This is a genomic window from Rheinheimera oceanensis, from assembly GCF_018831085.1.
Classification (GTDB): Bacteria; Pseudomonadota; Gammaproteobacteria; order Enterobacterales; family Alteromonadaceae; genus Alishewanella; species Alishewanella oceanensis.
This window is the reverse complement of the sequence record NZ_JAGPNM010000007.1, coordinates 116,921-174,591: the sequence shown is the minus strand read 5'-3', so window position 1 is coordinate 174,591 and position 57,671 is coordinate 116,921. Positions and strand designations below refer to the sequence as shown.

Genomic DNA, 57,671 nt, shown 5'->3' with positions numbered 1-57,671 from the left:
ACGGTTTACCACTGGTTCGCCACGCTATCAAGCACAATGCTGCTGATACTGCAGGCTTTATTCTTAGCCAGTTACCAGGCAGCCTGGTTGCATCTTCAGGTGATGCAGAATGGGCAGCAAGCAATGGTTTTGGTGCTTCACCAATTATCGCTACTATCAAAGAACGTAGCGCCAGCTAATAAGCTAATTATTTTAATAAAGGCGCCAGATTGGCGCCTTTGTTTTTTCTGTAGTGCTTGGCTTAGCCCCCGGCTTTGCTATAATCCGCTTTCCACTTAGCCTGACGGGACGACCCGCCAGCGCATCTGTAACGGGGACGACCCCACCTGCTTTTGGTATTACCACTATGTCATGGTTTTTACTTTCTCTGGCTGGCCTGTTTGAAATTGGCTGGGCGCTTGGGCTTAAATACAGTATGGGCTTTACCAGACTGTGGCCATCGGTATTTACTCTGGTTGCTATGCTGATCAGTATCAGTTTATTAGGCCTGGCCATGCGCCAGTTGCCGGTAGGTACGGCCTATGCCGTATGGACCGGCATCGGCGCTGTAGGTACGGTTATTGCCGGTATTATCTTGTTTAATGATCCGGTTAACCTGCCACGGGTGCTAAGCATTATGCTGATCCTGACCGGGTTAATTGGCTTAAAACTCAGCAGTTAAACCTGCAATACCAGCCAGGGACGGCAGCTCAGTGCGGATCATCAATATCTGGCCGCTGCCCAGGCGGTGTATCGTCTTTACGCCGGCTAAATAAACTGCCATTAGTGCGGGTGAGCCATTCGTTGTAAGTGCGGTGTACACCGCGACGCATAGCTGAAGATGAATTTTCCAGAATATCTATCCCTACCAGCACAATTACCACCAGCACCGATAGCTTAATCGCCACCAAATCCTGGCCGATCCCAATACAAACACCAATGGCGGCTAACACCCAGATAGTGGCAGCAGATGTAACCCCCAGCACCATACCATCGCGGGCCAGCATAACACCGGCACCTAAAAACCCCACCCCGGTAATAACCTGGCCAATAATGCGCGAAGGGTCCGTCATGCTGCTGTTAACCGACATTGAAGCGGCAATAAACACATAAGTGCCCATTACAATTAAGATAGAGGTACGAATACCAGCCGGTTTACCACGCAGTTGCCGCTCCAGGCCGATAATAAAACCACACAGTAACGCCGTACCTAATTCGGTCCAGGCAAAGGGGCTGATATCAAAAATTATTTGCCAGTCCAGCATATACTGTCCTTCAACCTAAACGTGCTGCTATTTTAGCCGCTTGCCATTCCGCTTGTGTGATCGGGCTGGTTGGCCCTTTCTGCTCAGTTGCTGTTTGTTTTCTCAGCGCTACCTTCTGTAATATAGAGGCATTTTCGGCGTCATTACGCTTGTTCCAGTCAACTATTTCACTAATATGACGATAACAACCCACACAGACCTTGTTGGTATTTAAACGGCACGCGGCCACACAGGGCGATTCAACCATGCGATACTCTGCTGTTAATGTTAATCAGGCTTTGCATTTAAGCAACCGGCGCCTGATTTGCTGCTGCAACCACATCCTGATGCAGCAGCACCGTTGTTATCCGCTCACCTACCATTTCTGCTACCTCAAACCGGTACTGGCCAAGCACAAATTGCTGCCGCTCTGCTAAGCTATCTGCCAACTGATTCTTACATAATTGTTCAAGCGAAATATCACCGTGTAACGCCGTCAGGTTAAGGGCAAAGCACCAGTCAATGTCACTTAATGTGCTGGTGCCTTTTAACCGTAACTCCGCCGCAGCTTTGTCAGGAGCAAAACCTTTGTCTGCAAACACTTGTTCAACGATGGTTTTATAATCATTTTTCATCACCACAAACAAATGATCACGGGCTTGCAATACCGTGGAGCCGCGCGGCGGGATCACTTTCTCACCACGGGCAATCATCGCCACCACAGCGCCCTCCGGCAATGCCATCCTTGCTAAACGACGATTCACCGCACGCGAATCGTCCGATAAGGTATATTCAACAATTTCAGCGTCTACCTCGCCAAGCGAGGTGATTTCCAACGTTGCCGGTGCCTTAGGCGGCAGTTGCTCTATCAGATTAAGCTTACGCGCCACCCAGGGCAGAGTTGAACCTTGCAGCGTGGCGGAGATCAATACCACGAAGAACACCACGTTAAAAATCAGCTCAGCACTAGCCAGGCCAAACATCAGTGGGAATATCGCCAGAATAATAGGCACTGAACCGCGTAACCCCACCCAGGATACCAGCGCCATTTCGCGGCTGTTAAAGCCAAAACATTTTAGTACAGGCAACACTGCCACCGGCCGGGCAACAAACACCAGCACTGCTGCAATTAATAAGCCCTGCCACCATACTTCCAGTAATGAACTTGGCGTGATCAGCAACCCCAGCATCACAAACATGGTAATTTGGCTAAGCCAGGCCAGGCCGTCATGAAACAAAAAGGTAGTACGCTGAAACACAAAGCGGGCATTGCCCACCATCACGCCGCAAATAAACACCGCTAAAAAGCCGCTACCGCCAAGGTTAGCTGCCACGCCAAAAGCTAACAGGCCCGAAGCCGTTACCATAACCGGATAAAGGCCGTTGGCCTGCAAATGAATACGATTGATAATATTGACAATGCCATAGCCAACGGCCAGGCCAACAACAGCTCCCAGCCCCATCTGCAACACAAACAATTGCAACAGACCAATGCCGGGTTTTAAGTCGTTCAGCAAAATTTCTAACAATCCTACGGTAAGGAATATCGCCATAGGGTCGTTCGACGCACTCTCGATTTCCAGCGTCGATTTAAGCCGGTTGTTCAGGTTAATACCGGCATTTCGCAGCAATGAGAATACTGCCGCAGCATCGGTAGAACCAACAATAGCGCCCAGTAACAGGCCTTCGAGCATTGAGATTTGCAAAATATAACTGGCAGCAACGCCGGTAACCAAAGCGGTAGTAAACACGCCAAGCGTAGCCAGCAACGAAGCGGGTTTCCAAACCTGTTTAATAGACTGTACCGGGGTTTGCAAGCCGCCATCAAACAAGATCAGCGCCAGAGCCAGAGTACCCAGCGCATGTGCCGCCTGCGGGCTGTCAAAAGCGATACGGCCCAGACCATCCTCCCCGGCTAGCATACCCACCAGTAAAAACAGCACCAGCATAGGCAGGCCAAGCCGGGCCGACAGCTTACTGGATAAAATACCCAGTAAAATTAATATCGCCGCCAGCATAATTAATTGATCAACAATAAACATCGGGGTATTTGCTCAAATAAAATAGTAAAAGTGCCGTACAGCAACCGTACAGAACCGGCCACCAGTGTGTTATTTCAGTAACTCAGTGTGCAATAATATCAACAGCAACAAGCCACTTACCAGATTAAATTACATAAGGTTAATTTGTCGCAATATGTTGCGGCACATTTTATCTCTGTAATGCCGGTTCTTAGCGCAATATCAAAGCGAAAAACTTAACCCCGCAGCTACTTTATGTCACCCTGTTGGTAAAATGCCTCAACAACAAAAATAGCAATACAACCGACAGGAACCTGTATGAGAACTTTTACCCCTACCTTGCTAGCGCTGGCCATTGCCAGTTTTACCCTGCAGGCAGAAACTGACATTACAGCGGATAAAGCCCCGGCCTGGGACGTTAACGCACCGCAAGGCCAGTTCGAAACAATAGATATAGCCGTATCGCAAGGCAGTTGGATGAATGTAACAGTAAGCCCGGATGGCAAAACAATTGCTTTTGATCTGCTGGGCGATATTTACACTATGCCAATAACCGGCGGCAACGCCACACAGCTAACGAAAGACATTGGCTGGCAAATGCAGCCCGCTTTTAGCCCGGACGGCAAACATATTGCCTACACCAGCGATGAAGGCGGTGGCGATAATATCTGGATTATGAATGCCGATGGCAGCGAGCCGCGCGCGGTAACCAATGAAACATTCAGGCTGTTAAACAGCCCGGCCTGGAGCCCGGATGGCGAATTTATTGTGGCACGTAAACACTTTACTGCCAGCCGCTCGCTGGGCGCCGGTGAAATATGGCAATACCATAAAACCGGTGGCAAAGGCATTATGCTGACAGAAAGAGCTAACGATCAGAAAGACTTAGGCGAACCGGCATTTTCGCCAGATGGCAAATACATCTACTTCTCACAGGATGATACACCGGGCAAAACCTTTCATTACAGTAAAGACTCTGAAAGCGGTATATATAAAATAAAGCGTTTTGAACGCGAAACCGGCAAGTGGGAAGTGGTGCTGGACGGCGCCGGTGGGGCTATCCGCCCTACACCATCGCCGGATGGCAAATACCTGGCCTATATCCGCCGGGTAGATTTTCAAAGCACGCTGTTTTTATATGATTTACAAAGCGGCGAACATATTAAGCTGTATGACGACCTGGACAGAGATATGCAGGAAACCTGGGCCATTCATGGTGTTTACCCTACGCTAAGCTGGACACCCGATAATAAAGCTTTGGTATTTTGGGCCGGTGGCGAGATTAAAAAGCTGAATATTGCCGATAAACAAGCCACAACTATCGCATTTAACCTAACCACCAGTAAGCAAATTCAAACAGCGGTGCGGGTAAAACAAGATCTGGATAAAGATCAGTTCGACACCAAAATGCTGCGCTTTATTCAGGTATCACCAGATGGTAAACAGGCAGTATTCACCGCACTGGGCCATTTGTATATTACTGATATAGATAACCCTAAACCCCGGCGTCTGACAAAACAAAGCACTGACTTTGAGTATTACCCGCAATTTTCCCGCGACGGTAAAGAACTGGTATATGTTAGCTGGAACGACAACAGCCAGGGCGCGGTGAATATCGTTAACCTGCGTAATGGCCGCATCAGTAAACTTACCGGCGAACCGGGCAAATATATAGAGCCGGTATTCAGCCCGGATGGCAAAACGGTCATTTACCGTAAAACCGGCGCTGGCAGCCTGCTGCCCCGCCAATGGTCGCTAAACACCGGCTTATATAAGATCAGCAGCAAAGGCGGCACACCGGAGCTTATCAGCCGTAATGGCCGCGCACCCATGTTCGGTGCCGACAATAACACTGTTTATGCCGTCGACTACGATAACGCCCCCAGCCTTATCCGCATAGATTTGACCAAACATATCCAGCAAACGCTGTACACGGCCAAGTTTGGTACTGAATTTAAACTGTCACCGGATGGCAAATACCTGGCTTTTGCCGATCGCTTTAAAGTTTTTGTTACGCCTTTTACCGAACGCGGCAAAGCCATTGATATCAGCGGTACGGATAAGCAATTTCCGGTAAAGCAACTGTCGGTGCGCGCCGGTGAATATATCAGTTGGAGTGGTAACAGCCGGCATATTTACTGGAGCCTGGGGCCAGAGTTGTATCATGCCAGCATTGAAGGCTTGTTTGATTTTAGCGACAAAACTGACTTTGCAGCAAAAAATGGTATTAACCTTGGCTTTACTGCACCGACAGATATATCGCGTGGCAGCGTGGCTTTTGTTGGCGGCCAGGTGATCACCATGAACGGCGATGAAGTGATCCAGGATGGTGTAGTACTGGTAGAAAACAATAAGATAAAAGCCGTTGGCAAACGCAGTGACGTGGCCGTACCAACCAGCGCAAAAGTATTTGATATCAGTGGTAAAACCATTATGCCTGGCCTGTTTGACGCCCACGCCCACAGCTCGCAGGGAAGCAACCAGATTATCCCGCAGCAAAACTGGCAGAACTATGCCTCACTCGCTTTTGGCGTTACTGCCATTCATGACCCGTCTAACGATACCCGCGAAGTTTTTTCCGCCAGTGAAATGCAGCAGGCCGGTATTATTGCCGGGCCACGGATTTTCTCTACCGGTACGATTTTGTACGGCGCTGAAGGTGCCGGTTACACCTCGCATATCGACAGCCTGGATGATGCTAAATTTCATTTAGAGCGCCTGCAAAAAGCCGGGGCATTCAGCGTAAAAAGTTACAACCAGCCACGGCGTAATCAGCGACAGCAGGTTATTCAGGCCGCCCGCGAGCTAAATATGATGGTAGTGCCCGAAGGTGGCTCATTAATGCAGCACAACCTGACCATGATTGTCGATGGCCACACTACCGTTGAACATGCACTACCGGCAGCAAAAGTGTATGACGATATTAAGCAATTGTGGCAGGCCAGCAAAACCGCCTACACCCCTACGCTGGTAGTGGCCTATGGCGGTATTTGGGGTGAAAACTACTGGTACGACAAAACCGAAGTGTGGAAACACCCGAAAATGCGCAACTACGTACCAATGGACCAACTGGCGCCGCGCAGTATGCGCCGCCCCACGGCCCCGGATAACCACTACAACCATTTTAATGTGGTAAAAACCGCCAAAGAGCTAAGCGATATTGGTGTAGTAGCCAATATAGGTGCTCACGGTCAACGTGAAGGTTTAGGTGCACACTGGGAAATATGGATGTTTGCCCAGGGTGGTATGAGCCCGTTGGAGGCGCTGAAAACCGCTACTATCAACCCGGCGAAAACCTTTGGTATGGACCATCAGTTGGGCTCGATTGAAGCCGGTAAACTGGCCGACTTAATAGTAATAGACGGTAACCCGCTGGAAGATATCCGCGTGAGCGACCGGGTTAGCCATACCATGGTGAATGGCCGCTTATTTGATGCCAACAGCATGAACGAAATTGGCTTGCGCGAGCGCAAACGCCAGCTATTTGAGTTTGAACCACGTTAAAACATGCAGCCCCGGCATATGGCCGGGGCTACTCTAAACAACAAACGTAGAATAAGCCTTAGCGTTTCAGCAAAAAATGGAGCTGGTTACGTAAGCCCTCTTTATCCTGGGTATCAAAAGGTAATACCAGGTCATCTTTGCCATTACCAGTAAGATCCATAACACGCACTTTGCTGGCATCGCGTGGCAAATCTACTTTTAATCTTTCACTGCGCCGGCTGAACAACCGTTTATCATCATGCTGATATAGCCGCAGTTGTTCGCGGCCATCCCCCACCAACAATGACTTAAAACCATCGCCACTGAGGTTAGCTACCTGAAATAACGGCATGTCATAGCGGAAGTTACCAATGCTGACATCTATAGTTGCCTGCTGGCGAAAATCAGCTTTGGCACTGTACCGGCGTTGTTCATTTAATAAATAAAAATCAATATCCAAATTAGCGCTGCCACGCAGCAATACCCGAACCAGTGTGCCTACGCCAAAATGGGTGCTGGGAATATAAAAATCTTTGCGGCCATCACCGTTAAAATCGTCAATAACTACATCTATCGGTGAAGTATCGGTTGTAATAAAAGTATCAGGCTCGGCACTGAAGCTTAGCCCCTGCTCAGTTACACTGCCAAAGTGAATACGAAAACTGTTATTACGCTCCAGCGCATCGGCCAGTTGTTCACGGTTAATCACCAGATCCACTATGCCATCACCATCTATGTCAGTAATATCACGTAGCGTATCGATATTCTGGCCACTGTAGCTACGCCCGGCATCGTTGCGCTGGTCCGCTTCCTGCTCGGTAGACAGTGCCACCGGCCAGCTCATTGTCACAGGTTCAGTGGCAAAACTGCCATCAGATTGCTGCAAAAACGCCTGAAATTTGCCCTGCCAGACAAACAGCAGATCAGTTTTACCGTCCTGGTTTACATCAGCAAGATAGGGCTTACGCGGGTTGTAATCCGGGCTGGTACGCCAGCTTTGCACCAAGGCCGGAATGTGCAGCGGATAATGGTTAAAACTACCATCATCCTGTTGGCGGTATAAATGCGTGTGCTGAAAATCAGCAATAATAAAATCAGTTAAACCCGAGCCAAGATCGACAACAAAGTTAGCTTCGCGCAGCCGGTTTTGATCCAGCACCCGATACAAGGATGTACTGCTAACAAGCCGTTCAGCCGCGGTATTGTCCGCATTTAACCGACTAATGCCCCCCAACCCCAGAAACACCAGTTGTGGTTTGCTGTCACCGGCCAGTATGGCTTTATTAAAAAATTGCGCATCAGACGGTATAGGCAATAACTGCGCTTTATAATCGGTTAAATCAACTACCGACAACCAACGGGCAAACTGGCTAAACCCTGATACCAGTAGCTGCTGCCGCTCTGGTATATGGACAATGTTGCCATTGGCAGGATGCTGTAACGCCACCGTTACTTTATCTAACTGTGCCGCCAATGCTTCGCCACAGACAAAGCCTAAAGCAAACAGCAGCGTACTGACTTTCCTCATTATTATTATCCCGGTTAAAACGTTAGCTGAATAAATAGCATTACGTAACGTAGTCTTATCCGGATGATAACGCAAAAAGCCGGTAAATACCGGCTTCAATTATGTAACAAAACTTAGCGGGCGTTGGTGCTTTCGAAAATTTTATCTGCAGACGCGGCTACAAAACCGGTATAGAGTAAACCGTTTGTCATTGGATAACGGCGGGCAAACTCATAAAAGCAGCTTGGAATAGTAGCAATAGCATCGCTGAACTGTACCGGGTGCAAATCGGCCAGCGTAGATGACTGCTCTAAGTACACTTGTGGTGTACCTTTAATTTCGCCACCTGAGGTATTAAGCAAAAAGCCTTCGTCTTTTAATGTCTTGTTTACCTGCTCTAAGGTACTGAAGCTTTGCAAGTCATTCACACTTACTGTGAAGTGATTAGCCCGGTAACCCCAGGCTGCAACCCAGGCCGCATATTCACTTTCTGCCAGCAGCTTTTCATAGGTAGCCTGGCTTACCTGCCAGTGTGTACCACTGTACAAAAAGTTATCTGCTGTTACTGCATCGGCCGGGATTTGTTCAACCAGCGCGGTAATAGTATCGCGCAGGTAAGCCGAGCATTTATCTAACAGCAGTTCAGAGATAAACACTTTGGGTAAGCTGCGGTCCGCATGCTCATAGTGCTTGGCATACAGCTTTTTCGCTTCAAAATGATACTCGCCACACTCTTCATAGCCCAGTGCTTTAAAGTGTGCTGCCAGTTTTTCCAGCCCAACCTTTTCCAGATTAAAAGTACGCAGCGCAATATGATCGTTAATTACGTCATCCTGCTGCGAGCTACCCAGCAACTGGTGCACTTTTTTGGCAGAAGGAGTCACGGCTACATAGTCTTGCCACAAGTTGGCAAACAACGCTTTTACATCAGTATGCATATTTATTCCGCCTTAACATTTACCAGTTATTACTTGTCTGGCCCTCAGGCCTTATCTAACACTATAAATCTTGCCATATCGCCATCGTGCAGCTGCAGTGTATCGGCAAATTCTGCGCTTAGCAGTAGCTGCTGCTGATCTGCATCAAATTTTGCATTCTTACCAAAACTGGCCCTGAACTGTTGCAGCGCCGTGTTCGCTACTGCCAGCGTTTGCTCGCCCTGAACTTCAGCAATTTTCACCCTGACTTTTTTACTGGCTGCAACCGATTTAATCTGGCTTAACCGGGCTTCTACCGTTGGGCCGGCGTCGAATAAATCGATATAACCACGGTGAGCAAAACCCTCATTTTCCAGCATATTAAGCGCTGGCTTGGTGTTTTGATGCACCTGACCGATAACATCCTGGGCGGCCTGCGGCAGTAAACCGACATAAATCGGATGGCGCGGCATCAGCTCGGCAATAAAGGCTTTTTTACCAATACCAATTAAATGGTCCGCCGTTGGAAAATCAATGGTTAAAAACAGTTTTTGCAACCAGTGCCAAAATGGTGGCTGGCCATCACTGTCGGCAGCGCCGCGCATTTCAGCAATAACACGATCGCTAAAACGCTGCGGATACTCGGCCATAAACAAAAACCGCACTTTGGATAAAAAGCGCCCGGCATGGTTGCGCCGGTAGCTTTCGCGCAAAAACAGCGTGCAAATTTCAGATGCGCCGGTGTAATCGTTACACAGTGTCAGTGTTTTTAGCTGGTTAAACACATTTAACTCAGCACTATGGTGAATAACGGTGTTCTGCTGAAAATGATACAGCGGTGTGCTGGTGCCCACCGCAGCCTCTATGCCGGTGGTACCTACAATTTCACCGCTTTGGGTATCTTCCAGCACAAACAGATACCCCTGATCGCCCGGTGTAGTTACCTCGGCCGCAAAGCTGTGCTCGGCATGCGCAATTTTCTGCTTTAGCCGTTCATCGTTTACCGGCAACGAGGTAAAACCAGCACCGGATTCTATAGCGATGTTTTTCAGCGCTGCAAAATCAGCTGCCGTTATCGGCCGGATAACTAACATGATTTACCCCTTCACTACGTTAGCTACAGCCTGCTCAAAGCGGGCTAAGCCTTCGGTAATGTCAGCATCAGGAATGATCAGCGACGGCGCAAAACGTACCACGCCGGTACCGGCAACCAATGCCATCAGGCCCTGATCCGCTGCTGCCAGCATAAAATCACGCGCTTTGCCGGCATAATCGCTGTTTAACACGGCGCCAATTAATAAACCTGCGCTACGTACTTCACTAAATACATGGTATTTATCGTTAATTTTTTTCAGGCCATCCTGAAATAATTGTGCTTTGGCTTTAACATCCGCCAGCACTGCAGGTGTATTGACTGTGTTGACCGCGGCTAAAGCAACAGCACAAGCCAGCGGGTTACCACCATAAGTAGAGCCATGCGTGCCCACCACTAAATGCTTGGCAATGTCAGTAGTAGTTAACATAGCGCCAATCGGGAAGCCACCACCCAGCGCTTTGGCTGTTGTCAGAATATCCGGCGTTACTCCATACCCCATATAGGCATACAGCTCACCGGTGCGGCCAACGCCGGTTTGTACTTCATCGAAAATCAGCAGCGCATTATGCGCATCACACAACTCGCGTACGCCTTTAATAAATTCAGCCGTGGCGGGCATTACCCCCCCCTCGCCTTGCACCGGCTCTACCATTACTGCGCAGGTATCAGCGTTAATCAGTGCTTTTACGCTATCAAGGTTATTAAATTCACCATGCACTATGGCTTCTGGCTTAGGGCCAAAACCATCTGAGTAAGCACTTTGACCACCCACAGTAACGGTAAAGAAAGTACGGCCATGAAAGCCCTGCTTAAAAGAGATAATCTGGTTTTTCTGCTCGCCGTATTTATCTTTGGCATAGCGGCGGGCCAGTTTCAGTGCGGCTTCGTTGGCTTCAGCGCCGGAGTTGGCAAAATACACTTTTTCAGCGAAGGTAGCGTCAACCAGTGCCTGAGCCAGCAACAGCGCAGGCTCGTTGGTCATTACGTTAGATAAGTGCCACAGTTTATCAGCCTGTGTTTTTAACGCCGTTACCAACGCCGGGTGACAATGGCCAAGACAGTTAACGGCAATACCACCGGCAAAGTCGATAAATTCTGTACCATTTTGGTCCCAAACGCGTGACCCCTCGCCTTTTACCGGAATAATTTTAGACGGGGCATAGTTTGGTACCATCACATCATCGAATACGCTTCTTGAAACCTGCATAACTACCTCACTTGTGTCTGTTGCAATGGCCTGCCTTTATCGGGATAAACGTTGGCTGGCTCGGATAAATTTAACCCTATTATATTGCTCACCACTGCCACATTGCAGTACCATTATCGACAATTTAACAAGCTTGAATTGCAATTCAACGGAAAAGGTTAGCAAAATGATAAGCAAGGAAGATGAAAAGCTACTCGCTGTACTGAAGCACAATGCCCGCGCCAGTATTTCCGATCTGGCACGCATGCTGGACCTGTCCCGCTCTACCGTACAAACCCGCATTGCCAAACTGGAACAAAGCGGCGTGATTAAAGGCTACTCGGTAGATTACGGTGAGGACTATCTGGCGTCGCTGGTATCAGCGCATGTCAGCATTAAAGTGCGGCAAAAACTCACCGCCAAAACCAATATTGAGCTAAAGCAAATTGCCCAGGTTTCAGCACTGTACGCCATCAGCGGTGAGTACGATCTTATCGCCATAGTGCAGGCACAAAGCACCGAACAGCTCAGCCATATTCTGGACGATATTGGTAATTTAGACGGTGTAGAGCGCACTAATTCGTCGGTTATTTTAGAAACCAAATTTAAACGTTAACGTGATTAATTCTGCAATATATAGATAACTAAATGTAAATAGATATTGCCGAAGCTATAACAACGTTTTAAAATCGGCATAATTTACCGATAAGGACATTGTCATGGCTGAAATTCTTCTTAATACCCGACCACAACATACCAGCTCTTTATTCGCCAATTCTGCGTTTGCAAATAAAGACTGGCAGCAGCAGTTTTATCGCAATAACAAAAGTATTGTTGATGATATTCTTCTGCCTTATCAGCCATATATGTTAAACGCAGGCCAGGCTGATACTCACGACTTTTATAGCCAAATGTGCACTATTCCGCTACAACAGCGTGAAATTATCGGCCATACAGTAGAAAGTATTGGTTCAGATAATACTCTTGCGCTGGCTGCGATGTACGATGAACATATTTATCCATACCTGAAAGAAGATGGCATAACGTTAAGTGGAGCCTTAGCGGGTACTCTTGCGTCAAGCAGAAATGGCTTAATGGAAAGCATGTCAAAGTATGAAAAAATTTTACTGCAGATATATGACGCAAGAAAAAGTGGCGCTGGCAGAGCTGAAATATTGAGACTGGAACAGTTAGCCAGAATCCAACACGCAAAACTGCAGCAAACATTTGAATATCAACTCCAACGGCATCTAACCAATTTTAAGTCTCCCAGAGCACGAGGCGCAGTAGCAAATGTAAATAGAGGAACTAACATTGCCCGTTCTGGCCGGCTAAATCAATCTACAGTTGCCAAACTTGAAGTAACGAAATCAGCCGACGTGAAGACATTAAGGAATATGTCTACACGAGCAACATATTTGGGAAATAGTGTAATCCTGCTTGATGCAGGAATCCGAGCTTATAACGTAGCAGATGCTAAACACCAGGGACAGGATTATCATAGAGTTGCAGTGCAGGAAATTACTGGCTTTGGCGCTAGTACTGCCGCAGGCGCTTATACAGCACAAATTGCTTTTGCATCAACTGCAGCTGCAATGACAAAAGTTGGTATAGCATTGGGATGGACGCCAGCTGGGTGGGTAATTTTAGCTGGAGCTGGCTTAACAGCACTAGCTGCCGGTTATTACTCAGCTAAGTATGTTAATTCCGCAGCCAAAACCGGTGCTGGCGTAATTTACGATAAAAGTTCAAACTTTTCATCCAGAGGCAGGAGATGATTTCAACCGCTACACCTGACGATATTATGTTCATTGCGACCATTATAATGTTTGCGTTTATGATTAATTTTTTTCTCTCTTGGCTTATATTTGCGCAAGTTAGCATGAGACCATTGGAGAAAAAATTAAAAGTATTAAACAAAGACACTATTAGTGATTGGGATGGCCCTGGTTGGCGTGTTGTGACGTATGCAATGAAGCTGGTATTGCCAGCTTCGTTCTGGGGAAAAAATACCATGCTAATTGATCCTTATCTACTCAAAGAGCTTGCCACATCCAAAGACAAAACCCTGGCTCTGTGGCTAATGTTGTCCGGCATTCTCTTTATTGTTGTATGTGTTTGGTACGTAGAAACTTTTCCGTAAATCTAAATATGTACATCTTGAGATATATAAGGCATGCATCTACCAGTGTCGATCTGAAACAAATAGATGTGAAAATGTTGTACGCCGTGTTGAAAGCTGGATGCGTTGCGGTGCACACCATGGACCGATTTTGTAAAGGAATCGCTGGCGCAGCTTACGATATAAGCCAAAATCGTGGTGTAAGAGGCAGGAGATAATGTCTGATAATCTAGCCTATACAGATTTCGAACTACTCTAGGCTGGGGCAGAATATCTTCCCCATTTCCGTTATTTTAGCAACGTTACCGTTGGCTCACGCTTTTGCTGCCATAACTGCGGGTTGGCTTTCAGATAATCAATAAAGGCCTGTGCAGCGACTTTGCAATCTACCCCTTCCGCTTTACATGGCAATACGCCGCCATTGCGATAACGGGCACTAAACGACTGCGCCCCGCTGCTGTCTTGTACTGCTTCAACCCTTGCCACCGGATACAGCCGGGGCTGCTGGTGGCGTAATATTATATCCTGCCGGTCACTCTGTTTTGCCTGCAATTGCTGCAACACTTGCCAACCGTCGTTGCCATCGGCCAGATAGCTGGTAGTTACCATATTGTATTGCTGCCGGGCGCTAACCGCTTGCCAGACACCATCCTGTTTTATATCCAGTACAGTTAACTCTGCGGTATCAGGCCCGGTTTGTTTTGCCACATAACGTATACCCGCAACATAAGGAAACTTACCGGTATGGGCACCGGGCGCAACAGACTGGCTGATAATATCAGTTAGCAAGGCTGTTAAATCTGCACCACTAATGCTAAGCACGCTAAGCGGGCTGTCAAACGGCAGTACCTCTAAACGGATATTGCCCTCACGTATTTCACCTGCTGATAACGGCGCTCGAATATTACCCGCACCAATTAGTGCCAGTTGCACCGGTCGCTGGATCAGGTTTTGTATGGCGCTCTGATTAACATATGCCAGCATGCCATCAGCAATATGTCCGGCCAGCACAGAGCCATGGCTATCGCTGCCTGCTGAACCCGGCAGGCGCACATGCAGTATTTCAGCTTCAGTGGCATTTATTACGCCACCATAGGCTTGCTGCACAGCCGGTAAGTATTGGCTATCCAGCAAAGTGCGTAACGCTTTATCCTCCTGCACAATAGCTGTGCGCGGCAGGCTGGCAATATAACGCTCTGTCTTAGTTTGTTTAGCTGCACTAAAGCGGCTTGGTTTATCGCGCAGTGCAGAGCTGAAATAATCTGTGCTTGCCAGTAAAGTATTCTGCCCGGCGCAGCTTATCAGCTTGCCGGCGTTGTTAAACTCAAGCCTGGCCTGACCTACGGCCTGCGCAAACTGACCGGCCTGCACTACACAGGTTTGGCCTTTACCATCCGGGTTAGTCACTATTTCGGCATAAGGCCGCTGTGCCCCTAAATACCAGTGCCGGAAATCGCCCAACAGGCTGTGTGAATGGCCTCCCACTATGGCATCTATGCCATTAACGGCACCGGCCAGCGCTAAGTCACGCTGATGGCCCAAATGGGTCAGTGCAATAATATGCTGCACGCCTTGTGCCGTTAAAGCATCTACAGTGTGCTGGGCGCTTTGTATTTCATTGCTAAACACCACAGCGCCGGTATCAGGGGCTATAGCACGCATATCCTCCAGCGCCAGGCCAAATACTGCGACCACTGCCCGCCCCGCTGCATCAGCAACGCTGCTTACCGGCGTGAGTTGGTTGTGAGCAAGCACAAATAAACTGTATGGTTTCAGATTCTGGCTGTCAGCCAGCAGCGGTTCGGCAGTAGTATCAATATTAGCGGCCAGAACAGGGAAATTAACCTTATCAATAAAGTCGGCCAGCTTGGTTAAACCTATATCAAACTCATGGTTACCCAGTGCCATGGCGTCGATATTCATCCGGTTTAACACGTCAATGTTAATACGTTGCTCAAACAACTCAAAATATGCGCTGCCTTTAAACGCATCCCCACCATGCAAAAACAAAGCGGGTACGCCATCTTGCGCTGCCTGCATACGTAGCTGCTGCGCTTTGGTTAACAAGCGCGGGTGGCCACCAATATAGGTATAAACCGGCTTGCCGGAAGCATCTTTCACGCTGGCCGGGCTGGCATCAAACTGCGAATGGGTGTCGTTAATATGGAGCAGGCTTAAGGTTAAACCAGACTTTGGTGCTGATGCCGGTGCTAAAGCGCAGCCGGTCAGTAACATTGCAGAAAAAAGCAGTGAAAAGGCAAATCGCATAAACGGCAAACCTTGTTGCGGTACATAGGGCAAAGATATTGGCGGCTACCTTAAGCACAAAACAGCATGATCTCAAGTTAAAATCTGCCTTTGTGGCTTGTTTTGCTATGCACTGGCAGGCAGGATCGGCGTTTTGCACTAACAGAGATAATTATGGCAGCAATTTCAAACGTAGCTTTACTGGTAACCGACTATGACGAGGCTATAGCTTTTTACACCCGGAAATTGGGCTTTGATTTACTGGAAGATACCAACCTTGGCGCAGGTAAACGCTGGGTACAGGTGGCACCGAAAAACAGCGGTGGCACTGCCTTGCTGCTGGCCAAAGCCAGTAACGAAAAGCAGCTGTCAGCTGTGGGTGATCAGGCCGGTGGCCGGGTATGGCTGTTTTTGCAAACCGACGATTTCTGGCGAGATTACCATGCAATGCAGGCTGCAGGTGTGGTATTTCACGAAACGCCACGACAAGAGCCTTATGCTACCGTAGTGGTATTTGAAGACTTATATGGCAATAAGTGGGATTTACTGCAGCGAAGTGTTTAAGTAAGGCGGCAAAATGCCGCCCTTACTGTATATAGCTCTTGATAAAATCAGAGTGCCTGGCTGATTTTCTCTGCCAGTGCTTTTATTTTTTCCATATCGCCCATTGCCGCACCATGGCCGGATAATTTACTTAAATGCTCCGGAATTAAGTGAAAATGCAGGTGCGGTACGGTTTGCCCCGCAGCGGTGCCATTTAGCTGCAGCAACACTACACCTTCTACTCCCAGCGTAGATTTAAGCGCCGACATCACTTTTTGCACTGTGGTCATCGTATGCGCCAGCTCGTCAGCGGGAATATCCAGCAAAGTTTCGGCAGCAAATTTGGGGATCACCAGCGTATGGCCGTCGGCCTGCGGCATAATATCCATAAAAGCCAGGGTGTAATCATCTTCGTACACTTTAAAGCTGGGGATTTCACCGCGCAGAATTTTGGCAAAAATATTGTTGTTATCGTAGCTCATACAGCTCTCCTTAATGCGGGCCAATACAGCAAACTTAGCCGATTATGCCAGTACTTGACGATATTAAACCAGCTTTTGACGGAACAGATTAGTACGCAAACGCGGGCTTTATCGCCCGGCGCCATACATTTTTACCGGAACACGCCGTAAACCCATCCCTGGGAGCTCGATTCGCGCCGTCCGGGCGCTCAACGGTTCCGGCTAAAAAGTATTATGCCGGGCTCAATCAGGCATTGCAGCAGATTTTATCAACCAATCAGGTACTTCGCATGAAAATGCAGATGCTGTTCTATAAAGCTGGCGATAAAATAGTAGCTGTGGTCATAGCCGGCCTGCATACGAATATCTGCTTGTGCGCCGCTTTGCTTAGCCGCAGCAATTAAGCTTTCAGTGCGCAGTTGCTCAGGGTAAAAACTGTCTGCCGTACCTTGATCAACCAATAGCGGTAGCGGATTTTTCGCGCCACTTAGCAGCAAAGATGCATCATATTGCTGCCATTGGCTTTTATCTTCGCCCAGATAACCGCTAAAAGCTTTAATACCCCAGGGGCAGTTTACCGGGTTACAAATCGGTGAAAATGCCGACATACTGCTATAACGCTGCGGGTTACGCAGGCCTATCACTAAAGCACCATGGCCACCCATCGAATGGCCACTAATAGCACGTTTGGCCGATAACGGCAGTTCAGCTTCAAGCAACTGCGGTAATTCACTGACAATATAGTCGTACATACGGTAATGCTTAGCGAATGGCTCGCGCGTGGCGTTAACATAAAACCCGGCGCCCAGGCCAAAGTCGTAAGCGCCATCTGCATCGTCCGGTACGCCGTCACCGCGCGGGCTGGTGTCGGGTATTATCAGCGCTATACCCAGCTCAGCCGCAATACGCTGCGCGCCGGCTTTGGCCGAAAAGTTTTCGTCAGTACAAGTTAAACCCGATAGCCAATACAGCGCAGGTACAGCCTGTGTTTCTGTCTGCGGCGGTAAAAATACTGAGAACTGCATATCGCAGCTCAGTACCGTTGATGTATGAGTAAAACGAACTTGTTTGCCACCAAAACAAAGCTGCTCGCTGACTTTGGTTAATTTCATTGTCTCGGATGCCGTCATAATGGGTGTCCTTCAGATGTCCGATAGAGAGGATTAGAACCCCGTTCTGGTCGCCACAGAGTGTCTGAGCCCTGCCGTAGGCATTAGGGCGAGTTGCTGTGGCGAGCCAGGGCGGGTGTTGTAATCCGTCCTGACTCAACCGATCTTAATTAAAAATGAATTACTGTGCGGATAGACTTACCCTCATGCATCAAATCAAAGGCTTCGTTAATTTGTTCCAACGGCATGGTGTGGGTAATAAAGGTATCCAGCTCAAACTCACCGTTTAAATAGCGCTCGACATAATCCGGCAACTCAGTGCGGCCTTTTACGCCGCCAAAAGCGGTACCGCGCCACACCCGCCCGGTAACAAGCTGAAATGGCCGGGTCGAAATTTCCTGGCCGGCACCGGCAACGCCGATAATCACCGACTCGCCCCAGCCTTTATGGCAGCACTCCAGTGCCGAGCGCATCACATTAACGTTACCAATGCACTCAAACGAGAAATCTACCCCGCCATCGGTCATCTCAACAATTACATCCTGAATGGGTTTAGCAAATTTTTTCGGGTTTACTACATCAGTCGCGCCAAGCTTTTTCGCGATATCAAACTTACTCTCGTTAATATCAATAGCAATAATGCGGCTGGCTTTGGCCATTACTGCGCCAATAATGGCCGATAAACCAATACCACCTAAGCCAAATACCGCAACCGTATCGCCCTCTTTTACCTTGGCCGTATTCATTACCGCACCCATACCGGTGGTAACACCGCAGCCAAGCAGACAGACTTTTTCCAGCGGCGCTGCTTTGTTAATTTTGGCCAGCGAAATTTCCGGCAGTACGGTGTACTCCGAAAAGGTAGAAGTACCCATATAGTGATAAATTGGCTTACCGTCTTTAGAAAAACGCGTGGTGCCATCCGGCATTAAGCCTTTGCCCTGAGTAGCACGAATAGCCTGGCACAGGTTGGTTTTACCAGATAAACAGAATTTGCATTTACCGCACTCCGGGGTATACAGCGGAATAACATGGTCGCCCACCGCAACCGAGGTTACGCCCTCGCCTACAGCTTCTACTATGCCGCCGCCTTCATGGCCCAAAATAGCCGGAAATATGCCCTCAGGGTCTTCACCCGACAAAGTAAACGCATCGGTGTGACATACGCCTGTGGCAATAATTTTTACCAACACTTCGCCTTTTTGCGGCGGCATTAAATCCACTTCTTCAATCGATAATGGCTGGCCCGGGCCCCAGGCTACCGCGGCGCGTGTTTTGATCATTTGCATCAGGTTATCCTTTTTGTTGTTTGCACAGGCAAAAATCTGTTACCAGCAAGTGTAACCTGATTTTTATTTTTGCCATATCAGTATGAATAAAACTAAAATGCAAATCAGTTTTTCATATATGCAAAACTTAACAGGCAAAAGGCTGCGGTTAGAACCCCGTTTTGGTCGCCACAGAGTGTCTGAGCCCTGCCGCAGGCTGGCGACAAGTTCGTCTGGAACGAATTTGAACAGCTTCAGCTGGCCTCTGGTGTGTCGGGCAGGATAGCCCGACATAGTTGCTGTGGCGAGCCAAGGCGGGTGTTGTAACGTAAGCAGCCTTTCTTCGCCGAAGCCGATTTAACGACAGTTGGTTTAGAAGAGGCAGGTTTAATTGAAACAATGGATTGGCATTAGCGAATTTGTGGCAGTAGCAGAACTGCAAAGCTTTACCAAAGCGGCAAAGCAACTGGGTATTTCTGTAGCCCAGGTAAGCCGCAATATTGCTGAACTTGAAGCTACCCTGGCGATAAAACTGCTGTATCGCAGTACCCGCAGTGTTAGCTTAACCGAAGAAGGCTTACTCTATTTACAGCATTGCCGGCATTTAGTTGCCAGTTTAGAAGAGGCCAACCGCACTCTGGCTAACTTAAAAGCCACCCCGCGCGGCCAGATTAAACTTACCGCGCCGGTATTTTACGGCGAAACCCGTATAGCCCCGTTGCTGCATAACTTTATGCAGCAATACCCCGACACAGAGCTGGACTTACAGCTAACCAATAACAAGCTGGATTTAATTCAGGGCGGCTTTGATTTAGCCATCAGGCTAGGCACGCTGGAAAGCTCCAGCCTTATCGCCCGAAAACTGGCAAGCCGCACTCAGTATGTAGTCGCTTCACCGGCCTATTTAGCTAAGTACGGTACACCACAAAGCCTGGCTGATCTTGCACAACACCAGTGCTTAACCGGCACCGTGGCACAATGGCGTTTTATGCAACAGGGCAAATTGGTACAATTTAAACCACAGGGCCGTATAGTCTGTAACAGCGGCGTAGCATTGATGGATGCAGCACTAAAAGGCCTCGGGCTGGTGCAACTACCGGATTACTACGTGAGCAATAAATTACAGAGCGGTGAGCTGCGGGCTGTACTAAACCAGCTACGCCAGCCGGATGACGGTATCTGGGCGATATACCCGCAAAACCGGCATTTATCTGCTAAGGTACGGGTATTGGTAGATTATCTTGCCGCTAAGCTTAATTAAATGCACTTTTGTAGCAGCCTGGCTTGGTTGTCAGCCTGTGCTGTGATAGCGTTTTAGTATTATTTACTGCTTTGGATACATGATGAAACAACTATTTCTTGCTTTTACCCTGTTGCTCAGTGCCAGTTTTGCTAATGCCAGCAACACATTTAATGAAGGCGAGCACTATCAGGTGCTTAATACAACTCAAAGTACCAATAGCAAGGTAGTAGAGTTTTTCTCTTATTACTGCCCGTTTTGCTATAACTTTGAACCCATAGTTGCAGAACTGAAGCAGGCTTTGCCTGCCGGTATCAAGGTGGAAAAAATACCGGTATCTTTTCACGGTGGCAAAATGGCGCCAGCGGTACAACGCGCTCATGCCATGGCCGTATCACTTAACGTTGACGAACAGTTTACCCCTTTACTGTTTACTCAAATTCATCAGCAGCGCCAGCCGCCGGCAGACAGGGCAGCATTGCAAGCCCTGTTTAGCAAAGCCGGAGTAACCGCCAGGCAGTTTGACGCTAATTTCGATAGTATGCCGGTTACGGCTATGGTGGCCGATTTTGATCAGGCTATTGAGCAAGCTGCTGTGCGCTCAGTTCCCAGTTTTATTATTAATGATAAATATCTGGTTAATATCAGTGCAGTATCGTCACAGCAGCAATTTAATGATTTGGTAAATTACTTGTTAACATTAACACCCAGGGCGACAACCGAATGACAACACTGAAAATTGATCTGGTGTCAGATATTGCCTGCCCCTGGTGCGCAATAGGCTATGCCAGATTGCAACAAGCGCTGGCGACATTGCCGCAGCTACAAATTGAGTTAGAGTGGCATGCATTTGAGCTAAACCCGGATAAAAACGCAGCTCAGGAGCCAATCTTACCAGCGCTTAGCCGCAAGTATGGCCGCAGCGAAGATGAAATGCGTGCTGCCCAGGCCAATATGATGCAAATAGCTGCTGATTTGGAGCTTAACTTCAGCAAAATGCAGCAACGTTATACCTGTAATACTTTTGATGGCCACCGACTGGTGAAATGGGCCGCCACAGAGAATAAAGCCACTGCCATGAAGCTGGCATTATTCGAAGCCTATTTTGGTGAAGCCAAAGATGTATCTGACAGCGCCATTTTGGCCAACTGCGCCGAACAGGCCGGGTTAGATAAAGCTAAGGCTGAGCGTATTTTGGCCGGTAATGATTACAGCGATAGCGTAACTGAAGATATTGCTCAATATCAGCAGGCCGGTATTTCATCGGTACCGGCGTTTATTATTAATAACCGCTACCTGATCTCCGGCGCGCAGGAGCCTGCCCAACTGGCTGCCAGCTTACAACAAATTGCCGCAGAAATGGCTTAAAACACTATTGAAAATCTGTACCGGGCATAAAGCGGTAATGGCCTGTAATGCTGTAGTCAAACAGCATATCAGCCAGTACCGGCCCGGCACCGATATTATGCACAATCAACGGCCGTTGGCCGTCGGCAGAAGTTTTATTAACCACTATGCCTATGTGCGGCAAATTACCCGGTAACATCCAGGTAACCAGATCTCCGGGCTGGTAATTACTACCCTGCCGGCTTACCACTAAACTTTCACCGTGACGGCTGAAAAATGCTTGTAAATTCGGCACACGGCGATGATCAATATTGCTGTCTGGCCTGGTTAAACCCCAAATTCGTTTTGATGGATATAACGCAAAATTATCACGCATATCCTCGTGCACTAATTGCTGTAAATCGATACCCAGCGCACGGTAACTGCGGATCACTACATCGGTGCAAACACCCATATCAGCCGGTACATCGCCATTAGGATAAGCAATGCGCATATAGCGGCCATCATAACGCACCTTGTGCTCAGTGCGTTCAAGCGCAGCGGCCACCAATTTATCATTGAATGTGTCTGCCATACTGCGCAGCGGCAATAACAACAGCAGCAATAATAAGGTTAATTTTAAGTGATGGGGTAACACAAAGAAAACTGGCATTTAGCACTCCGCGCAAAACATTCAGACTCTGCGGTAAGGCTCAGCACTATGCCTAAAGTTCAGAAATTGCCTCACTAAATTCAGGTTGAGCTTAACACCGGCCTTTTTGCTTTCGGCAGGCTTTTAATCACTAACTGATACGAGTTCTCAATCTGCCGCTTTATTTCATTTTCCGGCACACTGCCATCAAGCAGTACGGTGTTCCAATGCTGTTTGTTCATATGGTAACCGGGCGTAATGGCAGGAAAAATATCGCGCAGCATCAAAGCTTCTGCCGGATCACATTTCAGATTTACCCGCCCGACACTGTGCTGCTCAGCTAAGATTGCAAAAATTTTACCGGCCACTTTATAAACATAAGTATCCGGGCCAAACGGGAAGTCTTCAACGCTTTGCAGTTGCATCAGGCAATGCTCACGGCATTGTGAAAAATTCATAGCTGTCCTTGATATCGGCTGTTAGTGGATCTATTACAGCAGCTTTATAGCACAGCATAATAAACACGGTGTGGCACAGGAAGGAAGTAAAATAGCGAAAGCGCCTGAGAAGCAAGCCTTCTCAGGCGTACCACAATGTTACTTCGCAACGATGCCAGCTTCCTGGACTTTTTTCCATTCTTCTTTGTCCAGTATCATGTCGCGGTTGGTGTCGAATTTCTCAAACAAGCCATTGTATAACTCGGCCTGGGTTAAACGGCTGTCGCCATCGCGATCAAAATCGGCTAGTTTGCTACCAAAACGGGTACCGCTAAACTCGCTTTCATCAATCATGCCATCACTGTTACGGTCCATCTTGCCGAAAAAACGATCACCGATATGTCTTTCGAACTCTGTTTTAGAAATTGAACCATTATTGTCCTGATCAATTTCATTAAACTTGCTGTTGGCCGCCAATGCCGAAGCAGACACCAGTGATAATGCTAATACCAGCGCAGAATTGATATGTTTTTTCATGTCAAATCTCCTTCAGTTGTTAAATAAACTGTGCTGCAAGAATGCAGCCGGTATTAACTACGCAACAGTTGTACCAATACATTTTCGCCGTGGTAAATAAACGCTTATACTGCTGATATTGAGCAACATATTACGTTTTATTACCACGGCTAAGGCCAGCAGGGTAAATACAGAACGCGGGTAATATTTGCATACCACCGGTAAATACTACTGCCGCAAAAGCTGAATAAATTACCCCTTAGTGTATTTATCCAGCCATTGAAACACTTCGTTATACCAACGCACGCGGTTATCTTTATTCAGGATCCAGTGATTTTCATCCGGAAAAATCACCAGGCGTGAGTCAATACCTTTACGTTGCAGGTTAGTAAAGGCACCTAATCCCTGTGCATAAGGTACGCGGTAATCTTTTAAGCCGTGAATAACCAGCATAGGTGTTTGCCACTTATCGGCCAATGCCGCCGGGTTAAACTTTTGATAGTCTGATTCTGCCTGCCAAACCGGGCCGCCTAAATCAAACTCCGGAAACCACAGTTCTTCCGTGCTGCCGTAAAAACTTGGCATATCATACAAACCAGCATGGTTTACCAGGCATTTAAAACCCGTTGGCCAGTTACCGGCTATCCAGTTCATCATATAGCCACCGTAAGATGCGCCCAGTGCACAAGCCCGGTTAGCGTCAATCCATGGTTGGGCCTGAACTATATAATCAAAACCTTTTTTCAGATCTTCCAGCGGCTTGCCGCCCCAGTCACGGCTAATCGAGTCGGTAAAAGCCTGGCCATAACCGGTAGAGCCATGAAAGTCTACCATCACCACCGCATAGCCTTTGGCTGCGTACATTTGCGCATTCCAGCGCTCGTTAAACATATTACCAAAACTGCCCTGCGGCCCACCGTGTACTAAAAACGCCATCGGGTATTTTTTCTTCGCATCAAAATCCCAGGGTTTTACCAGATAGCCGTATACCGTAGCGTCGTTAGCACCTTTAAAGCTAAATTGCTCATAGTCGCCAAACTGTACCTCTTTTCTCCAATTGGCGTTGATATCAGTCAGTTGCGTTAAGCTGCCACCATCCGGGCTTAGCTGAAACACCTCAGGAGGCATATCCAGTTTGTGGTTAGTAAACACAATTTTGTCACTGGCAACATTCAATGCACCGGCCGTACCGTCGCCATGCACTTTGCGTACATCACCGAAACTGGTGTTAATGGCATAGATGCTGTACTGGCCTACATCCTGAGTGGTGACATAAATAGTACGGTTATCCGGGCCGAATTTGTAATCACTGATTGAGCGATCGAACTCCGGCGCCAACTCATTGCGCTGCCCGGTTACCATATCCAGCAAGACTAAACTGAATTTATCTGCTTCAGCCTGTGGCTTGCTCATGGCTTTATAAGCCATAAAACGGCCGTCATTTGAAAAAGATGGCTGCGCATCCCAGGCCGGGTTTTCGGCTGTCATATTTTGCTTTTCACCGCCGCCTACCGCTACTTTAAAGATGTCGTAATTGGTATGCCAGGCCTGATCTTCAGCAGGAATTTTAGCGCTAAATACCAGGTTTTCGTTATCCGGGGTAAAAGCAACTTCGTTCATACCGGCAATATCGGTATTCCACTCACTCATCAGGTTAGTTGCATTTTTCACAATGCCCTTACCAAGCTCTGCAATATGCAAATGATTGCGGTACGGTGTTAGCCAGCTATCCCAGTGGCGTACCATTAACTGATCAAACGCCATGGCAGTATCTTTCTTCGCTGCATCCGCCGCTTTAGCATCCAGCGTACATTGTAGATTCTGGCAACCCGGCTTTACCGACAATGCCAGTGCCAGATGCTTATTATTTGCAGAAACTTTAAAACCTTCTACCGGCAGCGGTAAATCAGTAATTTGCAATGCCTCACCGCCGTATAGCGGCAGCTGCCATACCTGGTTTGTGCCGCTGCGGTTAGCAATAAAATAGATACCCTGGCCATCATTAGCCCACTGTAGCTGGCTTTCACGCCCGGCGCTCTGGGTTAAGCGGGTCAGTTTATTCAGATTGGATAAATCCATCAGGTATAAGTCACTGGACGTATCTGCCGGGCTAAAACCACCGTTGGTTTGGCCGTAAACCAAAAAACGGCCATCAGGTGACAACACCACATCATGCAGTTTATTAAACTGGTTTAAATGCTCCACCGTCAGTGGGGCTTTAGCCAGTGCACTGCCTGTTGCTAACAGTGCCAGCGTAAATAAGGTCTTTTTCATGCGTATTCCCTGGATTTTTTTGTTATAGGCTGAAAAAAATAAGGCCGCAGCAATGCTACAGCCCTGGTGCAATTATGCTTTGTCCATTTGCTGAATATTTACTTTCCAGATGGCCGGACCTTGTTGATGCACATTGTTGCCATTGGAGTCTACCGCTACCGTTACCGGCATATCCTGCACATCAAACTCGTAAATGGCTTCCATACCTAAATCGGCAAAGGCCACCACACGGGATTTCTTAATTGCTTTAGATACCAGATAAGCTGCGCCGCCGACGGCCATTAAATACACCGCTTTGTGCTGCTTTATACTGGCCACCGTTTTATCACCACGCTCTGACTTACCAATCATGCCAAGCAGTCCGGTTTGCGACAGCATCATGTCAGTAAATTTATCCATCCGCGTCGCGGTTGTCGGGCCGGCCGGGCCGACTACTTCATCACCCACCGCATCTACCGGGCCAACGTAATAAATAAAGCGGTTTTTAAAGTCAACGCCATCAGGTAAGGCTTCGCCTTTATTTAACATATCAGCAATGCGTTTATGCGCCGCATCGCGGCCTGTCAGCATTTTGCCGCTTAACAGCACGGTTTCACCGGCTTTCCACTCTAAAACATCTTGTGGTGTGACCGTATCTAAATTCACCCGGCGCACATTGGCGCCCAGCTCCCAGGTCACCTGCGGCCAGTCTTCCAGTTTTGGCGGCTGAATATCGGCAGGGCCTGTGCCATCTAAATGAAAATGCACATGGCGCGTGGCGGCACAATTGGGGATCATCACTACCGGCAAACTTGCTGCATGGGTTGGTACACTATTAATTTTTACATCAACTACCGTAGTTAAACCACCTAAACCCTGAGCGCCAATGCCCAGTTTATTTACTTTTTCGTACAGCTCCAGGCGCAGCTTTTCATCGGCGGTTTCTGCACCTTTAGCGATAAGCTCCTGAATATCTACCGGCTCCATTAAGGCTTCTTTGGCCAGTACAGCAGCTTTTTCTGCTGTGCCGCCAATACCGATACCCAGCATGCCTGGCGGGCACCAACCGGCACCCATTTTCGGTAAGGTTTCCAGCACCCAGTCGACGATAGAATCAGACGGGTTTAACATCGCCATCTTGGTTTTATTTTCCGAGCCACCACCTTTGGCTGCAATCATCACTTCAACATGATGGCCAGCCACCAAATCAATATGTACTACAGAAGGGGTATTGTCTTTAGTATTTTTGCGGCCACCGGCCGGGTCAGCAACAATAGAGGCACGCAGCGGGTTATCCGGATTTAAGTAAGCACGACGGGTACCTTCGTCCACCATCTGCTGCACTGTCATATCGGTTTTGTCCCATTTGACATCCATACCAATTTTAACAAAGCAGGTTACGATGCCGGTGTCCTGACAGATCGGCCGGTGGCCTTCAGCCGACATACGCGAGTTAATTAAAATTTGTGCTATGGCATCTTTCGCCGCCTGGTTTTGCTCTTTGTGGTAGGCCACTTCCAGCGCTTTGATAAAATCCAGCGGATGATAATAAGAGATGTACTGCAGCGCATCTTCGATGCTGTCGATAAAGTCTTGCTGGCGAATAACCGTCATGTTGTTTTACCTGTCCTGTGACGCCTCTGGCAGCGCCATGTTTAACTATTTTAGCGGGTGCTGGTATGATAGCGCGCATCAGAAACAGCGGCTAGCCCCATTCATGCAGCAGTACCTTATTCCGCCTCAAATTTACGGTGATACGCCGGACAACTTGCTAAGCTTCTTCTGCCACTTTGCACAGCAGCCCTGGGCAATGTTGCTGGACTCAGCCGCGCCAGAGCATGTTAACAGCCGCTATGACATTTTAGTGGCAGAACCACTGGCGACCCTGGAAGCCAAAGCCGGCCAAAGCATACTAACCGATGAGCACGGCGCCCGTACGTACAATGAAGACCCGTTTACCGTATTAAACTGCGCACTAAAACGTTATTTCCCACAACCGGTTAACAGCCCCCTGCCCTTTGTTGGCGGCGCTATGGGCTATTTTGGCTACGATTTAGGCCGCTATATTGAAAAGCTGCCTACCACAGCAAAGGCCGACATCAGCCTGCCGGATATGGCGATAGGCTTTTATCGCTGGGCGCTGGTGCTGGATAAACACCTTAAACAGTTATGGTATCTTGATTACCAAGGTGAAGCGCAGACCGGCTGGCAAAAATTACATAGCCGGTTACAACAAAAACTGCCGCAATCCGTGCCATTTAGCTTAAACGGCAGCTGGCAGGCCAATATGGATAAAACCGGTTACGTGGCCCGGTTTAACCAGGTACAACAGTATCTGCTAAGTGGCGATTGTTACCAGATTAACCTGACACAACGCTTTAGTACCGGTTATCAGGGCGATGAGTGGCAGGCCTACCTGCAGCTGCGCGACAAAAACGCCGCACCGTTTTCTGCCTTTATCCGTTTGCCACAGGGCGCTGTGCTGAGTATCTCGCCGGAGCGTTTTTTACAGCTACATAGTAATAAGGTAGAAACCAAACCGATTAAAGGCACACGGCCGCGTGGTATCTGCCCGCTGACAGATGAAGTAGAAGCCGATAACCTGCGTAACTCAGCCAAAGATCGCGCTGAAAACGTGATGATCGTCGATTTACTGCGTAACGATTTAGGCAAAGTCTGCCTGCCTGGCTCAGTAGCCGTGCCGCAATTATTTGCCATTGAGAGCTTTCCGGCGGTGCATCATTTGGTCAGCACGGTAACCGGCACTCTGGCGCCAGAATATACCGCCTGTGATTTACTGCGTGGCGCCTTTCCGGGGGGATCAATAACCGGTGCACCTAAGATACGGGCCATGGAAATTATTGAACAACTGGAGCCACAGCGGCGTTCAGTATACTGCGGCGCCATTGGCTATATTAACAGTAGCGGTGATATGGATACCAATATTGCCATCCGCACACTAATATGCAGCGATAACCAAATACACTGTCAGGCAGGTGGCGGTATAGTGGCCGACTCTGAAGCTAACAGCGAATATCAGGAAACCTTAGATAAACTGAACAAAATTCTGCCGGTGCTGGCAGCTAAGGAGCGATAAAGGTGCTTGCCGCAGAGTTTCGCCAGCGTTTTTTACTGCAAACGGCCGCCAAAGCCGGGGCGATACTGCATAGCGATAAACAGCAAGCCGCAGTGCTGATCCCCATTATTGACTACGGCAACAAACTGCATGTGCTGTTTACCCAGCGCGCGCTGCATTTGCGCCATCACCCAGGCCAAATCAGCTTTCCGGGCGGGCGTATAGAGCCAGGCGAGCAAAGCCAAACTGCCGCTTTGCGTGAAGCACAGGAAGAAATTGGCCTTGCCCCTACTGCAGTTGAGCTACTTGGCCGACTACCGCTGCAAAGCACCAGTACTGGTTTTACCATTGTGCCCTGGGTTGGTTTACTGCCGCCACAGCGCAGCTGGCTACTGCAGGCAGACGAAGTGGCCGGTATTTTTGAAGTGCCGTTAACGCATTTTCTGCAACAGGAAAACCGCCATCAGTTCAGCCTCAGGCTGCGTGGTAAAGTACAGCAACTGCATGCCATACCCTATCAGGATAAGTTTATCTGGGGTGCTACAGCAGCAATCTTGCATCGGTTGTGTTTACAGTTAGCTTGATCGTATTCATTAGTTTTTCTCATCTGTAATAAGCGCTGACCAGTTACTAACTGACTTACAGAACCTCTCCGCATGGGCTACAATGGTGCAACTTTGATAACGACCAAACAGAATAAATTATGATTATCAGCGCTTTTGACATGTTTAGTATCGGCATAGGGCCGTCCAGTTCTCATACTGTAGGCCCGATGCGGGCGGCGAAAAAATTTACCGACGATTTAACCAGCAATAACCTGCTTGACAGCGTTACCGGCATAAAAGTAGAACTGTTTGGCTCATTAGGCCAAACCGGCATTGGCCATGGCACCGGCAAAGCGGTCATTTTAGGCCTGGCCGGTTACCTGCCGGAAACTATTGACCCGGACGCCGTACCCGGCCTGTTAAAGCAAGTGAACGACGAGCAGCAAATCCGCCTGGCCAAGGTAAAACCGGTCAGCTTTCCGCGCGAAGGTGCCATAGTATTTCACCGGCGTAAAACCTTAAAAGAGCACTCCAACGGCATGGAGCTGATTGCCTATGATAAAGATAAAAACATCGTGCTAAGCGATGTGTATTTCTCTATCGGTGGCGGTTTTATTGTTAAAGCTGAAGATTTTGCCAAAGAAAAAGAAGCTGCCAGCCAGTTTGCTTCTGACAACCCGCCGCCGTTTCCGTTTGAGTCGGGTGCAGAGCTGTTGGCACTTTGTAAAGAACACGGCCTGTCAATTGCCGGTTTAATGCTGGAAAATGAAAAAGTATTACGCAGCCCGGCGCAAATTACCGATGAACTGAACAATATCTGGCTGACGATGCGTGCCTGCATTGAGCGCGGCATTAAAACCGAGGGCATACTGCCTGGCGGTTTAAAAGTAAAACGCCGCGCCCCGGCACTGTATAAAAAATTAATGGCAGAAAAAAGCAACGATCCGCTGCAGGTAATGGACTGGGTAAACCTGTTTGCCCTGGCGGTAAACGAAGAAAATGCCGCCGGTGGCCGTGTAGTTACCGCCCCCACTAACGGTGCTGCCGGTATTATTCCGGCGGTATTAATGTACTACGACAAGTTTATTCAGCCGGTAACGCCGGATATTGCCGTGCAATATCTGTTAACTGCAGCCGCTATCGGCATTTTATATAAGAAAAATGCCTCTATTTCCGGCGCTGAAGTCGGTTGTCAGGGTGAAGTGGGTGTGGCCTGTTCTATGGCGGCCGCAGCGTTGACAGAAATTCAGGGTGGTACTCCCTCGCATGTAGAAAACGCCGCCGAAATTGGTATGGAGCATAACCTGGGGCTAACCTGCGATCCGGTGGGTGGTTTGGTACAGGTACCCTGTATTGAACGCAATGCCATGGGCTCAATTAAAGCCATTAACGCCTCCAGGCTGGCACTGCGGGGCAGCGGCGATCAGAAAGTATCGCTGGATAAGGTTATTAAAACCATGTGGGATACCGGTAAAGATATGCAAACCAAGTACAAAGAAACCTCACGCGGTGGTTTGGCAGTAAATATTATCGAGTGTTAAGCCTTTTCAACAGCCAGGCTGCAATGGCCTGGCTGTTGCCATACAATGACAAAATCGCTGCGGCACAGCACTAGGTGAAGCAACACAGTTCTGCTATTATTACCGGCTGTTTGTTAACCCATCTTATCGCTGTTAACAGACAACCTATACTGATACCGCTTTGCTTGTGCAGGAACTCTTATGATTAACCACTTTCGCGTACTTGGTGTAAAAACCAATGCCAGCGATGACGATATTAAAAAAGCCTATAAGCGCTTCGCCAATAAATATCACCCGGACAAACTGCATGGCCTGACTGACGATGAAAAAGATCAGGCCGCTGCACAGTTGCAACGGGTAAAAGCCGCTTATGAGGTGTTATCGGATCCAAAACAAAAAGCTGCTTTTATCAAAGACTTTAACAATGTAATTGTTACCGACCCCGCCGCTGCAATGCAGGAGCTGTGGGATCAGTACTATTCATAAAACATCATGGTCGTGAACAGGTTATGGCAAACAAACTGAATATGGCGCGTATTCGCGCCCTGCAAACTGATGCGCTGGAAAACATTGAATCCTATATGGACCCGGATACCCCCAAAGCGCTGGAGCAATTTACCGCAAAGATGAAAGCCATTTTACTGGCTGATCCACAAATGCTTGAATCCGTGCCTGAGTATTTACCGGTAGCCTTGTACGGCCGGGTAAAGTTTCCACCAGCAGCCAAAACGCGCTGGCAACAATGGTTAAGTAGCAGTACAGCCCCGCTCTGGGACGAGTTTAAAACCTCAGTTGCCTTTAATAACGCCGACGTTGAACTGGTAAAAGCCATTCGTGCATATTCTGAAGCCCAGTTAATTGAAGCCTGTGCCGTGCTGTTTTTACTTGAAGGTGGCCAAATTACCGCCAAACGCCGTAACGGTAGCGAAACGTACAACGAAGATCCAAGCTACGACACTGATGACGACGGAGAAACAGACAACTATCACAGCGACTACGACAGTGACGATTACGGTAGTGATGACGATGACAGCGACGAAGAAGGTTACGACGATCAGTACGATGACATTCGCTTTAACGGAGAAAAACCTTAATGACGACCAACTTAATTGAGATTGCCGTAGCTGAAATTAAACAACTGGCTGTGGTAGAGCCAAAGCAAGCCAGCAAAAAATTTGAACTGATTGCCAACACCATGAGCGACGAGCAACTGGTAGAAGTGATTGAAAATATAGATATTGTTACGCTTACCCAGATTAACAGCGAACATGATATTTCGTTCCCTTCTATTATTTCTGAGCTGATGACACCCGAGCGTATTCGCGATATCGTTTGCCAGCAGCCGTTGTACTGGGAAGAAAAAATCAAAAACAATGCTGAAGAACTCAAGCAGCATACCTTTGATTTTTTAACGTATTTAATCCGCACTCAGGATAACGAAGACAAGCAAGCTGCTATTTTAGAATGCATAGCGGAAGACCCTGCCGGGCTGTTTTACTTATCTATTCCGTTTATTGAAATTTACCGCGGCGAACAATTTGCCGATGAAGACTTTTACGCCGACACCCTGCACGAAGAAGAGGAAGATTTAGAAGAAGCGCTCAGCTACACCGAACGGCAAATAAGTGAAGACGCTCACGGCCTGGGTTTTGACGATCCTCGCAGTTTACTTGCCTTAATACGCCAGTTAGCGCCGCAGGTAGAGCAAGCCATTAAGGCACTTATTCGTAACGAAAACTCCGGCTGGGAAGGTATTATCAGTAAATTTGCCACCGAGCTGGTGATGCAGGCAAAAGAGAAAAACCAGGCCACAGACGAATATGCCGAAGTGGACGATATGTTCAGTTTTCTCGACTAAGGAATAACGTCATGCAGTTAATGCTACGCGATAGCAGTTTTGGCCCGTTTTTAACTCAGGTACTGGATAAGGCGCAAGCCGACGATAAACTCAGCTCTGCAGAGCTGCAGCAAATAAAAAGCAAAGCCGTGCTGATGAGCTTAAAGTTTGCCGATAAGTTCTACAATAAGTACAAAATGCACCTGCTTGAACAAGCCGCACACGACATTATCGGCGTAGTAAGCTTAGGGTTGCAGGAACTTAGCGATAACGACCCTCAGCGTGCCCTAACACTGCTACTGGCGCCGGAGGGCGTGGTAAAGCCATTTCAAAAAGGCTGGAGCATGCTCAGCACCGTTAGCAAAAAAACCGGTAAGAACTCCCTGTACGGCGATGTGGAAGAACAACTGTTGCAAAGTATTTCCACACCGCCAGATGCCGAAGAGTGGAGCGGCTGGGCGCAGTACCAGCAGGCGCTGAGAGATCACCGGCGCAACCAGTCAATGCAGTTGCTGCAGCAGCAGTTTTATGCCCGCAGCCATTTTGACGAATTTGAGCATTTCAGCCTGGAAGAAGTACTGGCCGAAATAGTATTTTACCGTGCGCTTACCGGCGGTGAGAAAGTACGCCAGGATTTAAAAAAGCGCATCCGTAGTATTGAGCTGCAACCGCACTGGTTTAACGACACCTTTTTCCAACTACAAACTGAAGCCACTTTGGCAGAGCTGCCCGCAGCCAATGCCGACGCGATACGAGCTGACTTAGGCCAGCATTTTATTCCGGCTCTGCTGCGAACTTTAAAATTTGCCAAAGAGTATAAAACCATGGCGCAAACCGATGCTTCGCCGGAAAAGCTTGACGCTTTTGAAGGCAAACAAGGCTTAAGCAACCCGCTACTCGGCTGGCCGCAATACCTGGAACTTTAATGAGCTGGCCGTCATCACCGCCAGCTCTGGCACAGCGTCAGTTTTCTTCCAATTCAGCCTGATGTAGTTTAATCCATCCCTGCACAACAATGCTTAAAGCTGCGATGTTTTATGCTACTTTACCGGCTAAAAGGCGTACAGCCTCTATAATGGCTGTCGCCCCCTCTTTGGCTTTAGCCTGAAGAATAAAATGAGGGCCGTCAAGCTGCGCAAATGTAATGTCGCTGTAGGCCTGAACAAATTCCAGCCTTTTCTGCGGATTTACCAACATATCGTGTGCAGCGCCAATATATACAGCAGGAACAGACGACTTAAAGCCGTCGTATTTTGTCTGGGCGATGACTTTTAGCCTCAACTGAAGCGCCCTGGTGGGAACGGCATCTATCACAGTTTTGAACAATTCGATTTCTTTATTGCCGGCGCCTTTTCCCAGAAAGAGCAACCTATAGACAATGCCTGACAGCGGCAGATGGGCTAATTGGCGTATTGGTAACAACGACGCAAAGTGCGCCAGCAACTTTTTCGGTGCTGATAAGAATGAAGCAACGAAGATGATGCCTTTTAAATGCGGTACTGCCAGCTGAGATAGCAATGCGGCAATACCGCCGGAGAATGACTCGGCAACGAGAATAAAATCCTCATCCGGAAGACGTGTTAATATGCACTCTGCCAGAGATTTATAATCTTGCGCGCCCTCGTTTGGTAGCGGTAAAACTATTGCCTCTATGCCCTGAATATTCGCCAGCAGCGGGCCAAACAATATTCCGGTTCCATCCATCCCGGGTAATAGCACCAGCTTCAATTTTTACGGCCTTTTAACGCACTGCACCCGGGCTGGTAACTTGTTGTACCCTGCATCTGCATGGTGCGTTTGTACCCACGCGTGTTAAACACCATAGTCACGCTCAACTTTGTCTATCCTTGTTTTGAAGCTGGTATAACACAAGCCTGCTTTTATGGGATCACGTTATAATCAAACTCTTCTGTTTCCAACACATCAAACGCAACGGCACGGATACTGGCATTGTTATTGTCACACGACCGGGTTGAGGTTATTTTGCCGTGACGGCGTGTAACAATACCGGCATGAAACTCGGCATCGTGCGGCTCGCCCGGTGTGAAATTGGTTCTTCGCATAAGATCAAAAACCAGGTATTCATAACCGGAATTATTAAAACGAATAATATTTGCCCCACCGCCAGAGAATCCGGCGCTAGACAGAAAAAACCTGCCCTGCGGCGCTACTTTTGTTGCAGGGTAAGTAAGTTCAATCTTGTCCGGTTGCCCAAAACGGTATTGCATATAGCCGCTGGTGTGGCTGACATCCGCAGATGCGCATACAGACAACAGCTTGTGCTTTACTTCACAAGCGAAAATAACCTGTTCATCAGCACTGCACAAAGACGCAGGCTCATAAGCCAACAGGGCAGGACTTATCAGTGACAGAAATAGACAAAGAAGCCGCCGCATAGTGCCTCTTATTTCAGCTTCGGCAAAAACGATAAATCAACGTAGTACTTTGCCGGGTTGTCTTGGGCGATAAATACTCTGATCGTGTCCTGTTTAATATAAGCAGACGGGTCAAACCACAAATTATTGCTTTTAAAAATGTGTATGTCAGACGTGGCCGGGTTTTGCCATTGTGTTAGCACCCGAAATGGATGCCTGCCGTTAACAGACAACGCCGTATTCTGCTCAACCCCCTGGTACTGAGTTTTTATTGCCATACCACTGGATTTTAACATTTCGTCTTGCCGGCCTTTTAAGCTGAGAAATGCGATAATGCCGACGCCAATAATAAAGAACACGGCACCTATAGCCGCCAGAATTATCGCCACGCCCCACAGTGAAAAGAAACCATTAATTTTTGCATCTGACGGCCGGGTTGGCAGGTACAACACCTCTACCTGCTCACCTTGAGAATAACTGGCCGGGTTGCTACCGGTAGCTGACACAAATTCAATCAGCTGGCCTTGTTCAGACATAAACTGCACTACTGGCCGGTACGTAATTGAATTATCAGAGCGGGAAGCCAGCAGCTCAACAACCATACCGTCTGCCACTGCGGCTTCTTTTAAAAATGAGCTGGTGCTGTTGTAGGCAAAAAAAGCGCCCGCCAGCATAGCGAAGCCAACCAAGGTGAATAAATATTTAACGACTGCAATTGCTTTCATATCTGATCCCAATATAGTTACTTTGTTGTACTAGCCACTGTTAGTGGTTTACGCAGGCATTATCAATAACGGCAGCCGCAATATCGGCAGTAAGATAATTTTGTGCTTCTGCTGCAGATATTGCCATATGGCCAAACACCAGCCCATCACCGCTGACAGTTAACGTGCGTGACTCACAGGTTATGACTACCGGCATGGCTAAACTGCCGGATTTGCCCTCCCGTTGTAATCTGAGGTTTGTGCCATTAACCAGATCACCATCAAGATACCACTCATCAAAATAAGGGCCGCCGACCATATCACGATACACAAAGTTGGCATCCGGGTTAAAAATGCCGGCTACCGGGCTATGTTGCAACGCCTGGTTAAGCTGATGCGGCAAGCGCAACCAGCCCAATACACGGCCACTACCAAGCCGGTAGCGGTTATCTTGCAAGCTAAGGGGTATGGCCTCACGGGACGAATAAACCGGCCCGGCATTTTGCTGTGCTATAACAACAGCGTACGGATTTACCTGGGCTACAATGGCCACATGGCCATAGGGATTAAACAGCGACGGGGCATACACAATAATGTCATCCGGTGCTGGCATGGTATTGCTGCCGTTATGGTATTGCAGCAAAGCGCGCTGTTTATTTAAAGCTCCATCTGGCAGGGTTTGGTCAAAAAATGTTTTGGCGTGCCCGTATGAGTCCGGCATCTGATGGCCAAACCTTTCATAGTAATAACGTTTTACAAACTCAATACACTGGTATTTGATGCCAAGATTGTAACCGGAAGCGGTTAAATTTCTGCCATGCGATTGATTTACCCCGCCATTGTAGTAAATGCCCACGCCGTTTAATTCATCAATCTGCGTACCCGGCGCAACACTGCTACCCAGTGGCATGCGGGTAATAAACTGGTAGGCGCCAAACACTGCCGCAGTCACTAAAAATACAGCGGCCAGCCCCATGATTTTTTTATTCACAACTACATCTCATCTTTGATTAATACGGCACCCGGTTTTGCCAATAACGGCTTATCTATAAATAGCGTACTGAGTGACGGCTTAAATTCGCGGTGTTACCAACTTGCGGTTAGCCCCTTGCGTGGGAGCGAGAGTTTATTCTGCCAAAGGAATGTAAATCAAGCATTTTATGTTGGATAAATTTATGTAACTTGCATTAGCCGGTTACAATACCAGCGCCAGCCGTTTTTGTACGTCGGCCAGTTCCTGGTTATAGCAGCTGATATAGGGTAGCTCGGCAGCACTGGCGGCTAATTTTAATGCGTAACCACGCTCAATATTGCACACTATGGCCAATGCCTCTGCCATACGGCCGCTGTTACAACTGATGGCCTGTTGTATATCCGGGTTAATATTTAAATGCTGTAGAAAGCGATCCGACTCTACACCAAACAACATATCAGAACCGGAAATCAGCGCAGCGAGAAAATACTGATGGCATTGATCGTTACTAAGCTGCCACAGTTTGGCAATACGCTGTGCGGTATAAGCACGGGTTAATACCGTTATTGCCGCTGTTGGTGCGGTATTGTTAAGCACGGCATACATCAACACCCATTTACGGGTAAGTTCCAGCCCAAGCCGGGTTACCATTTCTTTAACCGAGCTCACTTCGCGGGTTTTACGGTACAACGGGCTATTCACAATTTTCAGCATGCCCATCACTATTGCCGGCTCGTCCTGCAACAATAAAACCAGCTGATTAATATCCGGTTCGTCGGCAAACAGACAACCAATAATTTCTGCCAGCCGCAGCACGCTGGGTTCAATTTTTTTACCGGCGATCAATAAAGGTTTTGCTAAAAAATAGCCCTGAAATAACTCGCAGCCCAACGCTTTAAAGGCAGCAAACTGTTGTTCGGTTTCAACTTTTTCTGCCAGCCAAATCAGCCCCGGCCTGCTGTACTGCGCTTTATAACGCTCTATTTCGGCCAGGCTGCTGTTTAGCACATCTATCTTGATAATATCAGCCAGCTCCAGCAAAGGCAGCCAGGGCTCGCTGAACTCAAAATCGTCCAGGGCGAAACGAAAGCCCTGTTGCTTAAAACTGGCCACAGCAGCAATAAATTCCGGGGTCGGCTCAATGCGTTCAATCAGCTCGATAACCACTTGTGACGGCTCAAGCGGCAGGAAACTGCGCGATAACAAAAACCGGGAACAGACATTGATAAATACCGGTGCACGGTACTGCTCAATTTGCTCGGTAATACCGCTGCACAGATTATACAGCAATTCAGTGGTGGCTTTTACATCACCCAGTTCAAGCGCAGTAACGCCGGTGTCACTGCGATACAGCAGTTCCACGGCATAGCGTTGTTTATTGCGATCAAAAATAGGCTGGGCTGCAAACAGGCTTTGTAAATCTTTGCCGTTAATTATAGTTTGAGGTTGTTGACTCACGTACTGTCCTTACAGCTAAACAGTTACAGTTGGTACCGGCCAATATAAAGCCAGTACTGCAAGCTGTCTAGTTCATCTGTCTTTTATCGCCGCGGCAATGCGTTGGTCTTTACGCAGCACCAGCAAGGTAAACAAGGTGGCACTGATAAACATTAGTAAGCTGTATACACTGGGCGCTACCGACATAGGCTGGTTTTGTAAAATGCCGGTGGTTACCAGCAGGGCTAAAGTACCATTTTGCAACCCTACTTCCAGACAAACCGTGCGCGCCTGAGCTTCACTGTGCAACAGGTAATTACCCAGCAGATACCCCAGCAGCATTGTCAGCAGGTTTAGCGTTAACGCGGCCGGGCCTGCTTTAGCCAGATAAACCCAAAGCGCATCGCCTAAATCCAGTGCAATAGATACAATCAGCAGCGCCAGTACCAGCACAGAAAACTTGCTGATTAGCGGCTCAGCCCTGCGGGCAAACATTGGCCATTTCGCCCGCAGCGCCATCCCCAGCAACACTGGCAATACGGTGATAATCATCAGCTTAAACCAGGTACTTAACACCGGCAGGCTAAGTATTGATTTGGCATCACTGTAATAACCTATCGCCCAGGCACCCAGCAACGGAATAGTAATAGGGGTAATAAAACTAATTACAGCTGTTAGCGACACCGACAAACCCACATCGGCTTTACATAAATAGCTGTACAGGTTCGATGTAGTACCACCCGGGCATAACGCCAGAATAAATAAACCTATTGCTAACTCGCCTTCCAGCTTAAACAGCGCAATAAGCGCCACCGCAACCAGCGGCAGCAACAGCATCTGGGCAAAGGCACCCAGTAAAAAACCGCGCGGCTGGCGAAACACCCGCTGAAAATCTGCCGGTGTTAAACTTAAGCCAACACCGGCCATAATCAGTATCAGCGCTACGGGTAAACCAATCTGAGTCAGGGTTTCAAACATACAATGGCCATATCGTTATTTTTCTGCCTGGCATACAAACTACAGCAAGCTGTTGGTTGCTGCAATTAAGCCCAGGGGTTACACCAACTGTTTTATTGCCGCACCCAAGCCATCCAGCGTTAGTGCATACATGCGTTTTTGCATAATTTGCTCAATAATGCCAATCGAATAGTAGTGCCCCCACCACTGCAGTGGCTGCGGGTTTAGCCACACGGCTTTGGGATATTGCGTTAACAGGCGCTGCAACCATACTTTACCGGGTAGTTCGTTAAAATGCTCGACACTACCGCCCGGATACTCTATTTCATAGGGGCCCATCGTGGCATCGCCAACAAAGATCAATTTGTAGTCGCTACCGTAGGTGTGAATAATATCATCCACTTTTATCTGCTCGGTATAACGGCGTTTGTTGTCGCGCCAAACGCCCTCATACACGCAATTATGGAAATAGAAAAACTCCAGGTGTTTAAACTCGGTTTTAACGGCGGCAAACAGTTTCTGGCATTGTTCGATATGGTCGTCCATTGAGCCGCCAACATCAAAAAACACCAGCAGTTTAATGGCATTATGCCGCTCGCGCATAAAGCGTAAATCCAGCCAACCGGCTTGCTCTGACGTAGCCTGAATAGTGCCGTGTAAATCCAGCTCGGTTTCTGCGCCGCTGCGGGCAAATTTGCGCAGCTGCTTTAATGCCAGTTTAATACTGCGGTTGTTTAGCTCAACGCCGGTGTCTAAATCTTTAAATTCGCGTTTATCCCACACCTTTACTGCACGGCGTGCTCCACTGCCCTGCTGGCCTATGCGCACGCCTTCAGGGTTATAGCCGTAAGCACCAAAAGGTGAGGTACCGCCGGTGCCAATCCATTTATTGCCGCCACTGTGCTTTTTTTGTTGCTCTTTTAGCCGTTCACGCAGGGTTTTAAGCAGTTTGTCCAGGCCACCCAGAGCCTGTAGTTTAGCTTTATCTTCATCGGTAAGCTTGCGCAGCACCTCGGGCACTAACCACTCTGGCGGTATGCTGGCGGCGATATCTACCTGTGCGACACCTTCAAAGTACTCAGCAAAAGCGCGGTCGAATTTGTCGTACTGGGTTTCATCTTTTACCAGACACAGCCGCGCTAACTGGTAAAAAGCCTCAGTGTCGGCGAAGATCACCTGCTGTTTTAGTGCATTAAGTAGGTCCAGCAGTTCGGTAATGCTGGTTTTTACGCCGTATTTACGTAGCGTAAAAAAGAAGTCAATTAGCATATGCTGGCTCCGCAGTATTGTTCCCGCTGCGGCTCACAACACTTGCCCCGGCTCGTCACAGCAACTCGTTCGGGCTGGCGCCCTCGCTCAGACACTCTGTGCCGACCGGAACAAGGTTCTGCTCCTTCGCTGGCATGATAGCCATAGTCGCCCCCGGAGCATACTACAAAAGACTCCAACATCGTCTAGCGCCCTTGCCTTTTCGCCAAAAACGCCAGTTTTTCAACCAGTGCCACATCCTGCTCGTTTTTAAGCAGCGCACCAAACATCGGCATTAAACCGCCCTTGTGCTGTTTATCGGTTAACACTTCTGCCGGAATATCTTCGGCCAGCAATAACTTTACCCAGTCGAGTAGTTCTGACGTTGACGGCTTTTTCTTTAAACCCGGTAATTCACGCAGCTCAAAAAACGCCTCCAGCGCCACATTTAACAGCTGCTGCTGAATATGCGGGTAATGCACCGCGACAATAGCGCGCAGGGTATCAGCGTCCGGAAAACGGATATAGTGGAAAAAGCAGCGGCGTAAAAAGGCATCCGGCAGCTCTTTTTCGTTATTTGAGGTAATGATCACTATCGGCCGTTGAACAGCGCTTATTTGCTCGCCGGTTTCGTGTACGTAAAACGCCATCCGATCCAGCTCGTGCAGTAAATCATTGGGAAACTCAATATCGGCTTTATCTATTTCATCAATCAGCAGCACCGGGCGCTTAGCGGCAGTAAAAGCCTGCCATAGTTTGCCGGGGCGGATATAGTTATTAATATCGTGCACCTTGTCGCTGCCCAACTGGCTGTCACGCAGGCGGGATACTGCATCGTATTCGTACAGGCCATGCTGCGCCTTGGTGGTTGACTTGATATGCCACTGAATAAGCTCAGTACCTAAGCTTGCTGAGAGCTCTTCGGCCAACCGGGTTTTACCTGTACCCGGCTCACCTTTTATCAGCAAAGGTTTTTCCAGCGTTACGGCGGCATTTACCGCCAATGCCAGTTCATCAGACACGATATAGTTGTCGGTGCTTACAAAGGCCATTCTACCCTCTATGCTTAGCGTTCAACCCCAAAGGGATTGTGGTGAAACGTAATATCTTATAGCCAAAAGCTACTGTAATTTTTGCCGCGCTGGCGTATTCTTATAACCAATTTATCGTAAACGGAGTTTTTTTATGGCAAACGTCTATGCAGACAACTCATTGTCTATCGGCCGCACCCCGCTGGTCAAACTAAACCGGACTATTGAAGGTGGCGCGAATGTGTACGCTAAAATTGAGGCTCGTAACCCCAGCTTCAGCGTAAAATGCCGCTTAGGTGCCGCATTAATTTGGGATGCCGAGAAAAAAGGCACCTTAACGGCTGAGAAAGAAATTGTCGAGCCTACCTCTGGTAACACTGGTATTGCCCTGGCGTTTGTTGCTGCCAGCCGTGGCTATAAGTTAACCCTGACCATGCCAGCCACCATGAGTCTGGAGCGGCGCAAGCTGTTAAAAGCTTTAGGTGCCAATTTAGTGCTGACCGAAGGCCCGAAGGGCATGAAAGGTGCTATTGAAAAAGCTAAAGAAATTCAGGCATCTAACCCTGATAAATATTTAATTCTGGGCCAGTTTGAAAACCCGGCCAACCCGCAAATTCACTTTGACACCACCGGGCCGGAAATTTTTAACGATCTGGACGGCAAGGTTGATATTTTTGTTGCCGGTGTGGGCACAGGCGGTACTATTACCGGTGTGAGCCGCTATCTTAAGCAAGAAAAAAAGCTGCCATTATTAACCGTAGCGGTAGAGCCGGCAGAGTCGCCGGTTATTACTCAGGCCAAAGCCGGTGAAGAGCTAAAACCCGGCCCGCATAAAATTCAGGGTATTGGTGCCGGTTTTATTCCGGGCAACCTCGATTTAACCCAGGTAGATGAAGTTGAACGCGTGACCAGCGATGAGGCCATTGCCGGCGCACTACGCCTAATGCGTGAAGAAGGTATTCTGGCCGGTATTTCATCTGGCGCAGCCCTGGTAGCCGCGCAGCGTCTGGCGGCAAAGCCGGAAAATGCCGGTAAGAATATTGTTGTGATCCTGGCCAGCGCTGCCGAGCGCTATTTAACCAGTCCGTTGTTTGCCAGTGTGTTTACCGAGCAGGAATTGCAAGCTTAATCAGCATGATGGATTGTATTAGGGGCTGCTTTTGCAGCCCTTTTCTTTACAGGCGGTAAAAAAAAAGCCACACTGGGTGCTTATTTTTTTACCGGAAGCCACAGATGAAGCTACGCTGGATACTGCCACTTTTGCTGTTATTGGTTGCCTGTAGCGAAAGCACCCCCAAGGTAAACGCCCAATGGGGCACACCGGAATATATTGCCACCCAGTTTTTTAATGCGCTGTATAACGAAAAAGATCTGGAAAAAGCCAAACAGCTAAGCACACCGGAATATGCCGCCTTGATGGAGTCATACGGCTCTGTACGTCAGGTTAACCGTACCCTGATGAATATGTCTTTTGACTCTGTTGAAGTTAGGGTTAACCGTAGTGGCGGCAACCTGCGTGAGCAGTATGAAAATGAAGCTAAAATTGCCATTTTGCTTACCGGCCCGCACGATGGTAAACAAGTTGATGAACTCAGGGTTGTCGAAATTGTTAAACACAATAGCCGCTGGGTAGTAAAATCTGTACAGGTAGATAAGTTTAGCAGCAGTGCCCGCTAAACTTATTCCGGCTAACGCTTAAAAAAAGCACTGATGCGCTGTTGGCTTTCGTTAGTGTTTAGTAGCCGCTGAAACTGTACCAGTTCTGTGGCTATAGTTTCCAGCGTTAGCGGCTGTGTGTTACGTTTTAACAGCGCTTTACTGCTTTGCACTGCATCGGCAGGTAAGGCCGCCAGCTTAACTGCTTTCTCCAGCGCCAGCGCCCCCACTTCAGCATTCGTTACCACCTGATTAACCAGCCCCATCTGTGCGGCTTCGACTGCGCCAAAGGCCTCCCCCAGCAATAAATATTGTGCAGAGCGCTGATACCCGGCAAGATTTGGCAACAGTACGCTGGAACCGGCTTCCGGGCATAAACCTAGCTGGGTAAACGGCAACTGAAAACGGGCGCTATCAGCGGCATACACTAAATCGCAATGCAGTAATACTGTAGTACCAATACCAATGGCTAACCCGGCAACAGCAGCCACTACCGGTTTAGAAAACTGGGCCAGAATATACAGAAACTGCACTGTCGGGTGCTGGCTGTTTAAGTCGCCGGCTCCAATAAAATCCTGCAGATCATTACCGGCACTAAAGCAGTCGGCACTGCCCTGCAGTAGTACAACCTTAACTGCGGGATCAGTTGCTGCCTGCATCAGAGCCTGGTTAAGATCACGGTACATTTGCTGGCTAAGGGCATTCTTTTTGTGTGGCCGGTTCAGGCTAAGCTGCAGCACGCCCTGCGTCATTTGTTGGGTAATATCACTCATAAATTTCTGCCTTATTTACCTGCCACACTGCCTTCACGACGCGGATCTGCTGCGCCTTGCAAACCATCAGCAGTAACCATTATTGCATGCAAGCCGCTGTTTAAATCCTGCAGCTGTACTTTATAGCCCATATCTTCAAGTACAGCCTGTTGTTTTTCCAACGTTGTGCCCTTCTCCAGCGCCAGATAATCATTACGGTGCGTAATACGTGGCAAATTCAGCGCTTGTTGTACGTCCAGCTCCCAGTCCAGCACCGCTACTATGCTTTGTGCAACATAGTTAATAATGCGGCTACCACCAGGCGAGCCTATCACCAGCTTTAGTTTATTATTCTGGTCAAACACCATCATCGGCGCCATAGAAGAGCGCGGCCTTTTGCCACCTTCTACCCGGTTTGCTACCAGATGGCCATCAACTTCAGGGCTCAAACTAAAATCGGTCAGCTGATTATTCAGCAAAAAGCCCCCCACCATTAAGCCGGAGCCAAACACGTTTTCAATGCTGGTGGTCATACTTACTGCGTTCCCCTCACCATCAACAACAGAAAAATGGCTGGTGTTAGGCAACTCTGGCGATTTAGCGGATAACAGCGCCGGTGCGCCTTGCGGAATACCGGCAGTGGCCTGGGTACCTGCTTTACTAAGATCAATTAAAGCCGCCCGGCGGGCCAGATAATCCGGCGCCAGCATGCCAGCTACCGGTACCGCAACAAAAGCCGGGTCTGCCAGGTAGCGATCACGATCAGCAAAAGCCAGTTTTGCCGCTTGCGCCAGTATATGCGTGGCCTGCACACTGTCTGGTGCTACCTTGCTTAAGTCGTACTGCTGCAAAATACCCAGTATCTGCAGTACCGCTATACCGCCGGAGCTTGGCGGAGCCATACCACACACTTTGTATATCCGGTATGGCAGGCATACTGCTTCTGGCTGCTGCACTTTATAATTGGCTAAATCGGCTACACTGAGCTTGCCCGGATTAACCGGAGCGGTTTGCACCCGTTCGCTAATCGCTTTGGCCAGTTCACCTTTATAAAACGCATCCGGTCCCTGTGCTGCTATAGCTTTTAACGTTGTGGCATAAGCCGGGTTCTTCAGTATGCTGCCCTCAGCAACAGGCTGATTATTGGAGAAAAAATACTGTTTTGATTCATAAAACTGCGATACGCCTTTATTCCAGCCCATCTGCAGTTGGCGCGCTGTGCGTGACGATACCGGAAAGCCCTGCTCAGCTGCAGAGATCACATCGGTAAACAACTCGGCCCAGGGCAATTTACCATGCTGCTGATGCGCTTGTGCCAGCATAGCAACAACACCCGGCACACCTACTGATTTGCCGCCAACATAGGCCTCGCGCCAGTCCATGGCGCTGCCATTTTCCTGAATAAATAAATCAGCTGTGGCAGCAGATGGTGCTACTTCGCGGCCATCAAAGGTAGTAAGTTGTTGCTGTTTGGCCTGCCAGTGCAGCATAAAAGCGCCACCACCAATACCTGAGCTTTGTGGTTCAACTAAGCCCAGCATCAGCTGGATAGCAATGGCGGCATCCACCGCGCTGCCACCTTTTGCCAGCACAGCCCGGCCGGCTTCTGTTGCCATAGGGTGTGCTGCCGACACCATGTACTGTTTGCTAATAACCAGTTGCTGCTGATAAATGCCGGTAGCAGCTTCCGGCTCACGGTTTTCCTGTTGTGCAGTAGCTGCAAACACCGTTAAACCACAAAAAATAAACGCAGTACGATACAAAGCTAAACGGACAAACATAGTAAAAGATATCTTGTAAAGAAGGTGCCTACACCCTAACCAGTTAACAGCCTAAGATCAATAACCAGCAACGCGGCTAAACCGGCTTTAGCATCAGTTTACCGCTAAGGCTGTAACAGAAAATTTTACTTGACGCTAAAGCGCAGATCGTTTTGCATAGGCGCCCTGATAACTTACTGATGACTCCCGTTTGCGCCTTTTTTTTCCAACCAATAGCCACTTAACGGCTTATCTATTACTGGCAACTGCTATGGTATTACTGGCGATGGCGCCAGACAGCTGGCAGCTGGCATTACAATACAACCGGGCAGATATCAGCAACGGCCAATACTGGCGCTTATTCAGTGGCCATTTGCTGCATAGTAACCACTGGCATTTACTGATGAATCTGGCTGGTTTGCTACTGGCTATGCTGCTGCATGGCAACTATTACAAAGGCAGAATGTTAGCACTGCAATGGCTGCTGTGTGGCCTGGCTATAAGCCTGGCGCTGTATTGTTACTCACCAGAGATCCATATTTACGTTGGTTTATCCGGCCTGCTGCATGCCATGCTAACGTTGGGCGCGCTAAGAGATATTCAGCTAAAACTGGGTACCGGCTGGCTGTTACTGGCCGGATTAGCTGGCAAAGTTGGCTGGGAGCAATGGCAAGGCCCGGATGCTGAGCTGGCCAGGCTGATTAACGCCAGTGTTGCCACAGATGCACATCTTTACGGCGTATGCAGTGGCTTTACTCTGGGGTTACTAATTTATATATGGCAGCGTTCAGGCAAAAAATAACCAGGCAACCAGGCTGGCAGCCAAACAGTAATACAACATAGGCAGCAAGGTATAACGGATAATTTCGCCTTCGCGGCCATTAAGCCCCACTACACTGGCGGCAGCTACTACATTAACTACACAAATCATATTGCCGGCATTAGCCCCCAGCATTTGCAGTGCCAATACCAGTTGATGGCTAAGCCCGGCATCTTCAGCCATTGCCTGCTGAAAACTGGCAAACATTAAGTTAGAAAATGTCGCAGAGCCGGCAATAAAAGAACCTAAAGCCCCCACTAGCGGCGCCATTAACAGCCAGATATCACTTAACCGGGTGGCTGCCAGCTCAGCCAGTGCCATAGGCATAGCCTTAAGCCCGGCGTTGTTAACACCGGATTGCAGAAAAATACGCACCATCGGCACCGCCGCACACAATGCCACTAAAGATGGCCACAACATGCTGCTACTCTGGTGTAATGCCACGCGAAAATGCTGCAGGCTGCCGCGCTGAATAAACAGCGCCAGCAGAGCTGTCAGCACAAATAAAGACCCCGGCAAATACAACGGCATGACACTAACAGCAATAGCCGAGCCAAAAATATCAACCCAAACAATACTGACACTTTGCAGTAAAGCTTTAACCGGTAATTCGGGGATCCGGCTTAGCACCAGCAATAATGCTACTATCAGGTAAGGTAACCAGGCACGTAGCAAACCAAATGGCTGCGGCTTGCCCGGCTGCAAACTGTGCAGCATCCCGGCTTGGGCGGCTGGTTCAAAAGCCGCAGGCAATAAAATACCTCGCCTTGCCAGGCCGCACACTATCAGCAAGCCAGTAAGTGCGCCCAGCACAGACGGAAACTCCGGACCCAGCAATAACGCAACCACATAAGCCGGCACAGTAAAAGCCAGGCCACTTAACAGCGCAAAAGGCGCGATAGCAAAACCAGCCCGCCAATTGGGCTGACTGGCAAAAAAACGGCAATACAGCACCGACATAATCACCGGCAGCACCGACGCTACCATAATATCAATACTGATCGCCTGCAGGGCTATTTGCTGCAAATCGCTGCTGCTAAGCTCTGGCACGCCCTGCGCCAGGCCAACCAGTACCGGTGTACCCACAGCACCAAAGGATACCGCACAGGAGTCTGCAATCAGCGCCAGCACCACTGCGGCCATCGGGCTAAAACCTAAAGCAACCAGCAAAGGCGCAGCAATGGCTGCCGGTGTGCCAAAACCAGCCGCCCCTTCCAAAAAACTGCCAAACAGCCAGGCGATAATAATCAGCTGTACTCTTTTATCTGTACTTACCTGACTAAAACCTTGTTTAATAACATCAATAGCACCAGTTTGCTGCAGCACTTTTAACAGCAAAATAGCGCCAAACACAATCCAGACAATGGTCAGCGCAATCACCAGCCCCTCAAACAGTGCGGCAGCCATTTGTTGTATTGGCATTTGCCAGACAAACCACGCCAGCAGCACTGAGCATAATAAACTCAGCGGCATAGCCTGGCGTGCCGGTAAACGTAATAGCACCAGCAGCACAAAAACACTGAGTAACGGCATTAAGGCTGTAAGAAGTTGTAAACTGGTCATGCCCGCTCCGCTGGGTTTATCGGCAGTTGCAGTTTACAGATAGCAGCTTAGCGGGGTTTGATCCAGCATAAAAACCGGCCAACAAAAACAGTAAAAGTATTAAAACGGCGCACTGGCAGTAAATTCCATGGCCTGAGCACTAAGCGGGTGTACAAAGCGGATATATTCAGCATGCAGCATTAAACGCGGGCTTTTTCCGGCAATATCTTGCGGCGCATACAAAGTATCGCCCAGCATGGCATGGCCCAGCGCCAACATATGCACCCGCAATTGATGCGAGCGCCCGGTAACCGGCTCCAGTTGTACCCGGCTTTGGTTGGTGGCTGCGTTATAACTTAACAGCTGGTAGCGGGTTTGTGACGGCTTACCCTGTTGCGGGCATACTTTATACAGTGGCCGGCGTTGCTCATCGGCGGCGATAGCTAAATCAATCACCCCTTTGGACTTGGCAAGTTTGCCGTCCACCACGGCAACATAATGCTTTTGCACAGTACGGGCCTGAAACTGCTTACTGATATCTGACAATACTCTTTTAGTCAGCGGCAGAACGACCAACCCGGAAGTATCGTAATCCAGCCGGTGCACCACCTCGGCAAAAGGAAACTCGCGCTGTACACGGCGGATAAGACAATCCTGATTTTGTGGATGCCGCCCTGGCACAGTAAGCAGCTGTGCAGGTTTATTCACCACCAGTAGCACATCGTCTTCGTACACTATCTGGTATGGCTCGCTGGTTGCCGGTAATATCGCCAGATCGTCAGTGCTGTTACTCATGGGGTTCTCCGTAGTTTTAACGGCGGCTATTATGCCGTAAAACCCCTTCGTCTGCTGGTTAAATTCGGCTAAGCTAAGCACTTTGCCGCTAAAGCTTTCACCTTATGACCGAACCTTTTGTATATAACCCGCCCGTTGAGCCCTGGCTTGAGGTGCTATATCAGGACAAAGATCTGATTGTGCTGAATAAACCCAGCGGTCTGCTGACTAACCCCGGCCGCGGTGAGCATTTAGCCGACTGCCTGCTAAGCCGGGTGCAGCAGCAATACCCGCTGGCGCAACTGGTGCACCGGCTGGATATGGCCACCTCCGGTGTGGTGGTTATTGCGCTGCGCCGCTCTAGCGAGCGGGCGCTAAAACAGCAATTTGCTGATCGCACTGTCAGCAAACGCTACCTTGCTGTAGTTTGGGGCACACTGCAACAGGCTGAAGGCACTGTTGATATGCCGCTGGTTGCTGACAGCAGTAATCCGCCAAAACAGAAAGTGTGTTATAGCCATGGCAAAAGTGCCATTACCTATTACCGGCTGTTGCAGCAATTATCTGATCGGGCACTGGTAGAGCTAAAACCGGTTACCGGGCGCTCGCATCAGCTACGTATGCATATGCTGGCACTGGGGCACCCGATACTGGGCGATGCGTTTTATGCCAGTGGTGCAGCCCTTAATGCCGCCCCGCGCTTATTACTGCATGCCGCTACACTGGAGTTAAACCAGCCGTACAATGGCAAACGGCTAAGGTTTGATGCCGATACTGACTTTGTCAGTGCTGCCGGCCAGTTAAACAGCATATAAAAAAACGCCTCACCAGGAGACGTTTTTTAACGTATTAAATATGAGAAGGCCGGATTAACAGAGCAAGCTGGCTACACTCGCCTTGGCTCGCCACAGCAACTCGCCCTACTGCCTACGGCAGGGCTCAGACACTCTGTGGCGCCCAATTCGAGATAGCCAGCTTATCTGCTGCTAAAGCAGCAGAATACCCACTATAAATTCTGCTCAAATAACTTATAAATACGGCGGTACTCATCCAGCCAGCTGCTTGGCTGGCGAAAGCCATGCGGCTCTACCGGGTAAATTGCCGTTTCAAAGTTAATGTTTTCCTGCTCAATTAACCGCTGTACTAAACGCACGACATCCTGAAAGAACACATTGTCATCAACCATAGGCGCATTAATCAGCAACGGCTTTTTCAGGCCCTGGGTAAAGTAAATCGGTGAGCTGCGCTCATAAGCGATAGGGTCAATGGCCGGCGTATTCAGAATATTCGACGTATACGCATGGTTGTAATAGGCCCAGTCACTCACCGGGCGCAATGCTGCACCGGCCTGGAATAAATCCGGTTCGGTAAACAGCGCCATAAAGGTCATAAAGCCACCGTATGAGCCACCGTAAGTACCAATACGGTTACGATCTACATTGGCATTCGCCACCATCCAGTTTACGCCATCAACTAAATCCTCAATCTCTGGTGTACCCATGCGGCGGTAAATGGCAGTACGCCAGTCGCGGCCATAACCTTTTGATGCCCGGTAATCCATATCCATTACCACGTAGCCCTGCTGTACCAACAGATTGTGGAAGAAAAACTCACGGAAATACCCCGACCAGCCCAAATCGCTGTTTTGCAGATAACCGGCGCCGTGGTTAAAAATAACGGCGCGGCGCTTTTCGCCCTGCTGGTAGTCGGCCGGGTAATATACTTTAGAGAACACCGGGTGATCACCGTGGCTTGAAGGCACCGCCACTATCTGTGGTGCTACCAGCGGTAACTGTTTAAACTCTGCTGATATGGTGTCGGTCAGGCGTTTAACTTCTGCGCCAGGCGTTGCATCAGCCACATACAGCTCTTCCGGCAACAGATTGGTAGAATGGCGCAGTAACAGTTTTTGTTCGTCCGGCGACAGCGTAAAGTCGGTGCTGCCACCCAGTTTGGTTAGTTGCTCAGTGTTACCACTAGCTAATACCGCACGGTACACCTCATAGTTGCCGGGGTGCGCCACATTGGCTTTAAAGTAAATAAACTGATCATCGCTGCTCAGCACCGGATCACTGACCTCAAAAGTACCGCTGGTCAGTTTTTTAGCTTTGCCTTTCAGCGGCTTAACATACAAATGCGAGTAACCGGATTCTTCCGACAGGTAATACAGGCTGTCGGTATTGTTTAGCCAGCCGTAGTCGTTAAATGAATAATTAACCCAGGCGGTGTCATGTAACCGGTGCTGTGGCACCAGTGTTTTTTTCTGCAAGTCGACAGTGGCAATCCAGCGGTCTTTGTTGTCCAGTGCTTTGAGCATCAGAGCAACCTGCTCACCGCTGCTGTGCCAGCGCATAGCGCTTTGCGTCCAGTACCAGTCGTTCATCAGGCCGATATCACGGATCACTTTCTCACTTTTGTATTTTTCACCACGGGCTTTGGCATTTTCAGCTTTAACCTCAGCCAGTACGTCTTCGTTGTAACCCGGCAAGCTGGTGTAGCTTAACTCGCTGCTACTACCATCTTTAAGGTTTAACAGCAAAATACGCTGTGCTGCCGGAATAACATCATTAACCCGGCCACGCACCGGCTGGGCGGCGATATCGCCGTTAGCAGTAATGTAGTTTGGCATAATATCTTTGTCATTACGCTTACCTGCTTTACGCACCGATACCAGCATATAGTCGGCTTTAGGAGACAAGCTGGCGCCCACTACCTGTAAATCTTTACCCAAATAAAAGGCTTTTGGTGCCATACTGCTGTTTTGCGCCTGTAATTGCTGCTTCGCGGCATAACGCTGTTCAGCATTTTTTTGCTCCAGCGCCACAAACTCAATTAGTTTATGCTGCTCTTGTGCCAGGTAACCTTTGGGCACTGCCGGTGCCTTGGGTGCTTCGGCCAGTTGCAAGTTAGCCAGTTCGGTGCGGTTGCCTGAGGCCAGATCAATAGCGTAATAAGTCCAGCCTTCGCGGTATGCGATACGGCCATCGAGCAAAAATAACGGATCAGTCTGCACTGCACTGTCGCGGGTTAACTGAATTAATTCAAAGCTTGCCATGCGGCGCACAAACAAGTTGCCTTCAAAAATATAGGCCTGCAGGCTGCGATCTTTATTGTAAACTGCGCTGGCACTGCCTATCTGATGCTGGCTGGCTAATGCCACCTTATCACCATTGCCTTGTGCAGCCAGCGGCCGCACGAACCAGTCGCGCAGTTCGTTACCTTGCTGCTTACGCTGATAAAATACCTGCTGGCTGTCGGCGCTCCACAGCGCTTGTTCAGGCTGGCGGCCAAGCCAGTCCGGATCAGCCATAATCTGCTCCATGCTCAGTTTAATACTGGCATCGCCATTAAATACCTGCGGTACGCTGATAGCTGATGTTTGATAAGTTTGAGGTTCGGCTTTTTTTGCCTGCAACGGGCTGGTTAGCACTAAGCTGCACAACGCGACAGCCAGCACTGAATGACGGATCTTGGTCATAGCGAGTTTCTTATAGTAGTAAAAGACGTTCTGTTATACAAAGACCGCAGATGTAACGCAACTGACACACCAACAGATGCGGCTGACAGCAAAGCAGACAAGATTAACAGACAGAAAAAAGCCGGCCTGAACCAGACCGGCAAATACAGCGTGAATAACAAGTATTCGAACAGCTGTGGAGAAGTTAAGCGGCTATTTTAGCGCTGATCTCAGTTAAACGGGCCGTTGCTGCGGTAAGTGCCGCCTGTTGTGCGTCCGTTCCCATATTAAGGCCTTCAGCATAAACAAAATGCAGATCCTTTAAACCAACGAAGTTAAAAAATGTTTGTAAAAATGGGGTTTGGCTGTCCAGCCCGGTACCCTGATAAATACCACCACGGGCGGCAAAAATTACCACAGGTTTATCATCCAGCAAGCCTACCGGCCCCTGCTCAGTGTATTTAAAAGTAATACCGGCACGTGCTACCCGGTCAAGTAAGGCTTTTAACTGTGACGGTATGCCAAAGTTGTACATTGGTACACCTAAAACAATCACATCAGCCGCTTTAATACGGGCAACAATATCGTCAGATATAGCAGCCAGACGCTGTTGTTCGTCGCTACGCTGCTCTGCCGGTGTCATCCAGGCGGCCATTTCGGCCATTTCCAGGTGCGGTACCGGTGTAGCGTTTAAATCCAGAGTGTCCAGATTAAAGCTGCCTTCTGGCAACCTGGCAATAAATTGTTGGGCTAACTGAGCCGAATGACCTTTGTCGCCACTAATAGAGCTGTTAATCAGTAAAATGTGTTTCATGATCGTCTCCCGTTTTTAAGTTAATACATAATAACGTATCTTTTTAGGAAGAAAATCAGAATAAAACGCACATACCTTTCTAATTTTTAATTTATTTAACAGGCAATCCAGAACCTCTTATAACGCGTAAATAGGGTAATACAGCAGCAATGCCGGAACACCGTAACCAGGAACATAAAACATGTTGAAGTTAGCCAAGGTAGCAAGGCATGATAGGGGCTCCTCGCCAATACCGGACACACAAGCCTCCATGACAAGGCCAGAAATTACCAATAACAACTGGGAAGAGGCACTTACTTTTGTTGCCCTGCAGCGCGATCGCAGTGCTTATGCTGAACTATTTAATTATTTTGCCCCCAGACTGAAAGCTTTTGGCATGAAAATGTTTGGTAACGAGCAGCAGGCTTTAGAAATGGTACAAGACACCATGCTCAACGTATGGAAAAAAGCGGCCCTGTTCGATGCGTCCCGCGGTTGTGCTTCTACCTGGATTTTTACCATTGCCAGAAATGTGCGCTTTGACATGCTGCGTAAAAAGCAAAGCCGTAAAGACGATATCAGTGCTGATGACTTATGGCTTAACGGTGAATACCCCGAACAGGAAGCCGACATCGACACATCACAATGGGATACCCAGTTGCTGATGGACAAGTTGGCACCGCATTTTACCAGCCTGCCGCCGGCGCAGCGCGAGATAATTGAGAAAGTATACTTGCAGGAAAAATCGCATCAGGAAGTATCGGATGAACTGGCTATTCCACTGGGCACAGTGAAATCGCGCATCCGCTTAGCGCTGGACAGATTAAGAGAGGCATTAGATGGCGCACGCAATTAAGTTTCACCCCGGTATGTCGCTGCTGGAACAGCATGCCGAAGGCACCTTAAGTGCCGATGTAGCCCTTGCCGTAGCAGCCCATATTGACCTGTGCCCGCATTGTCAGCAACTTAGCCGTGACATTACTGCGGATTTAGCCTGTCAGCTGGCACAGCAACCGGTAAAAACCAATACTACCGACTGGCAGCAGATGCTTAATGACATTATGGCGCAGCCGCAATTATCTAAGCAGGTAGCCGCTATTCAGCCACATTTACCCGCTGAGCCCATCATAGTTAACCAGCGCGAGTTTATATTGCCGCGTTCTTTGCAACGCCTGGCAGCAAACCGTGGTAAATGGTTACATCTGGGTGGTATAGCAACAGCGAAATTGCCGGCAGGCAACGATTATCATATCTCGTTACTTTATATTGATAAAAACACTGAAGTCCCCCAGCACACGCATTTGGGGCTGGAGATGACATTAGTGCTGGCCGGTAAAATTGTTGATGAAAACGGTGAATATGGTGCGGGAGATTTACTGATTAATTCACCGGACGATACCCATACACCGCGTACTATGGCAGACGAAGATTGCTTATGTCTGTCGGTGTTAAGCGCGCCGTTAAAGTTTAAAAAAGGCTTAACCCGGCTGCTTAATCCGCTACAGCAGTTTTTTTACTAGCTTTGTAACCACTCAACGCCAGCCACCGCTGGCGTTTTTATCCGGCTGTTTTAATACAACAGCGCAGTGCCACCTTTGAGGTTAAATACCTGCTTAAAGCCCAAACGCCCCAGTACCTTACAAGCCATCAGGCTACGGTTACCCGAGCGGCATACCAGTAATAACGGTTGTTCGCTGTGTAATTGCCGGTGAATAACCGCATCGGCCAGCTTAGATAGCGGAATTTCCTGCACCTTATGCTGTGCCAGATAAGCCGGTGGTAAATACTGTGCCAGCGCACCGGCACTTTGCTCGTGCGGCTCACGCACATCCACTACCTGCATTTGTAGCCTTTGCTGTAAAAATGTTGCCAGCTGTTCTGGAGCAATCACATCAGTGGCGTCAGACAAACTTACCTCAACCAAACCACAAAAATAACTGCTGGCCTGCTGCAACGTAACAGCCTGTTGCTGCAACTGCGGTTGCCATTCAGCTTGTGGCTGATTATTCAGCAACGCCTGCATCAGCGGTTGCTCAGTTGCCGCCAGCGCCAGACTGGTAAAAAAGCGTTGAGCGTAATCGTGGCTGGATAACAACAAAGTATGCTGCCCTACTTTGCCAGCCAGCAAACGGATGCTGTTTGCCAATGCTGAAATATCGCCGCCGGGTAAATCGGTGCGGCCAACCCCACCCGGCAGTATCACATCACCGGTAAATGCACATAGCAGTTGTTGCTGTTTGTACAGCAAAAAACTTACCGCTTCAGGCGTATGGCCCGGAGTTGCCAAACGGGTTAACTGATAGGGTCCAAGCTGAATTTCAGTGCTATGTTCAGGCCAGCCCAATACATCACAGCCATTGCCGGCGCAAGGATTGCCCAGCAAGGTTAACAACTCAGTGCGTGCCGACTGGTGATCCTGATGTAAATGAGTATCCAGCACCGCCTTTAACTGTAAGCCATGGCCCTGAATAATATTGGCAATACGCCCGGCCAGCGGCAATACCGGATCTATCACCAGTGCTTCGAGGCTGTCAGGGCAGATCAGCACATAGCTACACAAGGCTTCATGCTTTAGCTGCAATAAACCACGGGCATGAATTTCCAGTGTTGGTGTGGCATCGGTCAACACCAGACAATGCTTGGATACCACCGTTTTAAGTGCCGCAATAGCCTGACAGGCATGCTCACATTCAGCTTTGGTCATCGCCGGGCCAAAAGATAAACGGATAGCTCCCTGCGAGCGCCAGCTGTCCAGCCCCATAGCATCAAGCACAAAACTGCTTGGTACCTTAGAGCTGCAAGCCGAGCCTGAACTTACCCGGATCCCGGCAGCATCAAACAAATCCATAATGTCTTTGCTGTAAAAGCCCGGCACTGAAAAATTAATGGTGGTTGGCACTACATGCGGTACGTCGCTGTTAAGCTGCATGGCAGGAAACACCTGCAGCAATGCAGCAATAAGCTGCTGGCGGTAGTGCCATAATGTGGCTTCAGTTTGAAACGCAGAGCCACTTGTTTTCGCCAGTTCGGAGAAAATAGCGTGCAAAGCGGCGATACCAGGCAGATTTTCAGTACCCGAGCGTAAACCGCTTTCCTGGCCCCCACCGGCAATAAAAGGCTGATAAGGTGTGCCTTTGCGCACATACAAAAAGCCGATGCCTTTAGGCGCATACAGTTTATGGCCACTAAAGGGCGCGTAATCTATGCTGGTATCGGCAATATTCAAAGGCATTTTACCCAACGCCTGTACACAATCTACCATCCAGTACACTTGCGGGTTAACGCTGCGGATCAGTTGCTCCAGCGCCACCAAATCCTGCTTTACTCCGGTTTCATTATTCGCCGCCATAGTACAGATCATTACCGCACCGGGTAGGTGAGCGCGGATAAAATCGCTGTCGAGCACACCATTCCGGTTAACCGGAATGGCTTTTACCGTGGCATTGAGCTGTAATACCCGGTTCCAGTGTTTCAGGCTTTCCGGCACCGCTTTGTGCTCAGTAGCGCCATACAGTAATAAGGTTGCTGCACCGGTTTTACCCTGTGCTCTGGCTGCCATTAATGCCGAGACAATTGACGTTTGAATACCCTCTGTAGCGCCTGAGGTAAACACAATGTCACCACTGCTGGCACCAATTAACTGCCTGGCCAGAGCGCGGGTGGTTTCCAGTTCAGCTTTAGCTTTAATACCGGTAGTGTGGCTGCTGCTGGGGTTACCGTAGCCACGCTGCATTGCATGCATTGCTGCCTCAGCAGCAACCGGCAGTACCGGTGTAGTAGCGTTGTTATCCAGATACACTTCTGTATGCGCCGCGCCTTTCATAGCATTTGCCTCTGCCTTATATAACCAAAAAGAATATGTTATTCCACACAATAATAACTGGCAGGCTGGCACAGCTCAAGCGCCAATAGCGCATTAAATAACAAACCGCCCGAAGGCGGTTGGTATTTAGCAGTTTACTCGACCAGATCTTTGGGGATCTGCGGCCGTAACTCCGACCAGACCAAACCACTTTCTTTTCCGTATTTACGTACAGCAAACACCACTTCATCAAACTTACCGTTTTCAGCATAGAGTTTGATCTGATGATAATACTTACGTGCCAGCTCACGGGCTTTGGGATGCGAAAAGTAAAAACGGGCAATCTTGTTATACAAGCCACGAAAGCCGTTTAAAATCAGCACATAAATACGATTAGCCGAATGCAATGCCAGTTCATGGTTTAAATTATAGTCAAATTCAGCAAATGCCTCGGCGGTATCTTCCAGCGTTTCAGCACTGGCAAACAGCTCTACTACCTGCTGAGCGTGGTTTTTGATCGCACCACGAATATAAATTGCGCTGATATTGGTACGGGCAGACAAGAGATCATCTACCAGTTTTGGCATTTGGTCTTCGTCTAACCGGGCCAGCGTTTCGAGAATATTTAAACCGGAAGTTTCCCAGTAATTATTCACTTTTGTTGGCTTGCCATGCTGAATGGTTAACCAGCCGTCACGAGCTAAACGCTGTAATACTTCACGCAAAGTGGTACGGGTTACGCCTATCAGTTCAGATAATTCACGCTCTGCTGGTAATATAGAACCAGGGGCAAATTTTCCGTTCCAGATCGAGTCTACAATATACTCTTCAGCAAACCCGGCCGGGCTTTGTGCTTTAATCAGATTAGTCATGCGGATCTGTCCGTCTTTTTGTTCAGAAAAAAAGTTGACTGATTGTACCAGAGCGCCAACAGTTAACAAGCCACCCTTCTAAATTAGCCCAACACCGCAGCCGCATTGTGCATTACGCTTAAATACCGTAGAT

The 57,671-nt window shown here is 48.7% G+C and carries 55 protein-coding genes (1 of these 55 cut by a window edge); 23 read left to right on the top strand and 32 right to left on the bottom strand.

Annotated features, from left to right (window positions below):
- Both J3B89_RS15740 and sugE read left to right on the top strand, forming a co-directional pair.
- On the top strand, positions 1–179 hold the 3' portion of the coding sequence (locus tag J3B89_RS15740) for a DUF3718 domain-containing protein (RefSeq protein WP_215398558.1). 193 nt of this gene lie to the left of the window's left edge; the window shows 179 of its 372 coding nt (coding positions 194–372); its start codon lies beyond the left edge, outside the window; its stop codon occupies positions 177–179.
- 167 nt (positions 180–346) lie between these two features.
- Positions 347–661 (top strand): quaternary ammonium compound efflux SMR transporter SugE, encoded by a 315-nt coding sequence (gene sugE / locus J3B89_RS15735; protein ID WP_215398557.1) that lies wholly within the window; start codon positions 347–349, stop codon positions 659–661.
- Positions 662–689: 28 nt separating this feature from the next.
- Here sugE and J3B89_RS15730 read toward each other — a convergent pair whose 3' ends face one another.
- From J3B89_RS15730 to J3B89_RS15720, 3 genes are read right to left on the bottom strand one after another with little or no spacing between them, the layout of a single operon-like run.
- Positions 690–1,244 carry an MgtC/SapB family protein gene (locus J3B89_RS15730; RefSeq protein WP_215398556.1) on the bottom strand — a complete coding sequence of 185 codons (555 nt, stop codon included), beginning with the start codon at positions 1,242–1,244 and terminating at the stop codon, positions 690–692.
- A gap of 10 nt (positions 1,245–1,254) precedes the next feature.
- On the bottom strand, positions 1,255–1,491 hold the full coding sequence (locus J3B89_RS15725; RefSeq protein WP_215398555.1) for a DUF1289 domain-containing protein: 237 nt from the start codon (positions 1,489–1,491) through the stop codon (positions 1,255–1,257).
- Positions 1,492–1,528: 37 nt separating this feature from the next.
- The gene (locus J3B89_RS15720; protein WP_215398554.1) at positions 1,529–3,265 is read right to left on the bottom strand and encodes a potassium/proton antiporter; all 1,737 of its coding nucleotides are present in this window, start codon (positions 3,263–3,265) and stop codon (positions 1,529–1,531) included.
- Positions 3,266–3,562: 297 nt separating this feature from the next.
- On the opposite strand from J3B89_RS15720, the gene J3B89_RS15715 reads away from it, so the two are divergent.
- Complete coding sequence (locus J3B89_RS15715; protein WP_215398553.1) at positions 3,563–6,748, top strand: amidohydrolase family protein; 3,186 nt, start codon at positions 3,563–3,565, stop codon at positions 6,746–6,748.
- 58 nt (positions 6,749–6,806) lie between these two features.
- On the opposite strand, the gene J3B89_RS15710 is transcribed toward J3B89_RS15715, so the two are convergent.
- From J3B89_RS15710 to J3B89_RS15695, 4 genes are all read right to left on the bottom strand, one after another.
- Positions 6,807–8,255 (bottom strand): FG-GAP repeat domain-containing protein, encoded by a 1,449-nt coding sequence (locus tag J3B89_RS15710; RefSeq protein ID WP_215398552.1) that lies wholly within the window; start codon positions 8,253–8,255, stop codon positions 6,807–6,809.
- Between the two features lie 113 nt (positions 8,256–8,368).
- Complete coding sequence (locus tag J3B89_RS15705; protein WP_215398551.1) at positions 8,369–9,172, bottom strand: DUF1338 domain-containing protein; 804 nt, start codon at positions 9,170–9,172, stop codon at positions 8,369–8,371.
- Between the two features lie 44 nt (positions 9,173–9,216).
- Positions 9,217–10,245 carry an arginine N-succinyltransferase gene (gene astA / locus J3B89_RS15700; protein WP_215398550.1) on the bottom strand — a complete coding sequence of 343 codons (1,029 nt, stop codon included), beginning with the start codon at positions 10,243–10,245 and terminating at the stop codon, positions 9,217–9,219.
- A 3-nt stretch (positions 10,246–10,248) separates the two neighbouring features.
- The gene (locus tag J3B89_RS15695; RefSeq protein WP_215398549.1) at positions 10,249–11,454 is read right to left on the bottom strand and encodes an aspartate aminotransferase family protein; all 1,206 of its coding nucleotides are present in this window, start codon (positions 11,452–11,454) and stop codon (positions 10,249–10,251) included.
- Positions 11,455–11,620: 166 nt separating this feature from the next.
- Here J3B89_RS15695 and J3B89_RS15690 point away from each other — a divergent pair, with 166 nt between their 5' ends.
- The 3 genes from J3B89_RS15690 to J3B89_RS15680 all read left to right on the top strand — a co-directional run bounded on the left by J3B89_RS15690 (position 11,621) and on the right by J3B89_RS15680 (position 13,576).
- Complete coding sequence (locus J3B89_RS15690) at positions 11,621–12,049, top strand: Lrp/AsnC family transcriptional regulator (protein ID WP_215398548.1); 429 nt, start codon at positions 11,621–11,623, stop codon at positions 12,047–12,049.
- A 103-nt stretch (positions 12,050–12,152) separates the two neighbouring features.
- Positions 12,153–13,211, top strand: a complete 1,059-nt coding sequence (locus J3B89_RS15685; RefSeq protein ID WP_215398547.1) for a hypothetical protein — start codon at positions 12,153–12,155, stop codon at positions 13,209–13,211.
- On the top strand, positions 13,208–13,576 hold the full coding sequence (locus J3B89_RS15680; RefSeq protein ID WP_215398546.1) for a hypothetical protein: 369 nt from the start codon (positions 13,208–13,210) through the stop codon (positions 13,574–13,576). Before J3B89_RS15685 ends, J3B89_RS15680 begins: the two co-directional genes overlap by 4 nt.
- Positions 13,577–13,843: 267 nt before the next feature.
- Here J3B89_RS15680 and J3B89_RS15675 read toward each other — a convergent pair whose 3' ends face one another.
- Positions 13,844–15,823 carry a bifunctional metallophosphatase/5'-nucleotidase gene (locus J3B89_RS15675; protein ID WP_215398545.1) on the bottom strand — a complete coding sequence of 660 codons (1,980 nt, stop codon included), beginning with the start codon at positions 15,821–15,823 and terminating at the stop codon, positions 13,844–13,846.
- 153 nt (positions 15,824–15,976) lie between these two features.
- On the opposite strand from J3B89_RS15675, the gene J3B89_RS15670 reads away from it, so the two are divergent.
- Positions 15,977–16,366, top strand: a complete 390-nt coding sequence (locus tag J3B89_RS15670) for a VOC family protein (RefSeq protein WP_251372481.1) — start codon at positions 15,977–15,979, stop codon at positions 16,364–16,366.
- A gap of 47 nt (positions 16,367–16,413) precedes the next feature.
- Here the strand turns inward: J3B89_RS15670 and J3B89_RS15665 are convergent, their stop codons facing one another.
- From J3B89_RS15665 to J3B89_RS15655, 3 genes are all read right to left on the bottom strand, one after another.
- Entirely contained in the window at positions 16,414–16,827 is a 414-nt protein-coding gene (locus J3B89_RS15665; RefSeq protein WP_215398544.1) for an HIT family protein, read from the bottom strand.
- A 248-nt stretch (positions 16,828–17,075) separates the two neighbouring features.
- Entirely contained in the window at positions 17,076–17,936 is an 861-nt protein-coding gene (fghA, locus tag J3B89_RS15660; RefSeq protein WP_215398543.1) for an S-formylglutathione hydrolase, read from the bottom strand.
- Positions 17,937–18,085: 149 nt separating this feature from the next.
- The gene (locus tag J3B89_RS15655) at positions 18,086–19,195 is read right to left on the bottom strand and encodes an S-(hydroxymethyl)glutathione dehydrogenase/class III alcohol dehydrogenase (RefSeq protein ID WP_433915372.1); all 1,110 of its coding nucleotides are present in this window, start codon (positions 19,193–19,195) and stop codon (positions 18,086–18,088) included.
- 379 nt (positions 19,196–19,574) lie between these two features.
- On the opposite strand from J3B89_RS15655, the gene J3B89_RS15650 reads away from it, so the two are divergent.
- The 3 genes from J3B89_RS15650 to J3B89_RS15640 all read left to right on the top strand — a co-directional run bounded on the left by J3B89_RS15650 (position 19,575) and on the right by J3B89_RS15640 (position 21,791).
- Positions 19,575–20,444, top strand: a complete 870-nt coding sequence (locus tag J3B89_RS15650; protein WP_215398542.1) for a LysR family transcriptional regulator — start codon at positions 19,575–19,577, stop codon at positions 20,442–20,444.
- 79 nt (positions 20,445–20,523) lie between these two features.
- Positions 20,524–21,150 carry a thiol:disulfide interchange protein DsbA/DsbL gene (locus J3B89_RS15645; protein WP_215768302.1) on the top strand — a complete coding sequence of 209 codons (627 nt, stop codon included), beginning with the start codon at positions 20,524–20,526 and terminating at the stop codon, positions 21,148–21,150.
- The gene (locus J3B89_RS15640; RefSeq protein ID WP_215398540.1) at positions 21,147–21,791 is read left to right on the top strand and encodes a DsbA family oxidoreductase; all 645 of its coding nucleotides are present in this window, start codon (positions 21,147–21,149) and stop codon (positions 21,789–21,791) included. The genes J3B89_RS15645 and J3B89_RS15640 overlap by 4 nt, the downstream gene beginning before the upstream one ends.
- A gap of 4 nt (positions 21,792–21,795) precedes the next feature.
- Here the strand turns inward: J3B89_RS15640 and J3B89_RS15635 are convergent, their stop codons facing one another.
- From J3B89_RS15635 to J3B89_RS15615, 5 genes are all read right to left on the bottom strand, one after another.
- The gene (locus tag J3B89_RS15635; protein WP_215398539.1) at positions 21,796–22,422 is read right to left on the bottom strand and encodes a DUF1287 domain-containing protein; all 627 of its coding nucleotides are present in this window, start codon (positions 22,420–22,422) and stop codon (positions 21,796–21,798) included.
- 80 nt (positions 22,423–22,502) lie between these two features.
- The gene (locus J3B89_RS15630; protein WP_215398538.1) at positions 22,503–22,859 is read right to left on the bottom strand and encodes an MmcQ/YjbR family DNA-binding protein; all 357 of its coding nucleotides are present in this window, start codon (positions 22,857–22,859) and stop codon (positions 22,503–22,505) included.
- A gap of 138 nt (positions 22,860–22,997) precedes the next feature.
- Positions 22,998–23,375 (bottom strand): EF-hand domain-containing protein, encoded by a 378-nt coding sequence (locus J3B89_RS15625; protein WP_215398537.1) that lies wholly within the window; start codon positions 23,373–23,375, stop codon positions 22,998–23,000.
- 231 nt (positions 23,376–23,606) lie between these two features.
- Positions 23,607–25,628 (bottom strand): S9 family peptidase, encoded by a 2,022-nt coding sequence (locus J3B89_RS15620; RefSeq protein ID WP_215398536.1) that lies wholly within the window; start codon positions 25,626–25,628, stop codon positions 23,607–23,609.
- A 72-nt stretch (positions 25,629–25,700) separates the two neighbouring features.
- A complete protein-coding gene (locus tag J3B89_RS15615; RefSeq protein WP_215398535.1) occupies positions 25,701–27,221 on the bottom strand; it encodes a fumarate hydratase in 1,521 nt (506 codons plus the stop codon).
- A gap of 103 nt (positions 27,222–27,324) precedes the next feature.
- Here J3B89_RS15615 and pabB point away from each other — a divergent pair, with 103 nt between their 5' ends.
- The 7 genes from pabB (at position 27,325) to atcC (ending at position 33,511) form a co-directional block, all read left to right on the top strand.
- Complete coding sequence (gene pabB / locus J3B89_RS15610; protein ID WP_215398534.1) at positions 27,325–28,704, top strand: aminodeoxychorismate synthase component I; 1,380 nt, start codon at positions 27,325–27,327, stop codon at positions 28,702–28,704.
- A gap of 2 nt (positions 28,705–28,706) precedes the next feature.
- Positions 28,707–29,267 (top strand): CoA pyrophosphatase, encoded by a 561-nt coding sequence (locus tag J3B89_RS15605; protein ID WP_215398533.1) that lies wholly within the window; start codon positions 28,707–28,709, stop codon positions 29,265–29,267.
- 119 nt (positions 29,268–29,386) lie between these two features.
- Positions 29,387–30,769, top strand: a complete 1,383-nt coding sequence (locus J3B89_RS15600; RefSeq protein ID WP_251372479.1) for an L-serine ammonia-lyase — start codon at positions 29,387–29,389, stop codon at positions 30,767–30,769.
- Between the two features lie 180 nt (positions 30,770–30,949).
- On the top strand, positions 30,950–31,234 hold the full coding sequence (gene atcJ / locus J3B89_RS15595) for a cold adaptation protein ActJcold adaptation protein ActJ (RefSeq protein ID WP_215398532.1): 285 nt from the start codon (positions 30,950–30,952) through the stop codon (positions 31,232–31,234).
- Between the two features lie 23 nt (positions 31,235–31,257).
- Entirely contained in the window at positions 31,258–31,842 is a 585-nt protein-coding gene (gene atcA, locus J3B89_RS15590) for a cold adaptation protein AtcA (protein WP_215398531.1), read from the top strand.
- On the top strand, positions 31,842–32,606 hold the full coding sequence (gene atcB, locus J3B89_RS15585; RefSeq protein ID WP_215398530.1) for a cold adaptation protein AtcB: 765 nt from the start codon (positions 31,842–31,844) through the stop codon (positions 32,604–32,606). Before atcA ends, atcB begins: the two co-directional genes overlap by 1 nt.
- A gap of 11 nt (positions 32,607–32,617) precedes the next feature.
- The gene (atcC, locus tag J3B89_RS15580; RefSeq protein WP_215398529.1) at positions 32,618–33,511 is read left to right on the top strand and encodes a cold adaptation protein AtcC; all 894 of its coding nucleotides are present in this window, start codon (positions 32,618–32,620) and stop codon (positions 33,509–33,511) included.
- Between the two features lie 109 nt (positions 33,512–33,620).
- Here the strand turns inward: atcC and J3B89_RS15575 are convergent, their stop codons facing one another.
- From J3B89_RS15575 to J3B89_RS15540, 8 genes are all read right to left on the bottom strand, one after another.
- A complete protein-coding gene (locus J3B89_RS15575; protein ID WP_215398528.1) occupies positions 33,621–34,313 on the bottom strand; it encodes a lysophospholipase in 693 nt (230 codons plus the stop codon).
- A gap of 152 nt (positions 34,314–34,465) precedes the next feature.
- Complete coding sequence (locus J3B89_RS15570) at positions 34,466–34,813, bottom strand: hypothetical protein (protein ID WP_215398527.1); 348 nt, start codon at positions 34,811–34,813, stop codon at positions 34,466–34,468.
- A gap of 176 nt (positions 34,814–34,989) precedes the next feature.
- Positions 34,990–35,685: a DUF3592 domain-containing protein gene (locus tag J3B89_RS15565; protein WP_215398526.1), complete on the bottom strand. Its 696-nt coding sequence runs from the start codon at positions 35,683–35,685 to the stop codon at positions 34,990–34,992.
- 40 nt (positions 35,686–35,725) lie between these two features.
- Positions 35,726–36,655, bottom strand: a complete 930-nt coding sequence (locus tag J3B89_RS15560) for a CHAP domain-containing protein (RefSeq protein WP_215398525.1) — start codon at positions 36,653–36,655, stop codon at positions 35,726–35,728.
- A gap of 204 nt (positions 36,656–36,859) precedes the next feature.
- Positions 36,860–38,095 carry an EAL and HDOD domain-containing protein gene (locus J3B89_RS15555; RefSeq protein ID WP_215398524.1) on the bottom strand — a complete coding sequence of 412 codons (1,236 nt, stop codon included), beginning with the start codon at positions 38,093–38,095 and terminating at the stop codon, positions 36,860–36,862.
- 72 nt (positions 38,096–38,167) lie between these two features.
- Positions 38,168–39,052, bottom strand: coding sequence for a bile acid:sodium symporter family protein (locus J3B89_RS15550; protein WP_215398523.1), 885 nt, complete (start codon positions 39,050–39,052; stop codon positions 38,168–38,170).
- A gap of 78 nt (positions 39,053–39,130) precedes the next feature.
- Positions 39,131–40,300 carry a vWA domain-containing protein gene (locus J3B89_RS15545; RefSeq protein WP_215398522.1) on the bottom strand — a complete coding sequence of 390 codons (1,170 nt, stop codon included), beginning with the start codon at positions 40,298–40,300 and terminating at the stop codon, positions 39,131–39,133.
- A 185-nt stretch (positions 40,301–40,485) separates the two neighbouring features.
- Positions 40,486–41,331, bottom strand: coding sequence for an AAA family ATPase (locus J3B89_RS15540; protein ID WP_215398521.1), 846 nt, complete (start codon positions 41,329–41,331; stop codon positions 40,486–40,488).
- Positions 41,332–41,464: 133 nt separating this feature from the next.
- Here J3B89_RS15540 and cysK point away from each other — a divergent pair, with 133 nt between their 5' ends.
- Both cysK and J3B89_RS15530 read left to right on the top strand, forming a co-directional pair.
- The gene (gene cysK / locus J3B89_RS15535; protein WP_215398520.1) at positions 41,465–42,439 is read left to right on the top strand and encodes a cysteine synthase A; all 975 of its coding nucleotides are present in this window, start codon (positions 41,465–41,467) and stop codon (positions 42,437–42,439) included.
- 104 nt (positions 42,440–42,543) lie between these two features.
- On the top strand, positions 42,544–42,987 hold the full coding sequence (locus tag J3B89_RS15530) for a hypothetical protein (RefSeq protein ID WP_215398519.1): 444 nt from the start codon (positions 42,544–42,546) through the stop codon (positions 42,985–42,987).
- A gap of 11 nt (positions 42,988–42,998) precedes the next feature.
- Here J3B89_RS15530 and J3B89_RS15525 read toward each other — a convergent pair whose 3' ends face one another.
- Together J3B89_RS15525 and ggt are read right to left on the bottom strand one after the other, a co-directional pair.
- Positions 42,999–43,739 carry an enoyl-CoA hydratase gene (locus J3B89_RS15525; protein WP_215398518.1) on the bottom strand — a complete coding sequence of 247 codons (741 nt, stop codon included), beginning with the start codon at positions 43,737–43,739 and terminating at the stop codon, positions 42,999–43,001.
- Between the two features lie 11 nt (positions 43,740–43,750).
- Positions 43,751–45,499, bottom strand: a complete 1,749-nt coding sequence (ggt, locus tag J3B89_RS15520) for a gamma-glutamyltransferase (protein ID WP_215398517.1) — start codon at positions 45,497–45,499, stop codon at positions 43,751–43,753.
- A 190-nt stretch (positions 45,500–45,689) separates the two neighbouring features.
- Here ggt and rrtA point away from each other — a divergent pair, with 190 nt between their 5' ends.
- Positions 45,690–46,280 (top strand): rhombosortase, encoded by a 591-nt coding sequence (gene rrtA / locus J3B89_RS15515; RefSeq protein ID WP_251372478.1) that lies wholly within the window; start codon positions 45,690–45,692, stop codon positions 46,278–46,280.
- On the opposite strand, the gene J3B89_RS15510 is transcribed toward rrtA, so the two are convergent.
- Positions 46,266–47,861: an L-lactate permease gene (locus J3B89_RS15510; RefSeq protein ID WP_215398516.1), complete on the bottom strand. Its 1,596-nt coding sequence runs from the start codon at positions 47,859–47,861 to the stop codon at positions 46,266–46,268. The two genes, rrtA and J3B89_RS15510, sit on opposite strands and share 15 nt — an antisense overlap.
- 99 nt (positions 47,862–47,960) lie before the next feature.
- Positions 47,961–48,635 carry an RluA family pseudouridine synthase gene (locus tag J3B89_RS15505; RefSeq protein ID WP_215398515.1) on the bottom strand — a complete coding sequence of 225 codons (675 nt, stop codon included), beginning with the start codon at positions 48,633–48,635 and terminating at the stop codon, positions 47,961–47,963.
- A gap of 104 nt (positions 48,636–48,739) precedes the next feature.
- Between J3B89_RS15505 and J3B89_RS15500 the strand changes: the two genes are divergently transcribed.
- Positions 48,740–49,429 carry an RluA family pseudouridine synthase gene (locus J3B89_RS15500; RefSeq protein WP_215398514.1) on the top strand — a complete coding sequence of 230 codons (690 nt, stop codon included), beginning with the start codon at positions 48,740–48,742 and terminating at the stop codon, positions 49,427–49,429.
- 191 nt (positions 49,430–49,620) lie between these two features.
- On the opposite strand, the gene J3B89_RS15495 is transcribed toward J3B89_RS15500, so the two are convergent.
- Positions 49,621–52,092 (bottom strand): S9 family peptidase, encoded by a 2,472-nt coding sequence (locus J3B89_RS15495; protein ID WP_215398513.1) that lies wholly within the window; start codon positions 52,090–52,092, stop codon positions 49,621–49,623.
- Between the two features lie 184 nt (positions 52,093–52,276).
- Positions 52,277–52,885 carry an FMN-dependent NADH-azoreductase gene (locus J3B89_RS15490; RefSeq protein WP_215398512.1) on the bottom strand — a complete coding sequence of 203 codons (609 nt, stop codon included), beginning with the start codon at positions 52,883–52,885 and terminating at the stop codon, positions 52,277–52,279.
- A gap of 181 nt (positions 52,886–53,066) precedes the next feature.
- Here J3B89_RS15490 and J3B89_RS15485 point away from each other — a divergent pair, with 181 nt between their 5' ends.
- Positions 53,067–53,720, top strand: coding sequence for a sigma-70 family RNA polymerase sigma factor (locus J3B89_RS15485; RefSeq protein WP_252349451.1), 654 nt, complete (start codon positions 53,067–53,069; stop codon positions 53,718–53,720).
- Positions 53,704–54,384: a ChrR family anti-sigma-E factor gene (locus J3B89_RS15480; RefSeq protein ID WP_215398510.1), complete on the top strand. Its 681-nt coding sequence runs from the start codon at positions 53,704–53,706 to the stop codon at positions 54,382–54,384. The genes J3B89_RS15485 and J3B89_RS15480 overlap by 17 nt, the downstream gene beginning before the upstream one ends.
- A gap of 50 nt (positions 54,385–54,434) precedes the next feature.
- Here J3B89_RS15480 and J3B89_RS15475 read toward each other — a convergent pair whose 3' ends face one another.
- Entirely contained in the window at positions 54,435–56,687 is a 2,253-nt protein-coding gene (locus J3B89_RS15475) for an aminotransferase class V-fold PLP-dependent enzyme (RefSeq protein WP_215398509.1), read from the bottom strand.
- A gap of 134 nt (positions 56,688–56,821) precedes the next feature.
- The gene (fadR, locus tag J3B89_RS15470) at positions 56,822–57,538 is read right to left on the bottom strand and encodes a fatty acid metabolism transcriptional regulator FadR (protein WP_251372477.1); all 717 of its coding nucleotides are present in this window, start codon (positions 57,536–57,538) and stop codon (positions 56,822–56,824) included.
- Between the last annotated feature and the right edge of the window lie 133 nt (positions 57,539–57,671).

What these genes read in the sequence shown, in the direction of transcription:
- J3B89_RS15525 (WP_215398518.1), bottom strand. Translation starts at nt 43,739, where the DNA reads ATGAGTGATATTACCCAACAAATGACGCAGGGCGTGCTGCAGCTTAGC.
- J3B89_RS15645 (WP_215768302.1), top strand. Translation starts at nt 20,524, where the DNA reads ATGATGAAACAACTATTTCTTGCTTTTACCCTGTTGCTCAGTGCCAGT.
- J3B89_RS15685 (WP_215398547.1), top strand. Translation starts at nt 12,153, where the DNA reads ATGGCTGAAATTCTTCTTAATACCCGACCACAACATACCAGCTCTTTA.
- J3B89_RS15640 (WP_215398540.1), top strand. Translation starts at nt 21,147, where the DNA reads ATGACAACACTGAAAATTGATCTGGTGTCAGATATTGCCTGCCCCTGG.
- atcA (WP_215398531.1), top strand. Translation starts at nt 31,258, where the DNA reads ATGGCAAACAAACTGAATATGGCGCGTATTCGCGCCCTGCAAACTGAT.
- sugE (WP_215398557.1), top strand. Translation starts at nt 347, where the DNA reads ATGTCATGGTTTTTACTTTCTCTGGCTGGCCTGTTTGAAATTGGCTGG.
- J3B89_RS15485 (WP_252349451.1), top strand. Translation starts at nt 53,067, where the DNA reads ATGTTGAAGTTAGCCAAGGTAGCAAGGCATGATAGGGGCTCCTCGCCA.
- atcB (WP_215398530.1), top strand. Translation starts at nt 31,842, where the DNA reads ATGACGACCAACTTAATTGAGATTGCCGTAGCTGAAATTAAACAACTG.
- J3B89_RS15565 (WP_215398526.1), bottom strand. Translation starts at nt 35,685, where the DNA reads ATGAAAGCAATTGCAGTCGTTAAATATTTATTCACCTTGGTTGGCTTC.
- fadR (WP_251372477.1), bottom strand. Translation starts at nt 57,538, where the DNA reads ATGACTAATCTGATTAAAGCACAAAGCCCGGCCGGGTTTGCTGAAGAG.
- J3B89_RS15630 (WP_215398538.1), bottom strand. Translation starts at nt 22,859, where the DNA reads ATGAATTTTTCACAATGCCGTGAGCATTGCCTGATGCAACTGCAAAGC.
- J3B89_RS15710 (WP_215398552.1), bottom strand. Translation starts at nt 8,255, where the DNA reads ATGAGGAAAGTCAGTACGCTGCTGTTTGCTTTAGGCTTTGTCTGTGGC.
- J3B89_RS15570 (WP_215398527.1), bottom strand. Translation starts at nt 34,813, where the DNA reads ATGCAATACCGTTTTGGGCAACCGGACAAGATTGAACTTACTTACCCT.
- J3B89_RS15720 (WP_215398554.1), bottom strand. Translation starts at nt 3,265, where the DNA reads ATGTTTATTGTTGATCAATTAATTATGCTGGCGGCGATATTAATTTTA.
- J3B89_RS15550 (WP_215398523.1), bottom strand. Translation starts at nt 39,052, where the DNA reads ATGTTTGAAACCCTGACTCAGATTGGTTTACCCGTAGCGCTGATACTG.
- J3B89_RS15475 (WP_215398509.1), bottom strand. Translation starts at nt 56,687, where the DNA reads ATGAAAGGCGCGGCGCATACAGAAGTGTATCTGGATAACAACGCTACT.
- J3B89_RS15665 (WP_215398544.1), bottom strand. Translation starts at nt 16,827, where the DNA reads ATGAGCTACGATAACAACAATATTTTTGCCAAAATTCTGCGCGGTGAA.
- fghA (WP_215398543.1), bottom strand. Translation starts at nt 17,936, where the DNA reads ATGACGGCATCCGAGACAATGAAATTAACCAAAGTCAGCGAGCAGCTT.
- J3B89_RS15715 (WP_215398553.1), top strand. Translation starts at nt 3,563, where the DNA reads ATGAGAACTTTTACCCCTACCTTGCTAGCGCTGGCCATTGCCAGTTTT.
- J3B89_RS15510 (WP_215398516.1), bottom strand. Translation starts at nt 47,861, where the DNA reads ATGACCAGTTTACAACTTCTTACAGCCTTAATGCCGTTACTCAGTGTT.
- J3B89_RS15690 (WP_215398548.1), top strand. Translation starts at nt 11,621, where the DNA reads ATGATAAGCAAGGAAGATGAAAAGCTACTCGCTGTACTGAAGCACAAT.
- J3B89_RS15730 (WP_215398556.1), bottom strand. Translation starts at nt 1,244, where the DNA reads ATGCTGGACTGGCAAATAATTTTTGATATCAGCCCCTTTGCCTGGACC.
- J3B89_RS15725 (WP_215398555.1), bottom strand. Translation starts at nt 1,491, where the DNA reads ATGGTTGAATCGCCCTGTGTGGCCGCGTGCCGTTTAAATACCAACAAG.
- ggt (WP_215398517.1), bottom strand. Translation starts at nt 45,499, where the DNA reads ATGTTTGTCCGTTTAGCTTTGTATCGTACTGCGTTTATTTTTTGTGGT.
- J3B89_RS15530 (WP_215398519.1), top strand. Translation starts at nt 42,544, where the DNA reads ATGAAGCTACGCTGGATACTGCCACTTTTGCTGTTATTGGTTGCCTGT.
- J3B89_RS15500 (WP_215398514.1), top strand. Translation starts at nt 48,740, where the DNA reads ATGACCGAACCTTTTGTATATAACCCGCCCGTTGAGCCCTGGCTTGAG.
- J3B89_RS15625 (WP_215398537.1), bottom strand. Translation starts at nt 23,375, where the DNA reads ATGAAAAAACATATCAATTCTGCGCTGGTATTAGCATTATCACTGGTG.
- J3B89_RS15635 (WP_215398539.1), bottom strand. Translation starts at nt 22,422, where the DNA reads ATGCCAGTTTTCTTTGTGTTACCCCATCACTTAAAATTAACCTTATTA.
- J3B89_RS15620 (WP_215398536.1), bottom strand. Translation starts at nt 25,628, where the DNA reads ATGAAAAAGACCTTATTTACGCTGGCACTGTTAGCAACAGGCAGTGCA.
- J3B89_RS15540 (WP_215398521.1), bottom strand. Translation starts at nt 41,331, where the DNA reads ATGGCCTTTGTAAGCACCGACAACTATATCGTGTCTGATGAACTGGCA.
- J3B89_RS15600 (WP_251372479.1), top strand. Translation starts at nt 29,387, where the DNA reads ATGATTATCAGCGCTTTTGACATGTTTAGTATCGGCATAGGGCCGTCC.
- J3B89_RS15545 (WP_215398522.1), bottom strand. Translation starts at nt 40,300, where the DNA reads ATGCTAATTGACTTCTTTTTTACGCTACGTAAATACGGCGTAAAAACC.
- astA (WP_215398550.1), bottom strand. Translation starts at nt 10,245, where the DNA reads ATGTTAGTTATCCGGCCGATAACGGCAGCTGATTTTGCAGCGCTGAAA.
- J3B89_RS15675 (WP_215398545.1), bottom strand. Translation starts at nt 15,823, where the DNA reads ATGCGATTTGCCTTTTCACTGCTTTTTTCTGCAATGTTACTGACCGGC.
- cysK (WP_215398520.1), top strand. Translation starts at nt 41,465, where the DNA reads ATGGCAAACGTCTATGCAGACAACTCATTGTCTATCGGCCGCACCCCG.
- pabB (WP_215398534.1), top strand. Translation starts at nt 27,325, where the DNA reads ATGCAGCAGTACCTTATTCCGCCTCAAATTTACGGTGATACGCCGGAC.
- J3B89_RS15495 (WP_215398513.1), bottom strand. Translation starts at nt 52,092, where the DNA reads ATGACCAAGATCCGTCATTCAGTGCTGGCTGTCGCGTTGTGCAGCTTA.
- J3B89_RS15490 (WP_215398512.1), bottom strand. Translation starts at nt 52,885, where the DNA reads ATGAAACACATTTTACTGATTAACAGCTCTATTAGTGGCGACAAAGGT.
- J3B89_RS15480 (WP_215398510.1), top strand. Translation starts at nt 53,704, where the DNA reads ATGGCGCACGCAATTAAGTTTCACCCCGGTATGTCGCTGCTGGAACAG.
- J3B89_RS15670 (WP_251372481.1), top strand. Translation starts at nt 15,977, where the DNA reads ATGGCAGCAATTTCAAACGTAGCTTTACTGGTAACCGACTATGACGAG.
- J3B89_RS15695 (WP_215398549.1), bottom strand. Translation starts at nt 11,454, where the DNA reads ATGCAGGTTTCAAGAAGCGTATTCGATGATGTGATGGTACCAAACTAT.
- J3B89_RS15680 (WP_215398546.1), top strand. Translation starts at nt 13,208, where the DNA reads ATGATTTCAACCGCTACACCTGACGATATTATGTTCATTGCGACCATT.
- J3B89_RS15615 (WP_215398535.1), bottom strand. Translation starts at nt 27,221, where the DNA reads ATGACGGTTATTCGCCAGCAAGACTTTATCGACAGCATCGAAGATGCG.
- J3B89_RS15705 (WP_215398551.1), bottom strand. Translation starts at nt 9,172, where the DNA reads ATGCATACTGATGTAAAAGCGTTGTTTGCCAACTTGTGGCAAGACTAT.
- atcJ (WP_215398532.1), top strand. Translation starts at nt 30,950, where the DNA reads ATGATTAACCACTTTCGCGTACTTGGTGTAAAAACCAATGCCAGCGAT.
- J3B89_RS15505 (WP_215398515.1), bottom strand. Translation starts at nt 48,635, where the DNA reads ATGAGTAACAGCACTGACGATCTGGCGATATTACCGGCAACCAGCGAG.
- atcC (WP_215398529.1), top strand. Translation starts at nt 32,618, where the DNA reads ATGCAGTTAATGCTACGCGATAGCAGTTTTGGCCCGTTTTTAACTCAG.